This is a genomic window from Campylobacter concisus (genome assembly GCF_002165775.1).
GTDB lineage: Bacteria > Campylobacterota > Campylobacteria > Campylobacterales > Campylobacteraceae > Campylobacter_A > Campylobacter_A concisus_E.
On record NZ_NDYP01000008.1, the window covers coordinates 1 to 45,464 of the forward strand.

Below are 45,464 nucleotides of genomic sequence, written 5' to 3' on the forward strand. Positions count from 1 at the left end.
TATATCAGCTATTGTCGTTGGCTCTATGCCATTTGCGTGATCTATCGTTATATAGGCATCAACTCCAAAAAATTTCTCAAGTAGGCTTCGCGGAGCATTTGCTATATCTTTCATACAAAAAATTCCATGTTTTTCCAGCTTTAGCCTAGTTTGCTTACCGATACGCCAAAAGTCATCTAGCGGTTGATGTGCCCAAAGACGTTCTTTATAAAGCTGCTCGTCTAAAAACGCAATCCCATCATCACTGTGCTTAGCCAGGATATCAAGGGCGATTTTTGCAAGGTATAAATTTGTGCCCATGCCACAGGTGGCCGTCACGCCAGTAGTTTTTAAAATTTCATCCATTATCTTTTTGGCTATGGATTTTGCATCAGTATTATAAAATTTAACATAAGAAGTAAGATCGATAAAGGCCTCATCGATAGAATAGACATAGATATCATCTTTTGAGACATATTTTAGGTATATCTCATAAATTTTAGCTGCATAGTCGATGTAAAACTGCATTCTAGGCGGTGCAATGATAAATTTTATAGCCTTTGGTATTTCAAAAAGCCTGCATCTATTTTTCACACCTTTGGCTCTAAGAGCTGGGCTAACGGCTAGGCAGACACTTCCGTTGCCGCGACTATCATCAGCCACGACTAGATCGGCTTTAAACGGATCAAGTCCTCGCTCTACACACTCAACTGAGGCGTAAAAGGACTTTAGATCAATGACGGCATAAAATTTTTGTGCTTCGTTTTTCATGGAGTGATTATAGATGAAAATTAGTAAAAGTTCGTTTTTGAAAAATCGATCTTAAAGCTAAAATTTCTAATAAAAATTTTTTAGAAACAAAATAAGTAAAATGGATAAATTTTACTAGTGGAGTTAGGGTAAATGCAATGCATAAAGAAGTTAATGTAACTAACCGGACCTTCTATTGAAAAAACTAGACAATCAAGTGTTTATATTGGTTTAACAGATAGAAGTGATATAAATTCTAGCAAAGTAAAAATAAAAATGGCGAGTCTATGCTTGGGGCTTTTGCTATATCAACATTTGATAACAGCGATGAAGATGCCAAAATAGATGGCAGAGTTAGAAACTATGGATTTGGTATTTTTTCAAGGCTAAATTTACCACGTGATTTTTATATCGATCTCATAGCAAAAGCTGGTAGGAGTCAGACCAAGGTTGATGCAAAAGATGTGGATTATAAAATTTCAATGCCATACTACAATGCTAGCTTTGGCGTAGGCAAAAAGATAAAATTTGATAGTTTTATACTTGATAGCGGGCTAAACTACGCACTCTCTTATGTCGGTAGCGATGAGGCAGATATCGGACAAAGCACATTAAAATTTAGCAGCGTTACATCAAGTAGAGATAAAATTTACTCAAAAATAGCCTATGATGCTGGTAAATTTAATCCTTATGGAAAAATTAGCGCTGAGTATAAATTTAACACCAAGTCAAAAATAGCGGTGATCCAAGAAGACGAGGAGATCAGCCTAACTCAAAAAGGCACAAGCTCAGAGGTTGAGGTCGGTCTAAGATATACGCCAACTTATGCAACACTCATAAATTTTGGCATAGCGCAATCTTTTGGTAAAAAAAGATCAAAGCAGCGCAAAACTTCAGTTTGCTTATAGATTCTAAAAATTTAGTGGCTTTTTGGCCACTAAATTTTACTCATTTTTATATATTTAGCCATAAATTTTCTTTAAATTTTCAAGCTTTGTACTAGCATTTAGTAGTAACATATCGGCGATAACTAGCCTTATCATCGCGGTTGCAACGACGCTACCACGTATGCCTATACAAGGATCGTGTCTACCTCGTAGCTCAAAGTCCACCACTTCGCCTTGTAAATTTAGTGTCTTTTGCTCTTTAAATATCGAAGGCGTAGGTTTAAAATGGCTCTTTAGCACTATATCTTCGCCGCTACTTATGCCACCAAGTATACCTCCTGCATTGTTGCTTAAAAATCCAAGCTCGTCCATCTCATCGTTATTTACCGACCCAAATGTCTCGCTTGCTTTTACGCCAGTACCTATCTCGACGGCTTTTACACCATTTATGCCCATTAAAGCCGCCGCCAAGGCACTATCAAGCTTATCATAAAGTGGCTCTCCAAGACCAGCTGGAGCATTTTTAACTACGCTTAAAACAACTGCACCGACACTATCATGATCATTTCTAGCTTTATTTACCACTTCTTTCATCGCTTCTTCGTTACCAAGTGCGTAAATTTGAGAATTTTTAGCAAAGTTAAAGTCTATTTTGTCGCTAAAAATTTTGCCTATACCAAGCACTCCACTTAAAATTTCTATATTAAACTCATTTAAAAGCAGCTGCGCAAAAGCCCCACCAGCTACTCTAACGGCCGTTTCTCTTGCGCTTGAGCGTCCGCCGCCTCTGTGATCTCTAAAGCCATATTTTTTGAAATATGTAAAATCAGCATGACCAGGACGGAAAATTTCACGTAAATTTTCATAGTCGTTTGACTTTTGGTTGTTGTTAAAAATGGCAAAGCCTATCGGCGCGCCGGTGCTCATGCCATCAAAGACGCCACTAAAAATTTCTATCTTATCGGCTTCATCTCTTGCGGTTGTAAAGTTGCTTTGTCCAGGGCGACGCTTGTCAAGCTCACTTTGGATAAAATCTGTATCGATCTTTAGCCCAGCTGGAAGTCCATCTATCACGCCACCGATCGCCACCCCGTGGCTCTCGCCAAAGGTTGTTAAGGTTAGTTTTTTGCCAAATGTATTCAAGCTTGTTCCTATTTTTTGATTTTTTCTAGTGCGATTTTTGCAGCTAGCTGTTGGGCTTGCTTTTTAGAGTTGCCAATGGCTCTTGAAATTTCCTCGCCATTTAGCAGCAGTGCTATCTCAAATTCTTTCTTATGATCAGGGCCTGACGTGCCGATGAGCTCGTATGTTGGTATGACACCAAGACTGGCCTGAGTGACCTCTTGAAGAGCGGTTTTGTAGTCCTTTTCGAGGTGTGCAAAGTCGATCTGTGGATAGCAAAGTTCAAGCAGAGCGATCGAAATTTCTCGCACCTTATCAAGTCCAGCCTCAAGGTAGATAGCGCCCATCACAGCCTCAAATGCGTCGCTTAAAATGCTATCTTTCTCGCGTCCGCCATTGTTCTCTTCGGCCGTGCTTAGCCTTAAAAATTTACCCATTTTTAGATGCCTTGCCATATTTGCAAAACTTTTTTCATTGACAAGTGCGGCTCTTAGCTTGCTCATGTCGCCCTCTGCGATCTTGCTAAATTTTTTAAAAAGATACTCAGCCACTAGCAGATCCATTACTGCATCGCCTAAAAACTCAAGTCTTTCGTTATTTAACACCTGTTTGGTGCTCTTGTGTGTTAGTGCCTCTTCTAAAAGCTCAGTTTTTTTAAATTTATATCTAAGATTCTCTTCAAATTCTTCTAAAATTTTCATCTTTCATTCTCATCTTTTATCCTTTGTGCCTCATCTCTTGCCATCTGGTCGCACTCTTCATTTTCAGGGTGTCCAGCGTGACCTTTGACCCAGCTTGCTATGACCTTATGGGGCTTTGAAATCTCTAAATACTCCTGCCAAAGCTCTACGTTTTTTACATTTTTAAAATTTCTCTTTTGCCAGTTTGTAAGCCACTCATTTATGCTATTTACTACGTATGAGCTATCGGTAAATAGTCTCACTTCACAAGGTTCTTTAAGCGCTTTTAGCCCCATTATCGCAGCTTTTAGCTCCATTTGATTATTTGTAGTATACGTCTCGCCACCACTCTCTTTTTTCTGTGCTTCATTAAATCTCAAAATATAAGCCCAGCCGCCAGCTCCAGGGTTTCCAAGGCACGAACCGTCGCTAAAAAGTGTTACTGTCTTCACTTGGTTTTTCTGTGATGTGAGATAAAATTTTTACACTTCCTAGCTCGTGGCAGACCGGACAGCGGTAAAAGTGCATCGGAAATGAGTTTTTGCAGTTTTTGCAAACGTAGTTAAAACTAAGTCCTGCCGCGTCAAATTTGGCGTCTTTTAGCTTCTTAATAGCATTTAGCTCAAAGCCATAAATTTCACAAGGCTCGTCTATATCGCCCTTTGCGTAAAAGAGCGATTTGTATTTTGGATCGCTTAAATTTATAGGTGTTTTTAGGTTGTAAAGTAGATCAAGTACGTCTTCAAATTTGGCAAAATCTTTTAAATTTTCTAAATTTTCATTGTGTCTTATAAAAAGCATTAAGATCATGCGTTTTAAAAGCTCAAAATTTTGGCTAAGGTGGGAGAGAATTTCTACCTTTTCATTAAAGCTTAAATTTCTATCATCAAGTGTGCTGATGGCCTTTATATAGGCCTTTTGGTCTTTTACATTTACTCCCAGCTCTTCAAGTGAGTTTAGTGCATAAAGTGCTTCTTTATAGTTTTTAAGCTTCTCATCTATCATTGTCAGAAAACGAAGTGCGATGACATTTCTAGGACTTAGCTCGAGTGCCTTTTCAAAAACCTCACTAGCCTTTTTTAAAAAGCCAGCCTTAAAATAAACCTCTCCAAGCTCGTTTAGGATAAATTCCTTCTCATTTTTGTCCTTGGCTTTACCAAGAGCGATCAGATAGATGCTGATGGATTTTTCAAAGTCGCCGTTTTTGGCAAAAGTTTGCCCTAGCATACAAAGGCTTTGAGCGTCTATCTCCGGACTTTGTAGCATCTGCTTATGCTCGTCGCTTATGCCATCTTTGCCGTCAAATTTTCTTATAAATTTTTCAATGCGTTTTTTTTCATCTTTGCTTGAAAAGATACCCCAAGCATAGCTTAGTGCGGCTATCATCAAAATAATGCTAAATAAAATAATAAGGCTAAATATCGGATCCCTATGCCCAATGAAAAAAATATCCACGCTCATACTTTGTAATAAAATTTTACTTTAATTATAACAAAGCAGTTGTATAATTTTGCTTATGATAGATCCAAAATCCATTGAAAAACTTAAAAATCAAATCGATATCGTTGACATTATAGAGCACTTTGTGCCAGTCAAAAAGATGGGCGCAAACTACAAATGCGTCTGCCCATTTCACGACGACAAAAATCCTAGCATGAGCATAAGTCAAAGCAAGCAAATTTTTCACTGTTTTGCTTGCAAGGCCGGCGGAGATGCGATTAAATTCGTGATGGATTATGAGAAACTTACCTATCCTGAAGCTATCGAGAGAATAGCTAGCCTTGTAAATTTTAGCCTTGAATACACAAGCGATAAAGTTCCCACACAAAAAGAAAATAAGCACATTTTAGAAAAGGTAAATGCCTTTTATAGGAGCGAATTTTTCAAGCATGAAACTGCTGTGAGATATATCTATTCTCGCGGCATAAATGATGCGATGATCGAGAAATTTGAGCTTGGCTGGGCTGGGGATAGTGCTAGTACTATTAGGCTTTTGCAAAATGAAAATATCGAGCCAAAAGAGGCGCTTGAGGTTGGCATAGTAAAGCAAAACGAGAAGGGAATTTATGCTAGTTTTATCGAGCGTATTACATTTCCCATATATGCCCATACGGCAAAATTAGTTGGCTTTGGTGGTAGAACGATCTCGGATCATCCTGCAAAATATGTAAATTCTCCACAAAGCATAGTTTTTGACAAGTCAAAGCTACTTTACGGCTATCACCTAGCTAGACAAAGCATCTTTGAAAAAAAGCAGATCATTATCACTGAGGGTTATTTAGATGTCATCATGCTTCATTTTGCTGGCTTTACAAACGCCGTTGCTGTGCTTGGGACTGCTCTTACGACTAATCACTTGCCACTTTTAAAAAGAGGAGAGATAAGTGTTGTGCTTTGTTTTGATGGTGACTCGGCTGGTATAAATGCCGCCATAAAATCATCTCGTCTTTTGGTGCAAAACGAAATAGATGGAAGCGTTGTAATCATAAAAGATGGTGCAGATCCTGCAGATATGGTTTTTGCAGGTAGAAGCGACGAGCTAAAAGAGATGTTTGGCTCTGGGACTGAGCTTGGCGAGTTTTATATTGAGCAAGTTGTAAAAAAATATGATATTACACGCCCAGTGCAAAAGCAAAAATGTTTAGAAGAGATAGTGGAATTTACGAATTCTCTAAAGCCAATAATCGCAAAAAGCTACGAATTACTGGTCTCAAATTTACTCAAAATAGAGCTAAATACTTTTAGCCTTCATGGACAAAGATATATAAATAGACAAGATCAAAATTTTACAAATGCTACAACAACAAATAAGCAAACGGCTCAAAAAAAAGATAAAACTGATATTTTGGAATTTAGTGTTTTAAAGAGCATGCTTGCAAATAAAAATTACGAAGCTATCGTTTTAAACGAGCTTGAGGAGAAATTCTTCTTGCACCATAAAGATTATTTTCAGGCTGTTTTATTGCCAAATATTGAAGATAATGCGGTGCTTGTTAGAGAAATTTATGTTGATGAGAGCTCAAACGTAGCTTCTAGTGAAGATAGCCTTAAAGAGGCCATTTTAAAGCTAAAGCTAAAATACTATGAGAAGTTTCGCGAAGATACTAGAAAATCACAAAAACCAAATAAAATCGAATTAATGCAAAAAATTTCAGAAATTATAAAAAGCATATACGACAAACTACAAAAAAATTAGATTTCAAAATTTAACACTTATTCAGCTTTAAATCATAAAACTAAATGTAAAATGCGTAAAGTAATAAATGTTTTTAAGATTAGTTTTATTTTTTAAGGGTTTATTATGATAAATTTTAAAAGATTTGAGGCGAATTTTAATGCTATAAGCAGATTTGGAGCATTAAAAGGTGGAGGGCTAACAAGGCTTGCATTTAGCAAAGAAGACTTGGAGGCTAGGAATTTTCTTATAAATTTAATAGAAGAAAATGGCTTTAAACTTAAAATTGACAATGTTGGCAACATCTTTGCCATATATGATGATGGCTGTGAGCCAGGCGAGAAGCCAGTTTGTGTGGGCTCTCACATAGATAGCGTGCCAAATGGCGGCTTTTATGACGGCACGCTTGGTGTCATGGCAGGACTTGAGGCGCTAACCTCGATAAAAGAAGCTGGCATTAAATTAAAGCACCCACTTTGGTTAATTAACTTTTGCTGTGAAGAGTCAAGTAGGTTCAAGACAGCAACCATTGGCAGCAAGATAATAAGTGGCAAACTTGGTCTACAAAGGCTTCATGAATTAAAAGACGAAGATGGTATTTCGCTTTTTGAAGCGATGAGTAAATTTGGACTTGAACCGCAAAATTTAAATGATTCTATTTTAAAAGAACACTCATTTCATTCATATTTAGAACTTCACATTGAACAAGGTCCAGTGCTTGAGCGAAGCGGCATAAGCGTTGGTGTAGTAAGCGGTATCGCCGCTCCTATAAGATTTGAAATTATTATTCATGGTAAGTCAGATCACAGCGGTGCAACTCCGATGAATATGCGTAGTGACGCGCTGCTAGCTGCTTCACACATCATAATCGCAGCCAATAAATTTGCTAAAAACAAAAAAACAGCTGTGGCTACTGTTGGTTACGCACATGCAAAGCCAGGCGTTTTAAACGTCGTGCCAGGCGAGGCAAGGCTTGGAGTTGATCTAAGAGATATTGATAAGACAAGCCTAGAAGAGCTAAATTTAGAGCTTAGAAATTTTATAAAAGAGCTAAGCGGTGAGCTAAATTTTAGTTATGAGATAAGAGAACTAAGCAGTGACGAGCCAGTAAAACTAAGCGAGCATGCTATAAATTTACTAAGCGAAGAGGCTGCTAAACTGGGCATAAAAACGCTTACTTTGCCAAGCGGAGCTGGACATGATGCGATGAATTTAACAAAGCTTGCAAGCAGCGTTGGCATGCTTTTTATACCTTGTGTCGGCGGTATCAGTCACAATACAGCAGAAGCTATAAATTTTGATGATGCTTTCAAAGCTACACAAATTTTAACAAATGCACTAATTAAACTATCAAATGAATAAGGAGAAATCTATGGACAAGATAGCAAATTTGGCTCTTTCTTTAAAAGATGAGCTGATCAAGGATCGCAGGTATTTTCACTCGCATCCAGAGACTGGCTGGTTTACATTTTTTACAACCGCTGTATTAGCAAAGAGACTTAGTGATCTTGGTTATGAAATAAGCCTTGGTGACAAGGTGGTTAAAGCTGATGCAAGACTTGGCCTTGGCTCAAAAGAGCAATGTGAAAAAGCAATAGAAAGAGCCAAAAAGCTCCTAAGTCCTGAAGAGGCAAAATATCTCCCTTATATGAAAGATGGACTAACTGGCCTAACAGCCTTTATAGATACAAAAAGGCTTGGTAAATTTACAGCATTTAGATTTGACATTGATAGTGTTGATGTGACAGAGAGCGCAGATGCTGATCACAGACCTTTTAAAGATGGCTTTGGTGCAGATATCGCTGGTATCACGCATGCTTGTGGGCATGATGGTCATATATCTATAGGCCTTGGTGTAGCAAAACTTATAGCTGAAAATTTAGATGAGTTTAACGGTAAGTTTAAATTTATCTTCCAAACAGCAGAAGAGGGCACAAGAGGAGCTGTAGCTATGGAAGCTGCTGGTGTGCTTGATGGTGTAGAGTATCTATTGGGCGGTCATATCGGCTTTCAAGCAAAAACCAATAGAGGCATCATCTGTGGGACAAATAAGCTACTTGCAACTTCAAAATTTGACGTACATATCACTGGTCGTTCAGCTCATGCAGCAGGAGCACCTCAAGATGGCGCAAATGCCCTTTTAGCCGCATCTCAAATGGCGCTAAGCATGCATGGTATCACAAGACATGCAAAGGGTGTGACTAGGATAAACGTAGGCGTTTTAAAAGCAGGTGAAGGCAGAAACGTCATCGCGCCAAATGGCTATCTAGCTTGTGAAACAAGAGGTGAAGACACAAATTTAAATGATTTTATGTATGAAAAATGTATGGATATCGTTAAAGGTGTGAGTGAAATTTATGGCATAGAGAGTAAAGTCGTAAAAACTGGTGGCACAAACGGAGCCGATAGCGACAAAGAAGTAACTGAAATTTTCTATGAAGCTGCAAAGCAAAGTCCTTTTATAGATGATGACAAGATCGTAAAAGAGCTTGATTTTGGTGCTTGTGAAGATTTTGCTCATTTTATGAGAGCTTTGCAAGACAGAGGCGCAAAGAGCGGCTATATGATGATCGGTACAAATTTAAAAGCAGGCCATCACAACTGCAAATTTGACTTTGATGAGGAGTGCTTGGTGGCTGGAGTTGATGTCTATCTAAGATCTGCTTACAAACTAAATGGAGTAAAAAAATGAAAAATGCTTTACTAATCAGTGCTTCAAGCTATCAAGATACTGGCTATTTAAGGCACTGCAAAAACTGGGTTAAGGAATTTTTAGGAGAATGCGGCAAGGAAGAAATTTTATTTATCCCTTACGCTGGAGTTAGACGAACAAATGACGAGTATGAGCAAAAAGTAATTGATAGATTAAAAAATAGCAATATAAAATCAATCCATCACTACGAGGATAAAATTTCAGCTATCAAAAATGCTAGCAGTATCGCAGTTGGTGGCGGAAATACCTTTATGCTGCTTTACACGCTTTATAAGCTAAATTTGATTGAGCCTATAAAAGAAGCTGTGGCAAATGGCACAAAGTATTTTGGCTGGTCGGCTGGCGCAAACATAGCTGGCAAGACGATGATGACGACAAATGATATGCCTATCATCATGCCAAAGTCATTTGATAGCTTAAATATCTTCCCATATCAGATCAACCCGCACTTCATAAGTGGCAAGCTAGCAGGCCATAACGGCGAGAGCAGGGAGGAGAGGTTGGAGGAATTTTTAATAGCTAATCCAAAAGATACTATCTACGCACTGCCTGAGGGCACAGCTTTGCTTATAGCGGACAACGAGGCTGAGGTCATAGGACATAGTGAAATTTTAAAATTTGAGTATCAAAAAGAGATAGAAAAAATAGAAGTTGGAACTAAATTTAAAATCTAAACAAGGAGAGAGGTATGGAAACATTTAAGCTAATTGCTGCCATTCTTGGCATTGCAGCTGTTGTGGCACTTCTTGTCTTAAAAAAAGAGACAAGAACGGTGCTAATAGGTGTTGGTTTGGTGCTTTGTATAATCGCACTAAAACCGATGGGGGCACTAAGTGCTTTTACTGACTATATGACTAAAGCAGGGCTTATAAAGGCGATTTGTGCAAGTATGGGTTTTGCATTTGTTATGAAATATACAATGTGCGATAAGCACCTTGTTGCGCTTCTTACAAAGCCGCTTAAAAATGTGGGTTTTATATTGATCCCCGCAACAACCGTGCTAACTTACTTTATAAATATCGCTATCCCTTCAGCTGCAGGATGCTCCGCTGCTGTTGGTGCTACGCTTATACCGCTTTTAATGGCTTCAGGTATCCGCCCAGCTATGGCTGGTGCTACTGTTTTTGCAGGGACATTTGGTGGAGTTTTAAGCCCAGGATCGGCTCACAACGTCTATGTGGCTGATCTTGTTAAAAAGACAGTTGAGGGCTACACAGTTCAAGATGTCATAAAAGTGCAAATTCCAAGTGCATTTACTGCTCTTGTTATCGTAGTGATCGCATTAGTTATTGTTGCAATACTGCTTAAAGACTATCAAAAAAATACAAATTTCACTCTTGAAAGTAGTGCTGCTAGCGAAGAGAAACCGCTATTTAAAGTAAATTTTATCTACGCTATTATGCCTCTAGTTCCACTTGTTATTTTGGTTATTGGCGGAACAAGCCTTGCAAAAGATTATAGCTTTCTTGCATGGACAAAGATGGGCGTTGCTGAGGCGATGATACTAGGTGCTATCATAGCTATCTTTGCTACACTTACAAATCCGCAAAAAATCACAAAAGAATTTTTTAACGGAATGGGTCACGCTTATGCTGACGTTATGGGTATCATCATCGCAGCTGGTGTCTTTGTCGCTGGCCTAAAGGCATGTGGAGCCGTTGATGTGGTCATCGCATGGCTTAAAACAGATCAAAGTTACGTTAAATTTGGCGGAACATTTGTGCCATTTATCATGGGTATAGTTACAGGTTCAGGCGACGCTGCTACATTTGCATTTAACGAAGCTGTCACAACAAATGCCGCTGCACTTGGCTTTGAACAAGACAAGCTTGGTATGGCCGCAGCTATTGCTGGTGCTTTAGGTAGATCGGCTTCCCCGATTGCCGGTGCTGCTATCGTTTGTGCAGGCATTGCGATGGTTAGTCCAGTTGAAATCGCTAAAAGAACATTTTTAGGTATGTTTATCTCTGTTGTAGCGATTGCATTTTTTGTCATCTAAAAGGATGAAAAATGGATGTCGTAGAGAGATTTTTAAACTACACAAAATTTAACACTACAACAAATAAAGAGAATGGATTAAAAGGCGTTATGCCTTCTAACCCAACCGAGTACGAGCTGGCTAAGTTTTTAAAAGATGAGCTTAGCTCGCTTGGTATCAAAGACATCATTCTACAAGACAATGCTATCTTGATAGCAAAAATTCCTGCAAATTGCGAAAATGCTCCAAGTATAGCCTTTTTTGCGCACTTAGATACAAGTAGTGAGCAAAAAAACGACACAAAAGCTAAGATAGTAAAATACACAGGTGGTGACATCTGCCTAAACGAAGAGCAGGGAATTTATCTTAAATTTAGCGACAACCCAGAGCTTAAAAAGTATGAGGGCGATGATATCGTAGTGACTGATGGCACTAGCTTGCTTGGTGCCGACGATAAGGCGGCGATCGCTAGTATCGTAAATATGGCTAGCTATTTCATGCAAAATCCTGATGTAAAGCACGGCAAGATCGTGATCTGCTTTGTGCCTGATGAGGAGCAGGGCTTGCTTGGTGCAAAAGCACTTGATGCAAATTTGCTTGGAGCTGATTTTGGCTACTGCTTAGACTGCTGCGAGATAGGCGAGCTCATATATGAAAACTGGAACGCAGCTGACTGCACGATGGTCTTTAAAGGTGTTTCAGCCCACCCGATGAACGCAAAGGGCAAGCTTGTAAATTCGCTACTTTTAGCGCATAAATTTATCTCGCTATTACCAGGCGGCGAAGTGCCAGAGTGCACCGAGGGCAAAGAGGGCTATTTCTGGGTGAAAGAGCTTAGCGGAAACAGCGCAAAAACGACGCTCAAGATCGACATAAGAGAATTTGATGAGGTAAAATTTCAAAAAAGGCTTGAGTTTTTAAGCGATATGGCAAATTCTTTTAACAAAATTTATGGAGAGCGTTGTGAGATCACGCTAACAACACGCTATGAAAATGTATTTAAATTTTTAAAAGATGAAAATTCGCTCCCGATAAAACTTGCAAAAGATGCCTTTAGTGAACTAAATATCACGCCAAATATAAAGCCGATGCGTGGCGGATACGACGGCGCTGTGATATCTGCAAAAGGTGTACCAACGCTAAATTTATTCACAGGGGCAAACAACTTTCACTCCATCTTCGAGTATTTGCCAGTTAGCAGTCTAAAAGCCGCTAGCGAAGTCATCAAAAAAATCGTAATTAACGCTACTAAATAAACTTCATAAAAGCCTAGATTTAGTAAATTTAGGCTTTAAATTTTACTTTCAGGACAAAAATGAAGGCTTTAGCTTTGTTTAGCGGAGGGCTTGATAGCATGCTCTCAATGAAATTAATAAGCGATCAAAACATCGAAGTGGTCGCACTTTATATGGATACTGGATTTGGCGTAGATGAAGAAAAACATGAAATTTTAAGACGCCGCGCAGCTTTGGCTGGGGCTAGTTTACAAGTGGTTGATATGAGAAACGAGTATCTTCGTGACGTGCTTTTTAACCCAAAATACGGCTACGGCAAGCAGTTTAACCCATGTATTGACTGCCACGGATATATGTTTAAAACGGCTCTAAATATGCTAAAAAGTGAAAATGCAAATTTCATCATCACGGGCGAAGTTTTGGGTCAAAGGCCGATGAGCCAGCGCAGAGACGCACTCTTTCAGGTTAAGCACCTAGCTAATGATGAGGACGATCTAGTGCTTCGTCCGATGTGTGCTAAACTTTTGCCGCCAACTAAGCCAGAGCGTGAGGGTTGGGTCGATAGAGAGAAGCTGCTTGATATAAGTGGGCGCGATAGAAAGCCGCAGCTTGCTTTGGCAAAGGAATTTGGCTTTGAGGACTTTGCAACGCCTGGAGGCGGTTGTTTGCTAACGATCGAGAGCTTTGCTGTGAAGATAAAGGATTATCTAAATTTTGATAAAGAGATGCGAGATATCGATGTGACGTGGCTAAAGCTTGGTAGGCATCTGCGCTTGCCAGATGGTGCAAAAATGATAATAGGCCGTGACGAGAGCGATAACAACGCTCTTTTAGCGCATCCAAATGATAAATTTGATCAAGTAAAATTTAAAGAGAGCGATGACATCGTGGGAGCTGTTAGCTTCATAAGTAAAAATGCTAGCAAAGCCGATAAAGAGCTTGCTGCAAGGCTTGCATTAGCTTATACAAAAGCAAGCAGAGAAAATAAATTTGAAGTTAGCATCGATAGCGAGAAATTTAGTATCACACCTGAGGATAAATCTCTAGCTCAAAATTATTTCGTAAAATAGATATTTTATCGATTCTTGGTGCTTTTACTTTGTGTTTGTAGATAAAGATGGTTTTTATCTACAAATAAGTTTAAAAATTATATAATCCGAAACTTATTTTAAAGTGTCACGGTAGCTCAGCTGGTTAGAGCGCTGGTCTCATAAGCCGGAGGTCGGGAGTTCAAGTCTCCCCCGTGACACCATAGATGTCCTACTTATCGATACTTTAACTGCCCTTTTTGCAGTTTCCCTTTCTTTAAAATTTCCTAAAAGTATGGTACAGTTTTTATAAAAAGCGGTACATTTTTTTAGGATTGATTTATTTTACAAGATGCTTTCTATAAATTTGCTTTTATTTTTGCCCATAGGTAAAATTTTATTTCAAAGCGAGCAAACATAAATTTATCTCGCTTAAATTTTCGGCACAACTTTTGCTTACTCTTTGAAGCTAAATTTCAAGGAGTAAGCTATGAAAGTCTCTTATAACTCCATCTTAACAAAACAGCACTACCAAAAGCAGACAAAAAGCGAAGGCTTTGCAAATTTCTTGCCTAACACTCCAAATATAAATTCGATCAGCCAAACCACTATTCCTAAGAATGACTTTGTTTCATCTAGCAGTATCGACTCTCTTTATCAGGCTAAATTTACTTCACAAGAGGGTTATGGATATAGTGTAGATGCTAAAGGATTTATGGGAGCTGATTTTAACAAAGCAGCAGGCTTGCCACAGGACTTTAAAATCCACAAAAGCACACTTGATGCGATAGTGCTACACAATCAAAAGCACCCAAATAGTATAAATTTTTCAATGGAAACAAAAAAAGATAACCAACTCTTTGGAGAGGATAGCTTTGCAAATATCGATCTAGCAAATACTATCAAGCAATACTATAAAATTTTTGATCAAATTTCAGCTGGAGTTATTAGTAAGGGTAAAGAATTTTACTCAGCCGAGGACCTAGCAAAGATGCCAAAGGGCTACTTTTCAAAAGATAAAAAAATGGATCATTTCGAATATCTAATGGGTAGGATGACAAGTGACGAGATAGATGGACTAACTGATAGGAGTAATGAGAAGGTAACTCATATCTTTAGGACAGCACAAGACGCAGAAGATGCACATAGGTTATGGGATGATCTAAGCGATATAAATGTAGAAGTCAATGGAAATTTCCTTGACTTTTCTCCAGAAGTGATGACAACTGAGCATACTATCCCTTATATGTGGGTTAGTAGTGCTGGATATGACTTTAAGCCTGACATGTCTGTATATGATAACGAACAAGGCTATACAAAGGAACAAATCTTTGTTGCATTTTTAAAAAACGAGCAAGGTCTTGTGCTGCAAGGTGGCACAACAAGAATAACTGACGAGGCTCTTAATGTGTATAAAAGTTCATTAATACTTACAAAACAAGATAGAAGTGAGATAGGCATACCAAAGGCTTATTATGATGAGATACTATCTGGCAAGAAAGATCTAAAAGATATACTAGCCAGGATTTTAAAGCTTAGAAATTTAGAGCTTAAAAAAGATCAAACGCTTGAGGGACTAGCAAGCAAGATAATGGACGTTTTAAAAGAATTTGATGAGAGGACGAAGACAAGAGAGCTTTAAAAAATATAACATAGTAGGCATTCGCTCTAAGCCCTTTTAGACTATAAACTACTAAACATTTTTTATATTTGCCGATATAAGATATATATTTTAAAAGGATTTAGAATGAATATATCACCAAATTTAGAGCCCATAAATATAAATTTACCCAAAGATATGATCTATTCAAGGGTCCTTCTTGGCGTAGATAGAGTGCAAACTTTAGACAATACAAATTTAAAGTCTGAGCTTAAAGACATCGCTACTAAGCTTATCTCAAATAGCACTTACTCTATCATCCAAAGCGCCAGCACCAGTGGCGTGAAGTCAGAGTATGCTAAAGCAGATAGTGGGACAAACGATGCTTTTTCTTATGTGGATATACAAAGAAGAAACTGGGACAAAAAAGACTTTGAGAACAAATATCTCTTTGGCGAAGATGCCTCAGCGCTAAGGAAAGTGGATCAAACTAGCACCTATTTCTCATCTATAAATTCAAAAACTCCCATTAAGCCCATCGCGGCAGCAGATACTAAATTTACAAATTTAAATGACTACGCCTATGAAAAAACGATAAAAACCTCACTGGGTGACGTGGAGGTCTTTTTGGATCTTTATGACGATAATGACAAACTAGGTATAGGCAAGCTAGATGCAAATGGATTTTTATTTAACTTTGATAGCAACAAGGACGGAGTGATAAATTCTGGTGATAAATACTTTGATAAGCTAAAGGTTAGAGGCTACGACAAAGATGGAAATGAGAAAATTTTCAAACTAAGCGAAGTTGTAAGCGAGATAAACCTTAACGACTTTATCAAAAAAGATATTAGAAATTTAAGCCATGAGGCTATGGACTTTGCTAGCAAGAACACAGTTGATTACAGAGTTAGTTTAAATAACTCAAACCCTTATACTCTATTTTCAGCCGAGTATCGCTACCAAAAGATAGACAAAGAAGAGACTAATAAATTTTTCAAAGACCATGCAGACAAAGACGGCTGGGTAGATCTTAGGGATAATAAGATATTTAACGAAGAGAGCGGCTTAAACAACTTTGCCTATGAGAAAGTTGGCTTTGACGGCAAGAAAAAGCTTAGTGAGTTTAACCCTATCATAAAGCCTTCTGGATCTAAACAAGATGAGAGCTTTTCATACGCAGGCTATCAAAAAGATAGCTTTATGAAATTTTATAACGACTACCAAAAAGAGTCTAGCGCTCATAGCAAAGATGTAGAGTGGATAAGCAAAAATTTAAAAGAAAATGATGTAGAGGATGCAGATGATCTCATCTCAAAGCTAAAAGCCACAAAGTCATCTTATATGATCGCTATGGAGAGTGAGTTTGAAAAAGCAACTGGGCTTGAGTTTAGCCTAGAAAATTTAGAAAGAGTAAAGCATGCTTTTGAGAGTGATACGAGCAAGGCAGCAGCTGCACTAAAAGACACAGACAGCGTAATAGCTATGAAGCTAAATAAAAATGGCACGATCACACTTAAATTTGACAGCGGAAGAGAGCTAGAGGTAAAAGAAATTTATAACGACACTGGCAAGCTAATCAGCAAAGATGACAAGGATAGCAAAAGAGCAAGTATAAATTTAGACGCTAAAGCTATGAATGATGTAGAGCTAAATAGACTTGACTTTAAAGATATAGGTATAAAGCAAGATGAGAAGATATCTAGCCTAAAAGAGCTTGGAGCAAAGCTCGTTAAAAACCTCACTGATAAATTTACAAGTAAATTCCTAATCGGACTTGAAAACGGCAAAAGCATCACCACTAAAGAAATTTACAACATCACTTATCTTGAAAACGACCTAAAATTTAAAGAGCTATCTAGCAAAGATAGGCTTTATAAAAAGGTAGATACGAGAGTTTAGGAGTAAATTTATGCAAACTAAAAACCTTTGTAAAATAAATCTTTTCACAAAAAAGACGATATCTTTGGTATGAAGCTAAAAGGATATTAGATGATAAACGCACTTGGTAGCTACCCATTAAATTTAGAACAGAACATAAAGGTATCAACCAAAGTTGCCACCAAACAAACGAGCTCAGAGCTTTTAGGCTACAAGGTAGATAAGGATGGCTACTTTACAGATGAGTTTAATAAACAAGCTGGCATACCAAGTAATTATAAAATCCACTCAAGTACGCTGGAGTCGTTAGTAAGGATAGAGACGCAGTCTGACTATATGCAAAGGACTTTTGACAGCATCGATATACTAAAAACCGTAAATAATGCCTACAAAATCCTCTCACAAGTAGTTGGCGAAGACACGCTAAATTCAAAAGATAGCTTTAGCTTAGATGAGATAAGAAATTTCCCTCAAGGCTTTTCTTATAACCGCCAAAGTATGCAAGTAACCAAAATCCATAACTCCATTCATGAATTTGGCTCGGCTGCGGCTGATTTTAACGGCAAAGAGTCAAATAAGCAGATGATAAGCACGCTCTTTTTCAATCCAAGCTTTGATGGCGGAGATGGTAGGCAGCCACTAAAGCCAACAACAGATATCTTTAACAACAACAATGGTGGCAAAGAAAACACGGTCATTGGTGTATTTATGGATCCGCACGGAGAGAAATACACAAATAAAGACGGCTCAATAACCAAAGGCGGACTTATAGCAGCCGTTATAAACAATAACCTTGATGTGAGAGAGGGCGAGACAACCGCAAGAGGCAAAAGAGAAGGCTATGATAAGAGCGTAGATAGCAAAGAATTTAATAGAGCATTTGAGCTGTTTGAACTTATGGGCGAGATGAAATTTGGACCTGGCTTTATAAATGCTACCGATAACGATATAGCAGGTATGCCTAAATATATGCAAGATCACATTAGATCTAAAAGAGACTTTGTCTATATCGACTTAGAAAGTGGCTTTGTCAGCACTCCTGAAGATAGACGTAGGGGATATGAAGAAGACGAACTATCATTTAAAAAGATGATGGAGCGTAATCTAAAAATGCTAAAGCTACTCTTTGGTGAGATAGACAAGGACGGCAAAAAGAGCAAGGACTTTATGGATAGCTTTTTGAAATTTAGCATGCCACCTTTAAATTTAGTAAAAGAGCTAAATGAAAACCCAGCTGGAAAATACCTAGTAGATATGCTTGGTATAAAAAGAGATGTTGATATAAAGGTGTAGGGGGGAGTTAAAATGATAACTAGCATAAACGGACTTAGCAACACACCGATACAAGACAACACTATCCAAAAAGAAAACATGGCTAAAGATACCAAAGATGATGAAAAGGCCAAAATAGAAGCTTTATGGTATGGTCCAGTTGGAAAGAGCATAAAAGAGATTATTGACATAGACGAAAATGAAGATAATTGGGTTGCAAAAACGATAAGCAAAATAGATAATATGCTTTCTAAGCGTTACAATACCGAACAAGATCGCAACGCCATGTCGATGAAACAGCCAAAAACTTTAGAAGAAGCAAAAGATCAAGTCCTTATAATGTATTCTGATATATTAAAGGAAAACTCTGTTGATGGCAAGCCAACCATGATGGGCAAACTAATAGGTCTTGGCACAAAAGAAGAGGAGGCTGACCTAAGAGCTTTTATGGATAGCATGTCTTCTCTTTATCCAAATAATAACAAGGAGTCGCTTAGTCTTTTAGATAGAACTGATCTAAGCATAGATGAATTTAAAACATTATTTGCCAAAGCAAGAGAAAAAGCAACAAAGGATGTTGCAGAACAAAGAAAGCAGATAATTAAAGAAGAACAAGAATACAATGCAAATTTAGCCAAAGAGCAAAGCGAGAAGAAATTTAAACCTATGCAGATTAAAAAGAAGTATGAGACCTATGATATAAACAAGGATCAAAAATTTCTCTATGCAAGAGAGCTTTTAAATTTCAAAGAAAAAAGAGGCATAGACGTCTTAGAGCTTATGCAAAAGATAGATAAGAAGCAAATTTTAAATAAGATGGCTTAAATTTAAAGGATATTAGATGATAAACGCACTTGGTAGCTACCCCTTAAATTTAGAGCAGAACATAAAGGTATCAACCAAAGTTGCCACCAAACAAACCAGCTCAGAGGTTTTAGGCTACAAGGTAGATAAGGATGGCTACTTTACAGATGAGTTTAATAAACAAGCTGGCATCCCAAGTGAATATAAAATTCACTCAAGCACGCTGGAGTCTTTAGTCAATGTTGCAGAGGGGACATCATTTTTTAGTCGCACCTTTAAAAGCATAGATATAGCAAAGACTGCTGGCAATGCCTACAAAATTCTCTGCCAAGTCGTTGGCGAAGACACGCTAAATTCAAAAGATAGCTTTAGCATTGACGAGATAAGAAATTTCCCACAAGGCTTTTCTTATAACCGCCAAAGTATGCAAGTAACTAAGATCCATAACTCCATTTATGACTTTGATGCAGCTGCTTCTAGCTTTAACTACAAAGAGTCAAACAAGCAGATGATAAGCACGCTCTTTTTCAACCCAAGCTTTGATGGCGGAGATGGCATGCAGCCACTAAAGCCAACAACAGATATCTTTAACAACAATAATGGTGGCAAAGAGAGTGTGGGAAGTGGTGTTTTTATCGATCCACACGGCGAAAGATACACAAACAAAGATGGCTCTATAACTAGAGGCGGACTTTTAGCAGCCGTTATAAATAGCAACCTTGACGTCAAAGAAGGTGAAACCACCGTTTTTGGAAAGAAGCAAGGCTTTGATAAGAGCGTAGATAGTAAAGAATTTAGTAGGGCATTTGAGCTATTTGAGCTTATGGGTGAGATGAAATTTGGAGCAAATTTCAACAAAGCAAGCGACTCTGATCTATCTGGTATGCCTGAATATATGCAAGAGTATGTTAAGTATAAAAGAGACCTTGTCTATGTAGATCTAACGACTGGGTTTGTCGGTAAGTATTCAGATGAAGAAGACGAACTCTCATTTAAAAAGATGATGGAGCGTAATCTAAAAATGCTAAAGCTACTCTTTGGTGAGATAGACAAGGACGGCAAAAAGAGCAAGGACTTTATGGATAGCTTTTTGAAATTTAGCATGCCACCTTTAAATTTAGTAAAAGAGCTAAATGAAAACCCAGCTGGAAAATACCTAGTAGATATGCTTGGTATAAAAAGAGATGTTGATATAAAGGTGTAGGGGGGAGTTAAAATGATAACTAGCATAAACGGACTTAGCAACACACCGATACAAGACAACACTATCCAAAAAGAAAATGCAAAAATGTCAAAGGAGCAAGAAAAGGCTTTAATTGATTCATATATGCAAAATTTAATAATTGATAATGTTGAAAAATACATCAAAGAAGACAGAAGTAGTGAAAACTGGATAACAGAAACCATAGAGAAGATAGACAATATGCTTTCAAAAAAGTATAGCTATACCATTGATGAAAGGCGAGCTTTATTATCAAAATATCCAGAGACCTTAGAGGAATTTGAGATCAATGTATTACAATCTCACATGGATTGGTTGCTTACCAACTCTGTTGATGGCAAACCAACAATTTCTGGACTGATGGTCGGTATCGGCACAGCAGAACAAGAGGCTGAACTAGAAGATTTTATGAAATCATTTTCTGAAGACACAATGATGAGTAATGATGGTGCTAGATTGTTTGCTAGAGCAGATCTAAGTATAGAAGAGTTTAAGAAGCTTTATAGAGAAGATGTAGAAAAAACTACAAAAGAGCATAAAGAATTTCTGGCTAAACTACACAAAGAAGAACAAGAATACAATGCAAATTTAGCCAAAGAGCAAAGCGAGAAGAAATTTAAACCTATGCAGATTAAAAAGAAGTATGAGACCTATGATATAAACAAGGATCAAAAATTTCTCTATGCAAGAGAGCTTTTAAATTTCAAAGAAAAAAGAGGCATAGACGTCTTAGAGCTTATGCAAAAGATAGATAAGAAGCAAATTTTAAATAAGATGGCTTGATGAATAAAAAATAGCTACTTTGTTTTATTGTAGAAAGCAATGATTGCTCTAAATTTAGTCCTTTTATACGGTTTTATCCACTTTTTTATTTGCGACTTTTTCTAAAATTTCAAATATGCTTTCGCCATTATCAAATTCAGTTTTTATAAATTTGTAAAATTCTTTAAATTTTTCATCGGCTTGCATATCATAAGTTTTAAATTTCTTAGTTACTTGCATAGGCTTAAAGGTTTCTTGTTTTTGTGTATCAGTTTGATTATCTTGTTCTTCATGATCACTTTTTTGATCCATTAGTCCATAGTCACCAACCTCTTGCGGCATACTCCTATTTATAACTTTAGAATATTTCTCAATAAATTCATCTACACTTATATTAGACGATTCAAGGAGCTCGCGACCCTCATTACTAAAAGACACACCAAATCTTTCTAAAGTTCGACGTATCTTTTGTCCTTCTAGATTATCATCTGACGTTTTACCCCAAATAGTTTGTTTATTATCATTGTAGGATTTAAAAGCCCCAGTAAAGTTTGTGCTATTGCCCATCACTTTCTTATAATTAACTCTACTTGCGAATTCTTTTCCTTCAAATAGTGAATCGTTATTTAGATTTGGCGAATAGGTTATATTATTAAGCATTGTTAAGGTCTCACTTTATTTAGATATTCCAGCATCTCTTTCATAGGTTTTAATTCTTTTTTATGGTATTAATTTGCATTAGAGCATCTTGCTACCACCTATCCAGCAATGCTGTTTTATACACTAACACATATTCAGCTAAAGAATATGAATTCAACCTACTTAGGTTTAATGCTTTTATGGGCTAGAGTATAATCAATAACTAAATCGACCTTTCAACAATTTAGTTTATATATGACTTATCCATACACAAAAGTATTACTAATAGAACTTATCCTCTCACTCCAAGAATTTGCTAGAGAATTTATATCCTCTCCAGCTGGCTTAAATTTCTCATATTCGTTTGAGGTAACACTCTCTGCGCTAGTGTTCTTTGATCTTGCATACATTAAAAGCGTTAGCTCTTTAAGCCTTTCTTTTATGAGCGCCTTTATACTCTCAATATCTTTACCCACTTTTTCAAAATCCACAAAATACTCTTTATGCTCTCCAGTGCTTGAGATATCATTTAAGGCAGCGCTACTTAGCTTAGTCTTTGCACTATCACTTGGTAGTGGTCTAGAGCTGCGCAAAAATCCCATAAAAAGAGCCTCTTTGCTATAACCTTCATCTACTTGATATACCGACATATCAGGGTTAAAGCTAAACTCATCACCTGCTTCGCTCATCGTAAAATCAACCTCTTTTACTATGAGCCTAACGCCTGCACTTGAAAGCTCTTTGCTAAGAGATTTAGCGCTATTTAGCTCATCAGTGCTAGAGTAGATATTTGAGATAGTAGAGTTTGATAGATCTTTTAGCAAATGTCCTTTGGCATCATAGCGAGTGCCTTTTGTACTGTAGCCTTTTGGTAGTTTGCCTATATCTGCAAGGGTGTAGCTCTTTTTATCATCACCTAAAGCAGAGGTCATTTGATCAAATAGTCTGTAGTAGTGCTTTATGGTGTCAGCCATATCGATATTATCAAAGATCTTTATCTGCTCGTCTTTGCTCTTGATGCGGTTTAACACATGGTTGCGCTCGGCAAATCTACTAAGCTCATCAAGTGTGCTTTTGTGGATTTTAAAGTCCTGCGGTAAGCTGGCTGCTTTATTAAAATCAGCTCCCATAAAGCCAGCCTTATCTACTGTGTAGCCATAAGCTTGAAGCTCATTAAAATTTAAAGAGATAAGGCTATTTTGTGAAGAAGTGGTATAAGTAAATTTAGCTGGTTCTTGGAGTAATAGAATTAAGGAGAACACTTAATCACTATATTAGTGAAATATGTACTTCTTAATTCTTTTTTATTTAAGAAACTAAGAGAAAGGGGGTAAAAATGAGGAATTATGAAAAGATAACAGCACTCTATGAGAGATTAAGTCGTGATGATGAACTTCAAGGAGAAAGCAATTCTATTGTAAATCAAAAGAAAATCCTTGAAGAATATGCAGGTAAAAATAATTTAAGCAACATCATACATTTTACAGATGATGGAATAAGCGGAACACAGTTTGATAGACCGGGCTTTATGGCAATGATGAACGGAGTTAATCAAGGTAATATAATAGGTTGTATAATCGTAAAAGATATGAGTAGACTTGGCAGAGACTATCTTAAAGTCGGTCAATGTATGGAAATCTTAAGACAAAAGGGAGTTAGGCTCATTGCTATCAATGATAATGTAGATAGCTTTTATAGAGAAGATGATTTTACCCCTTTTAGAAATATTATGAATGAATGGTATACAAGAGATACTTCAAGAAAAATACAATCTACATTCAGGTCAAAGGGGGAAAGCGGAAAGCATACGGCAAGCTCTCCACCTTATGGATATATCAAAGATGAAAAAGACAAAGATAAGTGGATTGTAGATGAAAAAGCAGCGGAGATAGTAAGGAGAATATTCAATCTGACCATGCAAGGCAATGGTCCGTATCGAATAGCAAAGATATTGGAAAGTGAAAAAGTAGATATACCTGCTTACCATCAGCAAAAATTAGGATATGGACTACATCAAAGCAAAGTGTTTGAACATCCTTATCGCTGGTGCAGTTCTACAATTGTAAGTATCTTAAAGAAACAGGAATATTTAGGTCATACTGTAAACTTCAAAACAAGAAAGCATTTCAAGGATAAGAAAAGCAAATATGTATCTGAAGAAAACTGGCTGATATTTGAAAATACCCACGAGGCAATTATAGACCAAGAAACCTTTGATAATGTGCAAAGGATAAGAGGAAATGTAAAAAGGTATCCCGATGGTTGGGGAGAATATCACCCTTTAACTGGGCTTATGTATTATGCAGATTGTGGCAGTAAAATGTATGTTCATAGAACAAGTAATTACAAAAATATTCCCTATTACACTTGCAGTGCTTACACGAAAGTACCCTGTGGAACGCTTTGTCCATCTACTCACAGGATAAAAGCGGAAGCAGTCTTAAACCTTATACAGGAAACCTTAAAAGACATTAAAAAATATCTTGATGAAGATCACGAAGCCTTTATCCGTTCCATTTAAAATGAAATGGAAGAAAAGGAAAAAGTAGAGATAGAAAAGAAAAAAATAAGATTAATGGAAAGTAAAAACAGGCTTCAGGAACTTGAACGATTGATGTGCCGTATTTACGAAGATATGATACTTGAAAAAATACCAAGTAATAGATATGAGATACTTAACAGTCAATATGAAACAGAGCAAATAGCTTTAAGCAAAGAAATTAAAGACTTAGAGTTTGCAATATCAAGATATGAAAAAGAAACAGATAAGGCGAAAAAGTTTATATCTCTAATAAGCCGATATGAAAATTTTGATGAACTTACAACTACAATGATAAATGAGTTTGTAGAAAAGATTATTGTTCATGAAAGGAATAGAAAAGGTAGTCAAACATCAAAGCAAAAAATAGAGATATATTTTAATTTTATCGGTAACTATGAGCCACCAAAAGAAGAATTGACTGAAGAAGAAGAAGAAGAAAGATTAAAAATTGAGGAAGAAGAGAGAAAAATCAAGGAAAGAAAAGATAGACTTCATCAAAACTACTTAAAGCGTAAAGTAAATGGAAAACAACAGGAATATGAGGAAAGGTATAAGGCAAGGAGAGAACAGAGAAAACAAGAAAAATTAAAGGTTCTGAAAAGGGCAGGTATACAAGTTAATAAGTTAGAAAAAAGAGATTGAAGTTAGTCAATCTCTTTTTTAGTACAGGTATCAAGTATATCAATTATGTTATTTGCAATTGCATGGATAACAGTAACGGCAACAGAATTACCAAACTGTTTGTAACTTTGAGTATCACTTACAGGAATGATATAGTTTTCGGGGAAGCCTTGAAGTCTTGCAGCTTCACGAGGTGTTAGTTTTCGTGGATTTTTTCCTTTTTGCTCAATAAGTATTTCACTCCCGTCTTTATAATATCTTGCAGATAATGTATTTGTATAAGGACTGTTTTCATTGAACAATGTGTAACCAAATCCATTTCCCTTTATTTTATGTTCTTTCTTTCGTCGTTGATGACCTTGCCAAAGTGCATTTGAAATGGTGTATTTAGTATCAACATTTTGCTCTAAAATATTTCCCACAGAAACATCTGGGCAGGGAGGAATTGGAAAAGAAAAATCTTTATAGTTATCTATTTTATCCTTATCAAATCCAACAATGTAAATACGCTCTCTATTTTGTGGAACACCGAAGTCTTTTGCTTTAAGTATAATAGAATGAACATCGTAGTTTAAATCCTTTAATGTTTTTTCTATTGTTTTATAGGTACGACCTTTATCGTGAGATTTTAGGTTTTTGACATTTTCAAGAAGAAATGCCTTAGGTCGTTTCTCTTTAATAATTCTTGCAATTTCAAAAAATAATGTTCCACGAGTATCTTCAAAACCAAGCTTTTTACCGGCTTGACTAAATGCTTGACAAGGAAAACCACCGACAATAATATCATGATTAGGAATATCTTTTTCAGATATTTTTGTAATATCTCCAAAAGGAGTTTCACCAAAATTTGCCTTATATGTTTTTACTGCAAATTTATCAATTTCACTACTGAATACGACATTTGTTTTACCTGTTTGGTAAAATCCAAGCCTTGTACCACCAATTCCGGCAAATAAATCAATGATTTTATAGGGGGCATTTTCATTATTGGGGAAAGGTACTTTTTCAGGAAATGATAAAATATGTTTCAGCTCAATGGACGATGGCTGACTTTCTCCATTTTCCCATCTGCGAATTGTCCTATCTCCGAATTTGGACATACCAACAGCATCAGCTAATTCTTTTTGAGTCATTTGTAATCTGATACGCTTATTTTTTATTAAAATAGCAGGGGAATTATCTATGATTTGTGGTATAATATTCATATATATTCTCCTTTTTATATATGTTATTTCAAGGACTAACTGTCCTCTATTTGACACTATTGTACCATATAGAAGAAAATTTTTCAAGAAAGGAAAAGAGTTATGGCAAATATTTCTCTTGATGAATATAAAAACTTAGTTAAAGAAAAAAGGAAAGAAGGCTTTAAACAGCCTTATGACTTAGTTTATGATAATTTTATTACATTAGGATACGACAAAGTCCCTAAAGAATTCTTTTTAAGTAATGCAAGTGAAGTTGTTGAAAAACTTAGAAATAGCTGTTGGAGTGAATTTCAGCCATTAGAAAAAGACTTTACTTCAAAAATGCTAAAAGAGTTAGTTGATGATGAGTATATCAAAACTCTTACACCAATAGAGGCAATTACTTGGTTTGTGGAAGAATTTCCGGAACATATATATGCTTTGACTTTGTCAAATACTCAAAGTAGGAGGAGTAGAGCAGGTAAAGAATTTGAAAGTATTATAGAACTCATTTTGATTGGTGCAGGGATTCCACTTGACAGTCAAGGTAATATAGGTAAACAAGAGTTTGTCAATAAAGGTCTTGGTAAATTGGTAGATTTAGTTTCTCCGGGTGTTTTAGAATACATTGTAAATAAGAGAAATACTGTCTTAATTAGTGCAAAAACCACATTAAGAGAAAGATGGCAAGAAGTACCTGAAGAAATGGGAAGAACAGGTGCAAGAGAAATGTTTTTAGCAACTCTTGATACTTCTATTAGCTCTGATGTATTGAACACTCTATATGAGGCTAATATACAAGTTACAACAACAAAAAATATAAAAGAAACATATTATTCCGATAATGAAAGGGTATTAACCTTTGAAAAGTTGGTTGAAATATGTTTAGACAATGTTTCTCATTGGAAAAATTTCAACTACACAGTAGAACAAAATGAGCAAATGATAGAGCTTATCACTAAGCAAATTGAAAAACACCAAAATCATAAATTTGTAGAAGAATATTATGATGAGAGATTAAAAAACATAAAGAAGTAGACAAATTAGAATTTGTCGGTATATCATTAAATCGCATTTTTTCGATTAAACTATGGAATACAAAGGAGCAAATAATCATGAGCGAACAGAGAATCTATTGCATGGACCTTGTAAAAAAAGAGGATCCGGAAAAGGCTGTCAGAACACCGTTTTATCAGACAGAATCTACAGGCGGATCGGTCTGGGTTATCAAACCCGGTCAGACATTGCAAAAGCACTATCACCACAATTCCGACGATATATGGATCGTCCTTCAGGGAGAGGGAATATTCTACCCCCAGCCTAATGAAGAGGTTCCATTCAAGAAAGGCCATGTCATAGTATCGAAGAAAGACTCCTGCCACGGAGCAAAAAATACTGGAGATGAGGATATCATCTTTGTAAGTATAGTAGCACCTGTCCCTTCCGACTATGATCCTATAAACGAGTGACAGGAAAATAAAATTCCCGTTTGACAAAGGATTGTGATTATACTTGAGAAAGAAAAATGTTTATATAACATTGGGATACATAGCTGTATATCTGGTGATATATTGGTGAGAGCAACTTGATTGGTTGGCTATTTACTAATATTTCAACTGGTGAGCATAGTTATTTATATGGTTGGTTGCTCAGTAGTAATCTGTTTTGGTATGCACTTGCGATTTCTGCGCTTCCTTCTCTTTGGGGTAAGTTTAAGTTTTCGGCTGTTACTACGGCGGGATTTATTGTAGGTATTGTAGCAGGCATAATCGTTGAGAAATACAAGAAGTAAGTCAAATTTCAGTTTGTCGAGCTGAATAATACAGATTCAAGACGATAGAAAGTAAAACATCTATCGTCTTTTCTTATGAAAAAAACTTGAAAGGAGATGAAATTTATGGACAATAAAAACAGAATTAGAAAAAGTAAAAGAAAAGATTGAAAGCAAGTAAGAAGAAAAAAAATATGAAAAGAAACTATCTCAGCTTAAAAATCAGGAAAAGAAAATCAGAAAGCAAACGAGCCTTGAAGAAAGAAAAAAGCGAAACCATAGATTGATAGAGCGAGGAGCAATCTTAGAAAGTTTAATTGAGGGAGCAAGCGAGAAAAGTAATGAAGAAATAAAGGCTATTTTGCAAAGAGCATTTCAAAAAGACTAAGAAACGCAAGGACATAGTATAATTGTAATTCCCTTAGATTTTCTAAGGGCGCAATTATACACCCTTTAGGTGTCCTTGCGACCTGCGGTGCTTTTACCCTTGCGGGGAGCAAAGAAAAAAGCCGAAGCATTTTTCCGTATTAAAGGCAAAAGACAACTGAATATAATTCATTCGCTTTTTTATCATCAAGGGTAAAGCACATTCACTATCGCTCACCCTTGACAATAAAAATTTGAAACAGATAGCTTACATTAAGCCGACATACTGAAACAACAAAAGTCGGCTTTTTCTATTGTACCGTTTCAAAACGCTCATTCAGTTTATAGAAAAGCAAAAGTATTTTTAAGACCGACATCTAAAACAACAAAAGAAAAATAAGAAGATGACAAATGCCACATTCCCAAAATGGGAGTGTACCTAAATCAAAGACAGTACTAATCAAAGGGGGTAGTGAAACACGACTTCCTTAAAAGATAAAAGGAGTAACGATTTGTTGCTACATTTTCATAACAAAAGATAGGAGAGAAAAATGGCAGATAAAAGGATGTTTTCAATAAAGATAGTGGATAGCGACTTATTTTTGGATATGCCATTAAGTAGCCAATGCCTGTATTTTCATCTATCTATGAGGGCAGATGATGATGACTTAAAAATTCTAATTACAAAAGGTTTTGTAATTGTCTTTTAAAGAGGGGTTATAGTCATTACCTATTGGAAGATAAATAACTACATCAGAAATGACAGACGAAAAGAAACGATGTATCTTGAAGAAAAGCAAAGTATAACGCAAACGGAAAATGGAGCATATATCAAGGTTGAAAATCTTGGTATACCAAATGACAACCAAGTGTCAACCGTTTGTCCGCATAGTATAGTTAAGGGTAGATTAGATAAGAGGAGAATAGAACAGGTTGCCCCAGTGTCCCTTTATGGAGAGTATCAAAATATTCATTTAACCGATGAAAAATACCAAAATCTAAAAGATAGGCTGAAAGGTCATACAGATACAATGACTGAAAAGCTATTAAGATATATCAAAAGTAAAGGCACAGACTACAAAGACCACTATGTAACAATCCTTAATTGGTATGAATTGGTATGAACAGGATAAAGAAAAGCTATCACAGAAAAATAATCAAAATAAAAGCCATAGAACCTATTCAACCAACTATGAAGACAGCGACAGCCTATAAAAGGTGTTTTTAAGGGTTTAATCATAAAAGAGGTGTCAGACTATGGTTAAGATAAAAATAAGCCTTAAAAACGCATTATAGAGCCTGATGTAGAAAAGGAGACTAAAATTATGAATGATAAAGAAAATATGATTACTACAAAAATTCAAGGGACAGATTTTATCTACAACAAAGATACTCACTATGAAGAAGACGGACATATCTATTGCAAGATTTGTAATGAAAGAATAGACGGTAAGGTAATTCCGATGTTGGATAAGCCTATGATTATCAGAACGGCTTGTAAATGTGATAGAGATAGAGCTGAACAAGAAAAAACTGTTAAAACAAGATAGGTTGAGACAAAGCTGCTTTATATCCAAAAATCAAATAGCCTACACCTTTAAAAATGCCGATGAAGATACAGATAAGGAAATCATCAAAAAAGCAAAGAACTATGTAAAACATTTTGAAGAAATGAGAAAAGATAATGTTGGACTGTTACTTTACGGAAATGTAGGAAGTGGCAAGACCTATGTAGCTTGTGCTATTGCCAACGCTATAATTACAGAATATAGCCATACAGTAAAAATGAGGAACTTTGCACAGATATTAAACGACTTACAAAAAGGCGGCTTTAATCTTGATAGAAACGAATATATCGAATAGATAACAAGCCCTACCCTACTAATTCTTGATGATTTTGGAATAGAGAGAAATACAGAATATGCCTTAGAGCAAATTTACAATGTAATCAATGCAAGATACCTAAAGGCAAGACCAACCATTATAACTACTAACCTTAATTTCAAAGATATAGAAAAAGAACAGGAAGATATAATGCTTGGCAGGATTTATTCAAGGATAATCGAGATGTGTTTACCTCTTAGGATAACGGGACTTGATAGAAGAAAAATACAGAGCAAAGAAAAGCTGAAGAAAGCACAAAACTTAATAGATGAATGAGAGCGATTGGAAAAGTAAAAAATTCTAATCGCTTTTTAATTGCAAGAAAAGGAATGATGATATGCAAAAAAATAATACAGAAACAAAAACAATAAAGAAGATTGGAAAAACTACCTATGAAGTTGTTGTACATTTTAATAAAAATACTACTGAAACAATGCAAGACAAATTGAAACGCATAATGCTTAGAGAAATTGAGAGTGAAAAACATCAAAAAAATGATAAAAATGATTAGAAAGTCCTTGACAAGTTGTTACAGGTTTGGCTCGCTAATCTTTTCTTTGGTCTTTTGGTTAAAAATATCACTAAAATTTGCAGACCTGCCTTGTTTGTGCTGTTGCTTAGTGTATGAATTTATATTGGTGCTTAAGATGCTAATATCATTCGTGGTTTGCCTCCTAGCTTCTTGCTTTTTAAGTTTTAATTAAAGTAACCATAAAATAATTGACTATCCAAATTTATCAGTCAAAATAAACAAGTGACAAATATGCCAATCACAAAAATTACAAAAATTTACTTTTACTAAGTCATTCTTTGGTGGGACTGATTTAATTCCAGTATGCGCCAAAATTCAATTCAGATATTAGGGCGAGCATACTCTATGTAGCTACAAAATGTTACCATTTGCATCTCCATAGAGGCTCGCAAGGATAGCTTGCCGCTCCCTTGACCCACGCTTAAAAAATATTTTCTTTATTAAAGTGGCCATGCAAGATAGGCTTTTTTTAATAAAAGCTTAAGTTGATTAAAGGCAGCCATAAGAACAAAAATAATTAGACTAAATTATTTTTTATGATCTACAAAATATATTTTAGTATATTTTTAAAATGGCAACGTAACAAATAATGTTTGGAAGTAATAAATGAGATGATTATGTAATAAACTTAGTAGAGTCTCTACGTTTAAAACATATCTAGACTTTGAGTTTTTTCCTTGCATACATCACCCACATGGTGATATATGCTGGCTTTTTGGGAGTATTCACGCTCCTCTATAAATTCTCTACATATTCTTGTAGCATCTTGTGCTCTATCTGTAAGCTCTCGTATTCTTCTCTCAAATTTTGGAATTTTTCTTCTAAATTTTCTAATTTTTCTTCCAAGCAAGATATTGAACTCTCGTACATATCTCTTTGTTGCTGCAAAGATTCCGTTAAGGCGTCGTTGCAATCTTTGTTCAAGCTCTTGACTTTCTTTGTTAGCTCTGTCACATTTGTCTGTAATATCGCGAGCTTCTTCTCGCAGTCTTGTTGCAAATTCATTGTTTCTAATTCGTGCTTGCTCCTTTCGTCTTCGATCGTCTTCGTCAAGCGCTCGTTCTCTTCTAGCAATGCTTTCTCTAATGCTGTCATCCTCTACTCCATTTTCATTAATATAAATTTCCTGCTCTCGTTCTCTATTATCTCTTTGTCTTTTGGAATCGATATGTAATACTCCCTCTGGGTCTTGTCCGCAGTAGGTTGGCTGTATCTCCATTGTTTTGGTATCGTCCAAGCTACTTCTTCCTTTAATATCATTGCGTGCACTACCCAGCCAATTGCTATTCCCAAAATTAGTGCGGTAGCCGCTGATAGCGAGATTATCACCGATCTGTCCTTGTGATGCAAGGATATTGTTTTTTGAAGTTCTTTCGACATATCTTTCTTGATTAAATCTATCTCTTTTAGCAATAAGCTCCTCAAGTTTTCGCCTATTTTCTCTGCACTCTGCTTGTGTATTTCTATCATGGAATTCTCTAATTCTTCTGCTTGAGCTTTGGCTGAGTTCTCCAAGTCTTTGAGCACTGGTGAAGTCTGCATCGTATATTCCTCCTTTTAGACGATTTTTTGTTTTTTTAGTAGGCAGTATGATCGTTATGCCTTTTTTGTTGATCCTGGTTATTTCGATACCATTTTGTTTAAGAAGTTCAATCATGTGGTCTCTATTTTTAATATAGCCTTGCTTAACCAGATCGTGCAACTTTTGGTCTAGCTCTTCTAAATTTTTATAATGATTGATGTTTTTCTTGCTAGACAATATAGTTTGCTCTTTTGCTGGATCATCTGGACTTGATAGTCCATACTCATCGTTAATGATCTTTTTGATTAGATCTATTCTCGTTTGATCATATTTGGCAAAATAAGGATTAAATGACCTGTCTGTTTCAAGATCTATCTTAGGGATAAGGAAATTTAACTCAAGCCGTCCATCCTTGTCTGAGTGTTCTACCCATAATACATTTGTACGTTCAAGCATATATTCACCCAAAAGAGCATATTCAAAATCCTTAATAATTTTTAGTTTTTGCTCTTCAGTTAAAAAGTCATGCCTCTCTTCAAATGATAAAACACCAAAACAGGTCTTTTGTTTATAGGTGATGCCTTTTATAATAGCTCTAGTTAAATTTTCATCACCTTTTATAACTCTTGCTGTTCCAGCAGCTTTTCTCTCATTTAAAAGATAATTTATGCTCCCAAGGCCACCACCAGTATAAGTACGAAGAAATTTAACTAGCATCACTAGTGCCTTTATTTGTATTGATACAAGGCGAATCAAGAAACATATTTTTTACCCAATATTTCATAAATTTTATGTAAGATCTTATTATCGTCGGCTATGATCTCAATACCAACTCTATCTAGGCTTTGCCCACTATTTAATTTGGTGGCTATTTGGTTTATGTTTTGTCCTTGTCTAGATAGCTCAATTAGAAGTTCCCTTATAATTGGTGCATAAATCTGCTTAGACAACATAGCTCTTAGGGCAAATTTTGAGAAAGTTAGGCCACTTTCTTGTAATTTATTATTAATCACCAACCATTCTGCATTACTTAGCCTAAGTCTTTTAGTTATGACTTTGGTTACCTTGCGTTTTTTTATCTTTTCAGAACTCACGTAAATTTACTCCCAATCTAAGAAGAAGCCACTCAAAAAATCCTATGCCATAAAAATTTTTGTCAGACTTGCTCTTTAAATATCTTTTAAGGTTATTTTATAAAATTTCACAGCCTAAAACAAGGAATTCGGTAGGCTTCAGGCCGCTAAAATGCGTGTTTTTTAAAAATACTATGAAATATATAATATAATTTTTGTAGCTTCTGGATTTTCTCTTAAAAATTTAGTCTAGTATGAAATTAAGAAAATAAAATAATAAAAATATAGGGGTTATGCTCATCATAAAAGAGCACTTTAGATAGGACAAGCTAATAACATAAAATTAGTTACTAGCAAATCACAGATAACTAAAGTCTAGCTTTATGCTTAGTTAAATTTATCCTTTAGCATCTCGTATACTTCGTTGTTCTCTCTTTTGCCGACAACTAGCACTAACACTACTATCTCACTATCTTTTACCTGATATGCCAAGCGGTAGCCGACATCTCTTAACTTGATCTTATAGACATCTTCGTAGCCTCGTAGCTTGTCCTTGGCAACCTTTGGGTTTTCTAGACGCTCACTTAGCTTCTTTTTAAACTGCACTTTTATGCTATTGTCTAGCTTTTGCCACTCTTTTAAAGCGCCTGGTAAGAACTCTAACTCATAGCTCATCTAAGCTTACTTTTACTGGTTTTTCACCACTTGCTAGAGCAGCATCTACTGCTTTACTTAGATGATACTCTTCTATTATCTCTGCCATTTTTTCATAGACAGCACTTGGTACTAGATATGCGCTAGGGACATTGTGGTTTAGTATAGCTACGACATTATCTCCAGCTTGTTTTAAAATTTGAGCTGGAGACTTTTTTAGCTCACTTATGCTAGCTGTAAAATTTGCTTGTATAGTTTGCATTTTTATCCTTTATTTAATACCTAAAATAATACTAAATAAGATATAAAGATAGTCTTAAAAGTTTATGCTTTGAAATTTATCCCTACTCATTATCATACGATACCATCTCTACTTTAGCCTTTAGTGTGTTTGCATTAATAGGCTTGGCATAAGTGTTTAGTAAAATTTTATACTGCTTTTCATGTCCTACTATCTGGGCTATAAGGTTAGCTTCTACCTCGCGTTGCACTAGATAGTCTATAAAGTAGTGCCTAAAAGAGTAGAAGGTCTTTTTAGAGTCTTTGTCTATAAACTTTCTTTGGATCTGGCTTCTAAAAATTTCAGAGAAGTCCTTATTGCTTACCTTAAATATATTTCCGCTTTTCTTGCTATTAACATATTCTAGCAGACCTAGATCTATGAGCTTACTATGAATAGGCACAAACCTAATGCTGTTTTTGGTCTTGGTGGTTTTACCATCATTTGTGTTTATGTTAAAGCAGTAAATCCCATCTTTTAAAGCTATATCTTCCTTATGAAGCTGTGTGATCTCTTTTATCCTCATGCCACTATAAGCAGCTATCATTGTGACGTAGTAGAGCTCACTAGCCTCTATCCTTGAACTTGGTGATTTACCACTTTGTTTGATACTAGTTACTATCTCAAAGATCTTTCTAGCTTCTGATGCTTCGTATGGAAGCACTGCCCTTTCGCTAGGGTCTATGTCTATCTTGACATTCATTTTTGCAGTTATGCTTTTACTTATATAGCCGCTATCAAAGCAGTAGTTAAAAAACTGAATAACCCTTATCATATATTTTTGGATAGTAGGCTCAGAGAGTTTATCGTCATTTTCTCCTAGCTTAAGTATCTGAGATAAACTTTTATCTTTATACCTGCTCTTTTGAGCTAGCTTAGTTGGAATTTTATAAAGAAGATCTCTAAATTCAAGCAAGTTATCTCTTGTGATCCTATAAACTGGCGTATCTTCGTTAAAGTATAAAAATAAGAGCTTTTTTACGCCAGTAACTAGTCTTTGCGTATCTGGCGACCACTTGTCAGCTCTTTTAGTGTTTGTCTCAAATATCTCGAATGCATCCTTTAAGCTCTTTTGATCTTCTAAATTTAAAGCTGAGAATTGATTGCTAGAGCCAGATGTCGCTTGCAGTACTTGCCTGATCTCATACTCTTTGGTTATTTTGGCGCTAGGATTAAAAATACTAAAGCTACTATCGTCATCTAATTTTATCTTGATATTTTTTGGTGGATTTGGGTCCATTATAATATCTTCCATGCTTCTATGGTCATTCTTTGTTCTTACTAGCTTTAAATTTGAAGTTGAGCCATACTTTTGATCTAGTATGGCATAAACCGTCTCGCTAATCCTCTGAGCCATAGCCTTAAGCTGCCCATCAGTAATGGGCAAACAACCACTATTTTCAAGCTCTTTTATATTTTCTTGAAAAGAATCTATATCCTTAGCATCAAACGAACTAGGCGTGGCTTTAGTATCATTAGAGCCATCTTCAAGGAAACAGTGCTCACGCTTGTCATCAAAGAGCACACTGCTCTTCTCAAGCTTTGATACAAGATAGTTAAGTGTTAGTATGTTTTTCTCTAAAAGAGTTTGCCCTATGTTCTCTTTATCCTTGCTGCCAAGAGCACCAGCAGTGTTAGTGATATTACTTATATCCTTAATTAAAATTTGAGGTAGATCGCCATCTATCAAACTTTGTTTAAAGTAGTCATTGAGCGCATTTAGAAATTCTACATCCATCTTCTTATTAAGAAGAGAGTGCTCTTTGATGCTCTTACTAAGCTTTACTTTCATAAACGAATTTACAAAAGATTGGATTATGTTATCACTAAGATTCATGTGAACTGCCCTTTTTATCAGGTAAAGATTATTATCTAGAATTTTAGCCCTTTTTCTGGCTTTTTCCAAGAGATTAGTGGATGTGGAGAAGCAAATTTCTCGCTTTTCGTTAAAAAATTTTCTGATGCTTGGAGCAAGTGTGACTCGGTAGTAATATATACCGTTTCGCTCCCTTAAGTGTTGTCCCATATTTAATAGCCAACCGGTCAAAAATGGAACAGTTTTATGTAACGACTAAGTAAAAAATCGTCTAAAGTGCGTATTTCAGGCTTTTGTGAGCTCATATAAAAAATCCTCATAAGCCGGAGGTCGGGAGTTCAAGTCTCCCCCGTGACACCATAAATACCTAAACTACGATGTTTCTACAATATTATATTGCAGTTACCTTTCATTAAATATAGCTTAATGTTTGTAGCAAAACAAAATTTTATGTAGCAAATTTTTAAGCTTGCAGTAATTTTAACACGTTTTTTGTAAAATTTTAAAAAACAAGTAAAATTTTTTAACGAATCATCTACTATGATATAATCTGTCACTCTACTGGGTTAAATTTTTACCATAACTTAAATAAAATGAGTATAGATGTGTAGTAAAAATGGCGTTTATAGCTATTGAATATGGGCTAAAAAATATTTTTGATGATTATGATTTATTCATATTTCCTAGCAATAAAACACAAAATAGAGATAGGCTGCATAAGCATCACGAGATCCTGCGTGTGTCAAATACCGGCTCCCATTTATAAAGATAAAAGAGCCAGAGTATTTAAAGGCAAAATTTGAGAATTTGCTTGGAGAGTATTTGGTGCGCAATTGATGATGATGCAATAATTTTTATTTGGTAATTTTAAGATATTTGTTTCGATTCCTCATATAAATACTAGCATTAAGTAATTCATAAGTATTTTTATGCTATACAATCAATTATAAGCAAAAACCCCTTGATATATCGTGCTTTTTAAAACATAAAATCATTTTTTTATTCTACTTACTATCAAATTCATTGACTCGACTATAAAAAAAGATTATAATGCTCACAATTTTTAAAAATATATTAATTAAAAAAGGAACCAGCATGAATAAAACTAATTAAAAGTAGAGGTTCTATTTAAGTATTTAATTAAAGAGAACCCCTACGATAAGTTGCGAGAACCCTTATTGTAATCGTTCTCTACTTTTAAACTACTTAAATAAAAACCTTATCAACAACTACCATATCAAAATAAAAGGCACACTATAGGTATGTCCATTTGGTGAGATGGCTATTGCTATCTTTGTAAAAATTTAAAAAGTCATAGGAGAAAAATATGGCGAATAAAAAAATGCTTTTAAATGATTTAAAAGCTATTAGAAAAAATAAAACAAAACAGGAGATTAAAAAAGCATGCTTGGACGTCTTTTTTCCAGAAAAAGCAACACTCAAAGAATGCAAGTTGCTAATCGAAAATCGTTATAACGTAAAGCTATCGAATAAAGAGTTTTTTAAATGGAAGAAAGAATATAAGGCACAAATAACGAATCAACCATCCGATGCAGATCAAATTCCTGAGGTTAAAGAAGATAATAAAAAAGATGAGGAACTAAGCAATGGCACTAACAATCAAGAGTAGCGATACAGCAGTTGCAGCAAATGCCGTAATTGCTCTACAAGAACATATCGAAATGAGCAATAAGGCTAGTGAAAATATTAGAAATAATATTGAACTTTTTAATCAAGCCGCAGATAGCTTTGATAAAAGCTTTAAAGAAAAAATAGAACTTATAGAGCAAGGAGGTATTGAACTTATAAATGCAACAAAAGAGATTCAAAACAACTTTCAAAATACTCTAAAGAGTGCAGATAAAACTATATCAAAGATTAACTCATCTTTTAGCTCTTTGATGAAAAAGATAGTATATGCATTAATTGCCTTTTTATTTATAGAAGTGGCCTTCTTTTTGGGCTACTTGTTTTATGATAGCTATAAGACAAATGAAACCAAAGCTGCGCTACAAAATAGGCTAGATAAAGCACTTTATAACGTGTCTAATCTTAAAGGCTTTATCATTCATATCTACAACCAAGATAGCCAAAAAGCTAACGAAGATTTTACTAAATGGCTAAACACAAATGGTGGCAGCAATGTTTGGTAGTAAGCAAATTTTTCTAATAGCAAGACACATACAATGTATGACACTTCGTTTTCATACCTTGTATAATCTTGCTCTGCCGAGGGCTACAATGCGAGATATAAGAAGCGTTAAAACGCTTCATCTCGCTAACACATTTTATGAAAGGATATCATATGTCAAAAAATGTCAAGGATAAGGTGCTCTCCGCAAGGATCACTTATCAACAATATGATAAGTTATCTAAAATAGCTTTAGAGTTAGATATGTCAAGATCAGAAATTATTTCCTATCTTATTGATAATGGAATTACAAACTCTGAACCCATAAAAAAGAAGGAGCTAGATCCAGCAATCCTTGCAAATTTTTCTAGACCTTTTAATAACATTAATCAAATAGCAAAGAAACTAAATATAGCTTATAAGACCAGTGGTAATATAGATTTAGAAGTGATACTGCGAGCACAAGAAGATTTGTACAAAACTCAATCAGTGCTAACTGAAATTTTAAGCCTAATAAGGAGTAGATATGATAGTTAAGATCTCAAAGGGAGAAAAAGGCATAGCTGATTATCTAAAAACTGGCAAGAAAAGAGATTCAAAGCTAACTAGAGATGAAAAAGATGATAGATTGCCACTGGCTGGAAATTTAGATCTTATTGAGATGTCTGAAAAGCACCAGAGCAAGAAAAAGAGTAAGAAACATAACTACTATCATATATCCTTGTCATTTACTTCAGAGGAGTGGAACAAACTATATGAAAGTGGCAATATAGATGAGTTTATAATGGACTTTTTGAGGCTCACTTTCCCAAATCACGACATAGATGAGCTATTTTTTTATGCTGAAGCTCATTTGCCTATAATCAAAGAAGAACCATATATTCCTCGTCCAGAAGGGGCGCTAGAAAATAGAACATTAAACAAGAAACATAAAAACGGTGAACCACTAAAAAGAGAGCCTCATATTCATCTAATAGTCTCTTTTGAAAATATGAAATTTACTCATAGTGTAAAAACTGGTGGAGTTATATATACAAAAGGTGCAGCCAAGCAACAAGTAAAAGCTATTATGGCTAAATCAGCAGAGAAATTTAAAAGAGTAGTTAATGACATCTTATCTAACAAGTATGGATTAAATAATATAGAGCCTTTAAGTATGGATGAAGACCAACTAAAAAAACAATATGAAAGCTTTAAAAGTGCAGCACAAAAGGTTAAGAAAGGCAAAGAAAAAGATACACGGATAAAGATAGAAACAGATGTGGTGATCGAGCCAAAAGCTAATACAAAAGAGCAAAATATAAGTGTTGAAGAGCTGCTAGCTGACGCTAAAAATTCTACAGCTGATTATCTGTTAAGAATGATAGAAGAAGATGAGAGTTTCAAAAAAGACTATTATGATAGAGCAAAGAGGCTTAATGCAGTGGATATAAGAGAATTTTTGCCTATGATCAATGCAAAATTTAACATCACTGCAAAACCTGAAATGGTAAATGACAAATATAAAGTAAGAGTGGATGGTTTTAATGGAACTTATAATCTAACTGATCTAATGTGTAAGATAGTCTACAATGGCAGAAAAGGAGCGTTGTTTCACGTAGTTAATGAGCTAGAGCAAATGCTTATAGAGCTTCAAGCTAATAAAAATGAGCCAAAGATAACATTAAGTGTAAGTAGTGACTTTAACATACAAAATCAAGAGCCAAAAACTCAAGTGCTAAATAGCTGGAAAACGATACAAATAGAGCCATACAACCTAAAACCAATACTTAAAAACTATTCAGCTATATCAGTGGCAAGTTTTAAAGATAAAAGTAAAGAAGCTAGCAGTATTGATGGCATAACTCCTACGCTTATATATGATATAGATAACTCTAAATTTAGTGCAAATAATGCTCAAAATTTACTACAAAGTAAAGGAATAAAAGGCTTCATATACCCAACCACCTATCAAGCGCTAGACGCAAAAGTAGAGAAATTTAAACTCATCATACCCACAACAGATGCTCCAAGCTTAAATGAATATAATGAATACATAAAAGAGATAACAAGAGAGCTTGGGTTATATAACATAGTAAATAACTCCAGCTTGCATCCTAGTAAATTTCACTACACTCCAGTGCCAGGATCTGAAGTTATAAGCATTAGTGGAAAAACTTTTGATAATACAAGAGCCATTGAAGATGCGGGCTTAAAAACAGATATTAATAATATGGATGTTAAAGCCATAGAGGAAAATTTACAAAATCTAAGAAAATATGAGCTTGGTCATGAGCCAAAAGATACCAACTCACATATTAAAAGAACAAGCTATCAAGCTATATCATCAAAGATTCCAATAAAAGAGTTAATAGAATACTTTGACGAGAGTACTATGGTTAAAAAATATAAAGATCATCAAATACTTTCTTGCAAGAGTGGCAGATATCTTTACTTGCCAGAAGAAAACACAGCCTACTCTTTTAGCCAAAATAGACACTATACTCCATATATCTACATTAGAGATAAATTTTATGAAGCAGCCAGAAAGATAAAAACTAGATTTTATGATGATGACGATCTCATTAAAAAGCTAGGTATTACACAAAATGAATATGAAGGCTTCGTAAAAGGCATCGATTACCATCTAGATATAAATAGATACTATTTAGCTTTTATAAATAGAACTGAAGGCTTTAAAAAATACCTGTCAGATATAGTTAAAATTAACTATCAAGGCTTAATTTATAATATAAAAACCTATATGAAAGATTGGCAAGATATGCAAGGTTTTAATAAGCTAAAGGGGCGTTATAAAACAGATAAGATCTCTCTAGCAAATGATTATATATCATTTGACTCACTAAAAATAACAAAGCAAGAGCTATACGATCAAGGACTTGATAAGAACTTTGGAGTAAAGCAATCAAAACAACAATCAAGTGAGATAAAAGCTATAGAGCAAAACGTGAAGTCAGGATATGATAGTTTGGGAAGGTAGATTATCGTAAGCTGTTATAGAGGTCAAGTTATTGGCATTATATCTTCTTGGCCATCTCTCACCCCATAAAACCAAACGGCAAGGCAAACATATCATCATCTAGCTTCATAGCCGTATCTCCAGCATAAAAAACTATGCCCTTGTCAAATTTACTTTGCAAATTCTCTTTTAGATGGTAGATATGTTTAAAGTCATCTTTGCTGATTGTTTTTGAGGACTTGACCTCTATGGCTATGAGTTTACCTGATATCTCAAGTATAAAGTCTATCTCTTTTTGATCGCTCGTTCTATAATAATATATATTTGCTCTTTTTTTGCTACTTGTATTTGCCTTTAGTAGTTCATCAAATACAAACGTCTCATATATGGCACCTTTATATGAAGAATTTGCAAGCTCTTGCGCTGAAGAAATTTGAAGTAAGTGTGCCAGCACCCCTGTGTCTGTAGCAAAAATTTTAGGTGTTTTTATGAGCCTTTTTAGAGCGTTGTTAAAGTATGGCTGAAGCTTTTGGATCTGATAGGTATGCTCAAGCACGCTAAAATAGCTATCAAAGGTCTTGTTATCAAGCCCAGACTCTAAACATAGCTCGTTTTTGTTAAAGATGTTGCCGCTTCTTAGCATACATAGGCGGTACATAGTGATAAATTTATCCATATTTCTGATGTTGCCTATCTCTTTGGCGTCTGATTCTATATATGTTCTTATATATGAGCTAAACCAGAGATATTTTGATTTCTCTGAGCTTATCTTTGTGATCTCTGGGTAGCCGCCGTTTATGATCTTCTCAGATAAGCCGTCGTTGTCATATTTTCTAAGCACCAGATGGCCTATATCGCTACTTAAAATATCTATCAAATTTTCATCACTATGGCCTAACTCTTTTTGAGAAAGCGGATAGAGTTCCACTATGCCTATCCTACCAGCAAGTGAGTCTGATATATCTTTAAAGCCTTTTAAATTTGCAGAGCCGGTTAGTATGAACTGACCGTTTGTTCTGTTTTTATCTACAAATTCTTTTATAGCTAAAAGCAGTATGGGAACTCTTTGTATCTCATCTATCACGATAGGCTTACTACAGTGTTCTATAAAGCCTTTTGGGTCGTTTCTTGCGGATTCATATATATTAATATCGTCAAGCGTTACGTAATTTGGTATATCTAAATTTAATGCAAGGGTTGATTTGCCAACTTGCCTAGCTCCGCTTATCAAAAGCACAGGAAAGCTTTTCATATACTCTTTTATCTCATCAGCTACGGCTCGTTTGATGTACATAGTATTTTATCCTTAAATATTTAGGAGTATAATACTACAATATATATAAATTTACAAGGATGGTTTGGTTAAGATAATTGTATATTTAAATTTAATTCGAACTAAAACTGGCAAGATTAAGTCAGTCACTGTGATTTTCCATCACACTGAGTATTTTATTGGTAGAGTTTTAAGCAATATCACCTCAGATTTTCATATTGACAAATGGTGGCCAAATTTTACCTCAAAAGGAGCAGCACAATAACCATTTTTGGAATATTGCACAGGCTCTTTTATATTGCGACCTAACTTCCCAATAAATTTTTACCTCATAACTTTATCCAGTAGTGATTTATAGCTATCCACTACGTCATAGACCACGCTATCGTTGCTTATAGCCTTAAAATGCTCCTTTGCGCAGTGGATTTTGGACTCTTCGACTTGGCGAAGCTGCATAGAGTTCATAGACCCTTTAGTCTCCGCGACAAAATAAATGTGCTTGATATCACCCTCATAAAATGCAATCGCCCTAAAAAGACAAACCTCTCCAGATACATCAGTCATATATATAGACGAATTTAAAGGAAATATAGAAAAAGAGAAATATCAGCTAGCGATGTATGATAAAAACCGTAAACTAGTAGATATATTAAGAAATAGACATTCACAAACAATAAAAAATATAATAAACGAATTTGAAATACAACCACAAGTAGTTGTAATGGATATGTTTAAGCCATTTAGAAGCGTAATAAATAGTAATATAGTTCAGGCCCAAATAGTAGCAGATAAATATCATGTAATAAGACAAGGGATATGGGCATTAAGAGATTTAAGAGTAGAATTATTTAACAAAGACAATGAAAAGTATAAGAAGTTAAAAAAATATTGGAAAATACTAAGTAAAAGCCCAATAAGTCAGTTTAGTCAAAGACAAAAAGAAATATTAAAAGAGATATTAAAAGTAGATAAGACATTGAAAAAGATGTATAGAATAATAAAAGAATTTTACAAGATGTTTGAGAGCAAGACAGTAAAGACAATGAGAAGGAGAATAGAACAATTAATTGAAAAATTGAGAGTATTTAATATAAAGCAAAGTATAAAACTAGCAGATACAATAACAAGTTGGAAAAAAGAGATAATAAATATAGTAGAATATAAAATAAACAATGGGTTTGTAGAAGGAAATAACAACAAAATAAAAGTAATAAAAAGAGTATCTTATGGACTAAGAAACTATGAAAGATTTAGAAAATTGATATATTTACGTCTTTGCAATAGATAGAGGTGTTTTTACACCCCCACTATTGACAAAGAACCATAATAAATTTTATCCGCTCTATAAATTTAAAAATTGAATACCCTTTTTACATACATTTAAAAGAAAAATTTATATATAATCCTAAGATAAAAAATTAATAATTATACTTAAGGAGCAAACGTGCAAATTCCTATTCGCTACGGCAAAGATGATATTATCGACCTAAGCGTTCCGGAAAAAAATTTACTGAGAGTTTTTAACCCCAACCCCGTGACTAAATTCGACGAAACGACACTCATCGCAAAGGCTCTAGCTAATCCGATAAATCAAAAAAGCTTTGATGAGTTTATCGCTGGCGATGAAAAAATCGTCATCATCGTAAACGACGGCACTCGTCCGACTCCTACAGCTAAAATTTTAAAGCAAATTTACCCAAAAATTCGCGATAAGAATAAAATTTTCATCATCGCCACGGGCTGCCATAGAGAGGGAACATTAGACGAATACAATATGATATTTTCTAAAGAAATTTGCCTTGAGATTAGAGCCAAAAATGAAGTGCATGATCATGACTCAAAGCATGATGAGATGGTATTTTTAGGCGAGAGCAAAAACGGCACGCAGATGTATCTAAACAAAATCGTAGCCGAGGCGAAAAAGGTGATCGTCATAGGCTCGGTTGAGCCACATTATTTTGCAGGCTATACTGGCGGCAGAAAGGCCTTTTTGCCAGGCACCGCATCATACGAGAGCATCACACAAAACCACAAACTAGCCCTTAGTCCTGACGCTCAGGCACTGCGCCTTGAAGGTAACCCCGTGCATGAAGATATGATCGATGCGATGAAGGTGCTTTCAAATATCGACGTATTTTCTATACAAACCGTGCTTGATAGCGAACATGGCGTCTATTACGCAAGTGCTGGCGATCTAAACGATAGTTTTTATGACTGCGTGAAAAAGGCAGACGAGGTCTTTTGCGTAAATATTCCGCGCAAGGCAGATATCGTGATCTCGGTCGCGCCCTATCCGATGGACGTCGACCTTTATCAGGCGCAAAAGGGTGCGGACGCAAAAATAGTCATCTTGCCGTTTGGCTCTATGACTGTGCCTAAGGTTTAAGTATGGCTAAAATTTTATACTATGATGCTAGCTGCGGTATTAGCGGAGATATGAATTTAGGCGCGCTGGTGGATCTGGGCGCGGATTTTAGCTATCTTTGCGCCGAGCTTGCTAAGCTAAATTTAGCTAGCGAGTTTTACCTACGCAAGCGCAAAGTGCTAAAACACGGTATCTCCGCAACCAAAATAGACGTCGTCTGCGCGGCAAATCGGGGTCAGCTTCCGCTTGGCCTCTTAGGCGCTAAATTTAGCCCGCGTCAAAATTTAAACGGCAAAATTCACGGCGCCGAATTTAGAGCAGATAAGCCCGCCCAAAACCATCCTCGTCCGCGAAATTTCACGCAAATTTTAGAGCTTATCGAGGGTTCTAGCCTAAGCGCTTTCGTAAAAAAAACGGCAAGCGAAATTTTTAGCGTTATCGCGCAGGCCGAGGCCAAAATCCACGGCACTAGCGCAGAGCAAGTACATTTCCACGAAGTGGGCGCCGCGGACAGCATCGCGGACGTAGTGGGTGCGGCTATTTGCTTGGAGGCCTTGGGTGCGCCGCAAATTTTTGCTTCGCCTATCGAGCTTGGCGGCGGTTTTGCGCACTGCGCTCACGGCAGGCTGACCGTACCGGCGCCTGCGGTTTGCGAAATTTTAAAAGGCGCGCAAGTAAGCCTAGGGCGAGCGAATTTCGAGATGACTACGCCCACAGGAGCGGCGATTTTAAAGGCCTGCGCACTAAATTTAAGGGAGCAA

The 45,464-nt window shown here is 35.7% G+C and carries 43 protein-coding genes, 1 tRNA gene and 3 pseudogenes; 32 read left to right on the forward strand and 15 right to left on the reverse strand.

Features of this window, described 5'->3' with window-relative positions:
* Window positions 1-750 (reverse strand): Y-family DNA polymerase (locus B9N66_RS07470; protein WP_445082234.1); only part of this gene is annotated, 750 nt, incomplete at its 3' end.
* A 260-nt stretch (window positions 751-1,010) separates the two neighbouring features.
* Here B9N66_RS07470 and B9N66_RS07475 point away from each other — a divergent pair.
* A pseudogene (locus B9N66_RS07475) lies at window positions 1,011-1,637 on the forward strand (autotransporter outer membrane beta-barrel domain-containing protein); the annotation flags it as partial.
* Between the two features lie 54 nt (window positions 1,638-1,691).
* Here B9N66_RS07475 and aroC read toward each other — a convergent pair.
* From aroC to B9N66_RS07495, 4 genes are read right to left on the reverse strand one after another with little or no spacing between them, the layout of a single operon-like run.
* On the reverse strand, window positions 1,692-2,759 hold the full coding sequence (gene aroC / locus B9N66_RS07480; RefSeq protein WP_087580521.1) for a chorismate synthase: 1,068 nt from the start codon (window positions 2,757-2,759) through the stop codon (window positions 1,692-1,694).
* Window positions 2,760-2,767: 8 nt separating this feature from the next.
* Window positions 2,768-3,439: a ribonuclease III gene (gene rnc, locus B9N66_RS07485; protein WP_087580522.1), complete on the reverse strand. Its 672-nt coding sequence runs from the start codon at window positions 3,437-3,439 to the stop codon at window positions 2,768-2,770.
* Window positions 3,436-3,870 carry a ribonuclease HI gene (gene rnhA / locus B9N66_RS07490; protein ID WP_087580523.1) on the reverse strand — a complete coding sequence of 145 codons (435 nt, stop codon included), beginning with the start codon at window positions 3,868-3,870 and terminating at the stop codon, window positions 3,436-3,438. Before rnhA ends, rnc begins: the two co-directional genes overlap by 4 nt.
* Window positions 3,848-4,879 (reverse strand): tetratricopeptide repeat protein, encoded by a 1,032-nt coding sequence (locus B9N66_RS07495; protein WP_257639812.1) that lies wholly within the window; start codon window positions 4,877-4,879, stop codon window positions 3,848-3,850. The genes rnhA and B9N66_RS07495 overlap by 23 nt, the downstream gene beginning before the upstream one ends.
* 55 nt (window positions 4,880-4,934) lie before the next feature.
* On the opposite strand from B9N66_RS07495, the gene dnaG reads away from it, so the two are divergent.
* The 14 genes from dnaG (at window position 4,935) to B9N66_RS07565 (ending at window position 21,109) form a co-directional block, all read left to right on the forward strand.
* Window positions 4,935-6,614 carry a DNA primase gene (dnaG, locus tag B9N66_RS07500; RefSeq protein ID WP_087580541.1) on the forward strand — a complete coding sequence of 560 codons (1,680 nt, stop codon included), beginning with the start codon at window positions 4,935-4,937 and terminating at the stop codon, window positions 6,612-6,614.
* 105 nt (window positions 6,615-6,719) lie between these two features.
* A complete protein-coding gene (locus tag B9N66_RS07505) occupies window positions 6,720-7,955 on the forward strand; it encodes a M20 family metallo-hydrolase (protein WP_087580525.1) in 1,236 nt (411 codons plus the stop codon).
* 10 nt (window positions 7,956-7,965) lie between these two features.
* Window positions 7,966-9,285: an amidohydrolase gene (locus tag B9N66_RS07510; protein ID WP_087580526.1), complete on the forward strand. Its 1,320-nt coding sequence runs from the start codon at window positions 7,966-7,968 to the stop codon at window positions 9,283-9,285.
* Complete coding sequence (gene pepE / locus B9N66_RS07515; RefSeq protein WP_087580527.1) at window positions 9,282-9,980, forward strand: dipeptidase PepE; 699 nt, start codon at window positions 9,282-9,284, stop codon at window positions 9,978-9,980. Before B9N66_RS07510 ends, pepE begins: the two co-directional genes overlap by 4 nt.
* A gap of 14 nt (window positions 9,981-9,994) precedes the next feature.
* On the forward strand, window positions 9,995-11,305 hold the full coding sequence (dcuC, locus tag B9N66_RS07520; protein ID WP_087580528.1) for a C4-dicarboxylate transporter DcuC: 1,311 nt from the start codon (window positions 9,995-9,997) through the stop codon (window positions 11,303-11,305).
* An 11-nt stretch (window positions 11,306-11,316) separates the two neighbouring features.
* A complete protein-coding gene (gene pepT / locus B9N66_RS07525; protein WP_087580529.1) occupies window positions 11,317-12,540 on the forward strand; it encodes a peptidase T in 1,224 nt (407 codons plus the stop codon).
* A gap of 59 nt (window positions 12,541-12,599) precedes the next feature.
* On the forward strand, window positions 12,600-13,589 hold the full coding sequence (locus B9N66_RS07530; protein ID WP_087580530.1) for an argininosuccinate synthase domain-containing protein: 990 nt from the start codon (window positions 12,600-12,602) through the stop codon (window positions 13,587-13,589).
* Window positions 13,590-13,694: 105 nt separating this feature from the next.
* Window positions 13,695-13,771 (forward strand) — tRNA-Met (locus tag B9N66_RS07535).
* Window positions 13,772-14,037: 266 nt separating this feature from the next.
* Window positions 14,038-15,189: a Cj0814 family flagellar-dependent secreted protein gene (locus B9N66_RS07540; RefSeq protein ID WP_087580531.1), complete on the forward strand. Its 1,152-nt coding sequence runs from the start codon at window positions 14,038-14,040 to the stop codon at window positions 15,187-15,189.
* Window positions 15,190-15,294: 105 nt separating this feature from the next.
* Window positions 15,295-17,049, forward strand: coding sequence for a response regulator (locus B9N66_RS07545; RefSeq protein WP_087580532.1), 1,755 nt, complete (start codon window positions 15,295-15,297; stop codon window positions 17,047-17,049).
* 90 nt (window positions 17,050-17,139) lie between these two features.
* Window positions 17,140-18,321, forward strand: coding sequence for a Cj0814 family flagellar-dependent secreted protein (locus B9N66_RS07550; protein WP_009495130.1), 1,182 nt, complete (start codon window positions 17,140-17,142; stop codon window positions 18,319-18,321).
* Window positions 18,322-18,333: 12 nt separating this feature from the next.
* Window positions 18,334-19,125 carry a cell surface protein gene (locus B9N66_RS07555; protein WP_087580533.1) on the forward strand — a complete coding sequence of 264 codons (792 nt, stop codon included), beginning with the start codon at window positions 18,334-18,336 and terminating at the stop codon, window positions 19,123-19,125.
* Window positions 19,126-19,141: 16 nt separating this feature from the next.
* On the forward strand, window positions 19,142-20,308 hold the full coding sequence (locus B9N66_RS07560) for a Cj0814 family flagellar-dependent secreted protein (protein WP_087580534.1): 1,167 nt from the start codon (window positions 19,142-19,144) through the stop codon (window positions 20,306-20,308).
* A gap of 12 nt (window positions 20,309-20,320) precedes the next feature.
* Window positions 20,321-21,109 carry a cell surface protein gene (locus B9N66_RS07565; protein ID WP_087580535.1) on the forward strand — a complete coding sequence of 263 codons (789 nt, stop codon included), beginning with the start codon at window positions 20,321-20,323 and terminating at the stop codon, window positions 21,107-21,109.
* 63 nt (window positions 21,110-21,172) lie between these two features.
* Here B9N66_RS07565 and B9N66_RS09985 read toward each other — a convergent pair whose 3' ends face one another.
* Both B9N66_RS09985 and B9N66_RS07575 read right to left on the reverse strand, forming a co-directional pair.
* On the reverse strand, window positions 21,173-21,748 hold the full coding sequence (locus tag B9N66_RS09985) for a hypothetical protein (RefSeq protein WP_257639813.1): 576 nt from the start codon (window positions 21,746-21,748) through the stop codon (window positions 21,173-21,175).
* Window positions 21,749-21,987: 239 nt separating this feature from the next.
* Window positions 21,988-22,989 (reverse strand): Cj0814 family flagellar-dependent secreted protein, encoded by a 1,002-nt coding sequence (locus B9N66_RS07575; RefSeq protein ID WP_257639814.1) that lies wholly within the window; start codon window positions 22,987-22,989, stop codon window positions 21,988-21,990.
* A gap of 74 nt (window positions 22,990-23,063) precedes the next feature.
* Here B9N66_RS07575 and B9N66_RS10145 point away from each other — a divergent pair, with 74 nt between their 5' ends.
* Together B9N66_RS10145 and B9N66_RS10150 are read left to right on the forward strand one after the other, a co-directional pair.
* The gene (locus B9N66_RS10145) at window positions 23,064-24,248 is read left to right on the forward strand and encodes a recombinase family protein (protein WP_021092745.1); all 1,185 of its coding nucleotides are present in this window, start codon (window positions 23,064-23,066) and stop codon (window positions 24,246-24,248) included.
* Window positions 24,249-24,254: 6 nt separating this feature from the next.
* Window positions 24,255-24,911 (forward strand): DUF4368 domain-containing protein, encoded by a 657-nt coding sequence (locus B9N66_RS10150; protein WP_009495137.1) that lies wholly within the window; start codon window positions 24,255-24,257, stop codon window positions 24,909-24,911.
* Window positions 24,912-24,913: 2 nt separating this feature from the next.
* Here B9N66_RS10150 and dcm read toward each other — a convergent pair whose 3' ends face one another.
* Window positions 24,914-26,095: a DNA (cytosine-5-)-methyltransferase gene (gene dcm / locus B9N66_RS07590; protein WP_009495138.1), complete on the reverse strand. Its 1,182-nt coding sequence runs from the start codon at window positions 26,093-26,095 to the stop codon at window positions 24,914-24,916.
* A gap of 102 nt (window positions 26,096-26,197) precedes the next feature.
* On the opposite strand from dcm, the gene B9N66_RS07595 reads away from it, so the two are divergent.
* The 8 genes and pseudogenes from B9N66_RS07595 (at window position 26,198) to B9N66_RS07630 (ending at window position 30,609) form a co-directional block, all read left to right on the forward strand.
* Window positions 26,198-27,115: a type II restriction endonuclease gene (locus B9N66_RS07595; protein ID WP_009495139.1), complete on the forward strand. Its 918-nt coding sequence runs from the start codon at window positions 26,198-26,200 to the stop codon at window positions 27,113-27,115.
* 77 nt (window positions 27,116-27,192) lie between these two features.
* The gene (locus B9N66_RS07600) at window positions 27,193-27,546 is read left to right on the forward strand and encodes a cupin domain-containing protein (protein ID WP_009295467.1); all 354 of its coding nucleotides are present in this window, start codon (window positions 27,193-27,195) and stop codon (window positions 27,544-27,546) included.
* Between the two features lie 501 nt (window positions 27,547-28,047).
* A pseudogene (locus B9N66_RS07610) lies at window positions 28,048-28,236 on the forward strand (DUF3847 domain-containing protein); the annotation flags it as partial.
* A gap of 757 nt (window positions 28,237-28,993) precedes the next feature.
* Complete coding sequence (locus B9N66_RS09805) at window positions 28,994-29,338, forward strand: hypothetical protein (RefSeq protein ID WP_009295465.1); 345 nt, start codon at window positions 28,994-28,996, stop codon at window positions 29,336-29,338.
* 201 nt (window positions 29,339-29,539) lie between these two features.
* A complete protein-coding gene (locus B9N66_RS10155; protein WP_009295464.1) occupies window positions 29,540-29,764 on the forward strand; it encodes a hypothetical protein in 225 nt (74 codons plus the stop codon).
* Window positions 29,718-30,077: an ATP-binding protein gene (locus B9N66_RS10160; protein ID WP_009295463.1), complete on the forward strand. Its 360-nt coding sequence runs from the start codon at window positions 29,718-29,720 to the stop codon at window positions 30,075-30,077. Before B9N66_RS10155 ends, B9N66_RS10160 begins: the two co-directional genes overlap by 47 nt.
* Entirely contained in the window at window positions 30,078-30,374 is a 297-nt protein-coding gene (locus B9N66_RS10165) for an ATP-binding protein (protein WP_107698022.1), read from the forward strand.
* A 61-nt stretch (window positions 30,375-30,435) separates the two neighbouring features.
* Window positions 30,436-30,609: a transposon-encoded TnpW family protein gene (locus tag B9N66_RS07630; protein ID WP_009295461.1), complete on the forward strand. Its 174-nt coding sequence runs from the start codon at window positions 30,436-30,438 to the stop codon at window positions 30,607-30,609.
* Window positions 30,610-31,276: 667 nt separating this feature from the next.
* Here the strand turns inward: B9N66_RS07630 and B9N66_RS07635 are convergent.
* The 5 genes from B9N66_RS07635 to B9N66_RS07655 all read right to left on the reverse strand — a co-directional run bounded on the left by B9N66_RS07635 (window position 31,277) and on the right by B9N66_RS07655 (window position 35,996).
* On the reverse strand, window positions 31,277-32,869 hold the full coding sequence (locus B9N66_RS07635) for a relaxase/mobilization nuclease domain-containing protein (RefSeq protein WP_009295460.1): 1,593 nt from the start codon (window positions 32,867-32,869) through the stop codon (window positions 31,277-31,279).
* A 35-nt stretch (window positions 32,870-32,904) separates the two neighbouring features.
* Entirely contained in the window at window positions 32,905-33,246 is a 342-nt protein-coding gene (locus tag B9N66_RS07640) for a plasmid mobilization protein (RefSeq protein WP_009295459.1), read from the reverse strand.
* A gap of 366 nt (window positions 33,247-33,612) precedes the next feature.
* Complete coding sequence (locus B9N66_RS07645) at window positions 33,613-33,900, reverse strand: type II toxin-antitoxin system RelE family toxin (protein WP_009295458.1); 288 nt, start codon at window positions 33,898-33,900, stop codon at window positions 33,613-33,615.
* Window positions 33,890-34,141 carry a type II toxin-antitoxin system Phd/YefM family antitoxin gene (locus B9N66_RS07650; protein WP_009295321.1) on the reverse strand — a complete coding sequence of 84 codons (252 nt, stop codon included), beginning with the start codon at window positions 34,139-34,141 and terminating at the stop codon, window positions 33,890-33,892. The genes B9N66_RS07645 and B9N66_RS07650 overlap by 11 nt, the downstream gene beginning before the upstream one ends.
* A gap of 82 nt (window positions 34,142-34,223) precedes the next feature.
* The gene (locus B9N66_RS07655) at window positions 34,224-35,996 is read right to left on the reverse strand and encodes a site-specific integrase (protein WP_034964515.1); all 1,773 of its coding nucleotides are present in this window, start codon (window positions 35,994-35,996) and stop codon (window positions 34,224-34,226) included.
* 1,306 nt (window positions 35,997-37,302) lie between these two features.
* Here B9N66_RS07655 and B9N66_RS07660 point away from each other — a divergent pair.
* From B9N66_RS07660 to B9N66_RS07675, 4 genes are all read left to right on the forward strand, one after another.
* Window positions 37,303-37,605, forward strand: a complete 303-nt coding sequence (locus B9N66_RS07660) for a hypothetical protein (protein ID WP_087580537.1) — start codon at window positions 37,303-37,305, stop codon at window positions 37,603-37,605.
* Entirely contained in the window at window positions 37,583-38,128 is a 546-nt protein-coding gene (locus tag B9N66_RS07665; RefSeq protein WP_009649511.1) for a hypothetical protein, read from the forward strand. The genes B9N66_RS07660 and B9N66_RS07665 overlap by 23 nt, the downstream gene beginning before the upstream one ends.
* A gap of 152 nt (window positions 38,129-38,280) precedes the next feature.
* On the forward strand, window positions 38,281-38,643 hold the full coding sequence (locus B9N66_RS07670) for a plasmid mobilization relaxosome protein MobC (RefSeq protein WP_034965943.1): 363 nt from the start codon (window positions 38,281-38,283) through the stop codon (window positions 38,641-38,643).
* On the forward strand, window positions 38,633-41,086 hold the full coding sequence (locus tag B9N66_RS07675) for an aminotransferase (protein ID WP_087580538.1): 2,454 nt from the start codon (window positions 38,633-38,635) through the stop codon (window positions 41,084-41,086). Before B9N66_RS07670 ends, B9N66_RS07675 begins: the two co-directional genes overlap by 11 nt.
* Window positions 41,087-41,144: 58 nt before the next feature.
* Here the strand turns inward: B9N66_RS07675 and B9N66_RS07680 are convergent, their stop codons facing one another.
* Both B9N66_RS07680 and B9N66_RS07690 read right to left on the reverse strand, forming a co-directional pair.
* Window positions 41,145-42,359, reverse strand: a complete 1,215-nt coding sequence (locus B9N66_RS07680) for an ATP-binding protein (protein ID WP_009649509.1) — start codon at window positions 42,357-42,359, stop codon at window positions 41,145-41,147.
* Between the two features lie 303 nt (window positions 42,360-42,662).
* Window positions 42,663-42,902 carry a restriction endonuclease gene (locus tag B9N66_RS07690; RefSeq protein ID WP_087580539.1) on the reverse strand — a complete coding sequence of 80 codons (240 nt, stop codon included), beginning with the start codon at window positions 42,900-42,902 and terminating at the stop codon, window positions 42,663-42,665.
* 52 nt (window positions 42,903-42,954) lie between these two features.
* Here B9N66_RS07690 and B9N66_RS07695 point away from each other — a divergent pair, with 52 nt between their 5' ends.
* The 3 genes and pseudogenes from B9N66_RS07695 to B9N66_RS07705 form a co-directional block, all read left to right on the forward strand.
* Window positions 42,955-43,626: an ISL3 family transposase gene (locus B9N66_RS07695; RefSeq protein WP_009295504.1), complete on the forward strand. Its 672-nt coding sequence runs from the start codon at window positions 42,955-42,957 to the stop codon at window positions 43,624-43,626.
* Between the two features lie 156 nt (window positions 43,627-43,782).
* Window positions 43,783-44,673, forward strand: a pseudogene (larA, locus tag B9N66_RS07700) (nickel-dependent lactate racemase); the annotation flags it as partial.
* Window positions 44,674-44,726: 53 nt separating this feature from the next.
* Window positions 44,727-45,464, forward strand: a 738-nt coding sequence (locus tag B9N66_RS07705) for a LarC family nickel insertion protein (RefSeq protein ID WP_141083439.1), incomplete at its 3' end; no start/stop codon positions are given.

What these genes read in the sequence shown, in the direction of transcription:
- rnc (WP_087580522.1), bottom strand. Translation starts at nt 3,439, where the DNA reads ATGAAAATTTTAGAAGAATTTGAAGAGAATCTTAGATATAAATTTAAA.
- B9N66_RS07495 (WP_257639812.1), bottom strand. Translation starts at nt 4,879, where the DNA reads ATGAGCGTGGATATTTTTTTCATTGGGCATAGGGATCCGATATTTAGC.
- dnaG (WP_087580541.1), top strand. Translation starts at nt 4,935, where the DNA reads ATGATAGATCCAAAATCCATTGAAAAACTTAAAAATCAAATCGATATC.
- B9N66_RS07505 (WP_087580525.1), top strand. Translation starts at nt 6,720, where the DNA reads ATGATAAATTTTAAAAGATTTGAGGCGAATTTTAATGCTATAAGCAGA.
- B9N66_RS07510 (WP_087580526.1), top strand. Translation starts at nt 7,966, where the DNA reads ATGGACAAGATAGCAAATTTGGCTCTTTCTTTAAAAGATGAGCTGATC.
- pepE (WP_087580527.1), top strand. Translation starts at nt 9,282, where the DNA reads ATGAAAAATGCTTTACTAATCAGTGCTTCAAGCTATCAAGATACTGGC.
- dcuC (WP_087580528.1), top strand. Translation starts at nt 9,995, where the DNA reads ATGGAAACATTTAAGCTAATTGCTGCCATTCTTGGCATTGCAGCTGTT.
- pepT (WP_087580529.1), top strand. Translation starts at nt 11,317, where the DNA reads ATGGATGTCGTAGAGAGATTTTTAAACTACACAAAATTTAACACTACA.
- B9N66_RS07530 (WP_087580530.1), top strand. Translation starts at nt 12,600, where the DNA reads ATGAAGGCTTTAGCTTTGTTTAGCGGAGGGCTTGATAGCATGCTCTCA.
- B9N66_RS07540 (WP_087580531.1), top strand. Translation starts at nt 14,038, where the DNA reads ATGAAAGTCTCTTATAACTCCATCTTAACAAAACAGCACTACCAAAAG.
- B9N66_RS07545 (WP_087580532.1), top strand. Translation starts at nt 15,295, where the DNA reads ATGAATATATCACCAAATTTAGAGCCCATAAATATAAATTTACCCAAA.
- B9N66_RS07550 (WP_009495130.1), top strand. Translation starts at nt 17,140, where the DNA reads ATGATAAACGCACTTGGTAGCTACCCATTAAATTTAGAACAGAACATA.
- B9N66_RS07555 (WP_087580533.1), top strand. Translation starts at nt 18,334, where the DNA reads ATGATAACTAGCATAAACGGACTTAGCAACACACCGATACAAGACAAC.
- B9N66_RS07560 (WP_087580534.1), top strand. Translation starts at nt 19,142, where the DNA reads ATGATAAACGCACTTGGTAGCTACCCCTTAAATTTAGAGCAGAACATA.
- B9N66_RS07565 (WP_087580535.1), top strand. Translation starts at nt 20,321, where the DNA reads ATGATAACTAGCATAAACGGACTTAGCAACACACCGATACAAGACAAC.
- B9N66_RS09985 (WP_257639813.1), bottom strand. Translation starts at nt 21,748, where the DNA reads ATGCTTAATAATATAACCTATTCGCCAAATCTAAATAACGATTCACTA.
- B9N66_RS10145 (WP_021092745.1), top strand. Translation starts at nt 23,064, where the DNA reads ATGAGGAATTATGAAAAGATAACAGCACTCTATGAGAGATTAAGTCGT.
- B9N66_RS10150 (WP_009495137.1), top strand. Translation starts at nt 24,255, where the DNA reads ATGGAAGAAAAGGAAAAAGTAGAGATAGAAAAGAAAAAAATAAGATTA.
- dcm (WP_009495138.1), bottom strand. Translation starts at nt 26,095, where the DNA reads ATGAATATTATACCACAAATCATAGATAATTCCCCTGCTATTTTAATA.
- B9N66_RS07595 (WP_009495139.1), top strand. Translation starts at nt 26,198, where the DNA reads ATGGCAAATATTTCTCTTGATGAATATAAAAACTTAGTTAAAGAAAAA.
- B9N66_RS07600 (WP_009295467.1), top strand. Translation starts at nt 27,193, where the DNA reads ATGAGCGAACAGAGAATCTATTGCATGGACCTTGTAAAAAAAGAGGAT.
- B9N66_RS09805 (WP_009295465.1), top strand. Translation starts at nt 28,994, where the DNA reads ATGTATCTTGAAGAAAAGCAAAGTATAACGCAAACGGAAAATGGAGCA.
- B9N66_RS10155 (WP_009295464.1), top strand. Translation starts at nt 29,540, where the DNA reads ATGAATGATAAAGAAAATATGATTACTACAAAAATTCAAGGGACAGAT.
- B9N66_RS07630 (WP_009295461.1), top strand. Translation starts at nt 30,436, where the DNA reads ATGCAAAAAAATAATACAGAAACAAAAACAATAAAGAAGATTGGAAAA.
- B9N66_RS07635 (WP_009295460.1), bottom strand. Translation starts at nt 32,869, where the DNA reads ATGCTAGTTAAATTTCTTCGTACTTATACTGGTGGTGGCCTTGGGAGC.
- B9N66_RS07645 (WP_009295458.1), bottom strand. Translation starts at nt 33,900, where the DNA reads ATGAGCTATGAGTTAGAGTTCTTACCAGGCGCTTTAAAAGAGTGGCAA.
- B9N66_RS07650 (WP_009295321.1), bottom strand. Translation starts at nt 34,141, where the DNA reads ATGCAAACTATACAAGCAAATTTTACAGCTAGCATAAGTGAGCTAAAA.
- B9N66_RS07655 (WP_034964515.1), bottom strand. Translation starts at nt 35,996, where the DNA reads ATGAATCTTAGTGATAACATAATCCAATCTTTTGTAAATTCGTTTATG.
- B9N66_RS07660 (WP_087580537.1), top strand. Translation starts at nt 37,303, where the DNA reads ATGGCGAATAAAAAAATGCTTTTAAATGATTTAAAAGCTATTAGAAAA.
- B9N66_RS07665 (WP_009649511.1), top strand. Translation starts at nt 37,583, where the DNA reads ATGGCACTAACAATCAAGAGTAGCGATACAGCAGTTGCAGCAAATGCC.
- B9N66_RS07670 (WP_034965943.1), top strand. Translation starts at nt 38,281, where the DNA reads ATGTCAAAAAATGTCAAGGATAAGGTGCTCTCCGCAAGGATCACTTAT.
- B9N66_RS07675 (WP_087580538.1), top strand. Translation starts at nt 38,633, where the DNA reads ATGATAGTTAAGATCTCAAAGGGAGAAAAAGGCATAGCTGATTATCTA.
- B9N66_RS07680 (WP_009649509.1), bottom strand. Translation starts at nt 42,359, where the DNA reads ATGTACATCAAACGAGCCGTAGCTGATGAGATAAAAGAGTATATGAAA.
- B9N66_RS07690 (WP_087580539.1), bottom strand. Translation starts at nt 42,902, where the DNA reads ATGACTGATGTATCTGGAGAGGTTTGTCTTTTTAGGGCGATTGCATTT.
- B9N66_RS07695 (WP_009295504.1), top strand. Translation starts at nt 42,955, where the DNA reads ATGTATGATAAAAACCGTAAACTAGTAGATATATTAAGAAATAGACAT.